The 56,491-nt window shown below is 72.8% G+C and carries 49 protein-coding genes; 23 read left to right on the forward strand and 26 right to left on the reverse strand.

All coding sequences use genetic code 11. From position 1 onward, the window contains the following. Positions 1 to 189: 189 nt before the first annotated feature. Positions 190 to 1,011: a class I SAM-dependent methyltransferase gene (locus tag ACZ4VA_RS27095; protein WP_356174928.1), complete on the reverse strand. Its 822-nt coding sequence runs from the start codon at positions 1,009 to 1,011 to the stop codon at positions 190 to 192. A gap of 122 nt (positions 1,012 to 1,133) precedes the next feature. Beyond that, positions 1,134 to 2,639, reverse strand: a complete 1,506-nt coding sequence (locus tag ACZ4VA_RS27100; protein WP_356174931.1) for a bifunctional phosphatase PAP2/diacylglycerol kinase family protein — start codon at positions 2,637 to 2,639, stop codon at positions 1,134 to 1,136. 136 nt (positions 2,640 to 2,775) lie between these two features. On the opposite strand from ACZ4VA_RS27100, the gene ACZ4VA_RS27105 reads away from it, so the two are divergent. Next, entirely contained in the window at positions 2,776 to 4,395 is a 1,620-nt protein-coding gene (locus ACZ4VA_RS27105) for an ATP-binding cassette domain-containing protein (RefSeq protein WP_356174934.1), read from the forward strand. Positions 4,396 to 4,570: 175 nt separating this feature from the next. Further along, the gene (locus ACZ4VA_RS27110; RefSeq protein WP_356174937.1) at positions 4,571 to 4,789 is read left to right on the forward strand and encodes a DUF6158 family protein; all 219 of its coding nucleotides are present in this window, start codon (positions 4,571 to 4,573) and stop codon (positions 4,787 to 4,789) included. Positions 4,790 to 4,851: 62 nt separating this feature from the next. On the opposite strand, the gene ACZ4VA_RS27115 is transcribed toward ACZ4VA_RS27110, so the two are convergent. From ACZ4VA_RS27115 to ACZ4VA_RS27125, 3 genes are all read right to left on the reverse strand, one after another. Continuing rightward, entirely contained in the window at positions 4,852 to 5,400 is a 549-nt protein-coding gene (locus ACZ4VA_RS27115) for a type 1 glutamine amidotransferase domain-containing protein (protein ID WP_356174940.1), read from the reverse strand. A gap of 107 nt (positions 5,401 to 5,507) precedes the next feature. Further along, positions 5,508 to 5,891, reverse strand: coding sequence for a DUF2795 domain-containing protein (locus ACZ4VA_RS27120; protein ID WP_356174943.1), 384 nt, complete (start codon positions 5,889 to 5,891; stop codon positions 5,508 to 5,510). Positions 5,892 to 5,962: 71 nt separating this feature from the next. Then, positions 5,963 to 7,762, reverse strand: coding sequence for a thiamine pyrophosphate-requiring protein (locus ACZ4VA_RS27125; RefSeq protein ID WP_356174946.1), 1,800 nt, complete (start codon positions 7,760 to 7,762; stop codon positions 5,963 to 5,965). A 241-nt stretch (positions 7,763 to 8,003) separates the two neighbouring features. Here ACZ4VA_RS27125 and ACZ4VA_RS27130 point away from each other — a divergent pair, with 241 nt between their 5' ends. From ACZ4VA_RS27130 to ACZ4VA_RS27145, 4 genes are all read left to right on the forward strand, one after another. Continuing rightward, the gene (locus ACZ4VA_RS27130) at positions 8,004 to 8,798 is read left to right on the forward strand and encodes an RNA polymerase sigma factor SigF (protein ID WP_355793803.1); all 795 of its coding nucleotides are present in this window, start codon (positions 8,004 to 8,006) and stop codon (positions 8,796 to 8,798) included. 269 nt (positions 8,799 to 9,067) lie between these two features. Further along, positions 9,068 to 9,892 (forward strand): hypothetical protein, encoded by an 825-nt coding sequence (locus tag ACZ4VA_RS27135; RefSeq protein WP_468082785.1) that lies wholly within the window; start codon positions 9,068 to 9,070, stop codon positions 9,890 to 9,892. Between the two features lie 149 nt (positions 9,893 to 10,041). Further along, entirely contained in the window at positions 10,042 to 11,289 is a 1,248-nt protein-coding gene (locus ACZ4VA_RS27140; protein WP_356237851.1) for an aminotransferase class I/II-fold pyridoxal phosphate-dependent enzyme, read from the forward strand. Next, entirely contained in the window at positions 11,286 to 12,404 is a 1,119-nt protein-coding gene (locus tag ACZ4VA_RS27145) for an MBL fold metallo-hydrolase (protein ID WP_356174958.1), read from the forward strand. The genes ACZ4VA_RS27140 and ACZ4VA_RS27145 overlap by 4 nt, the downstream gene beginning before the upstream one ends. A gap of 48 nt (positions 12,405 to 12,452) precedes the next feature. Here ACZ4VA_RS27145 and ACZ4VA_RS27150 read toward each other — a convergent pair whose 3' ends face one another. Both ACZ4VA_RS27150 and ACZ4VA_RS27155 read right to left on the reverse strand, forming a co-directional pair. After that, on the reverse strand, positions 12,453 to 13,094 hold the full coding sequence (locus ACZ4VA_RS27150; protein WP_388903383.1) for a DedA family protein: 642 nt from the start codon (positions 13,092 to 13,094) through the stop codon (positions 12,453 to 12,455). Continuing rightward, positions 13,094 to 13,867, reverse strand: coding sequence for an MBL fold metallo-hydrolase (locus ACZ4VA_RS27155; protein WP_356174962.1), 774 nt, complete (start codon positions 13,865 to 13,867; stop codon positions 13,094 to 13,096). Before ACZ4VA_RS27155 ends, ACZ4VA_RS27150 begins: the two co-directional genes overlap by 1 nt. Before the next feature lie 83 nt (positions 13,868 to 13,950). Here ACZ4VA_RS27155 and ACZ4VA_RS27160 point away from each other — a divergent pair, with 83 nt between their 5' ends. From ACZ4VA_RS27160 to dnaK, 6 genes are all read left to right on the forward strand, one after another. Further along, positions 13,951 to 14,424: a hypothetical protein gene (locus tag ACZ4VA_RS27160; protein WP_356174965.1), complete on the forward strand. Its 474-nt coding sequence runs from the start codon at positions 13,951 to 13,953 to the stop codon at positions 14,422 to 14,424. Between the two features lie 155 nt (positions 14,425 to 14,579). Continuing rightward, a complete protein-coding gene (locus tag ACZ4VA_RS27165; protein WP_356174968.1) occupies positions 14,580 to 16,691 on the forward strand; it encodes a phage holin family protein in 2,112 nt (703 codons plus the stop codon). A 172-nt stretch (positions 16,692 to 16,863) separates the two neighbouring features. Next, on the forward strand, positions 16,864 to 17,925 hold the full coding sequence (locus ACZ4VA_RS27170) for an ATP-binding protein (RefSeq protein ID WP_355794415.1): 1,062 nt from the start codon (positions 16,864 to 16,866) through the stop codon (positions 17,923 to 17,925). Then, positions 17,922 to 19,757, forward strand: coding sequence for a vWA domain-containing protein (locus tag ACZ4VA_RS27175; protein WP_468082789.1), 1,836 nt, complete (start codon positions 17,922 to 17,924; stop codon positions 19,755 to 19,757). Before ACZ4VA_RS27170 ends, ACZ4VA_RS27175 begins: the two co-directional genes overlap by 4 nt. A gap of 66 nt (positions 19,758 to 19,823) precedes the next feature. Continuing rightward, positions 19,824 to 20,252 (forward strand): OsmC family peroxiredoxin, encoded by a 429-nt coding sequence (locus ACZ4VA_RS27180; protein WP_355794099.1) that lies wholly within the window; start codon positions 19,824 to 19,826, stop codon positions 20,250 to 20,252. Between the two features lie 136 nt (positions 20,253 to 20,388). After that, positions 20,389 to 22,281: a molecular chaperone DnaK gene (gene dnaK, locus ACZ4VA_RS27185; RefSeq protein WP_389391690.1), complete on the forward strand. Its 1,893-nt coding sequence runs from the start codon at positions 20,389 to 20,391 to the stop codon at positions 22,279 to 22,281. 25 nt (positions 22,282 to 22,306) lie between these two features. On the opposite strand, the gene ACZ4VA_RS27190 is transcribed toward dnaK, so the two are convergent. Continuing rightward, positions 22,307 to 23,170: a helix-turn-helix domain-containing protein gene (locus ACZ4VA_RS27190; RefSeq protein WP_468082791.1), complete on the reverse strand. Its 864-nt coding sequence runs from the start codon at positions 23,168 to 23,170 to the stop codon at positions 22,307 to 22,309. 108 nt (positions 23,171 to 23,278) lie between these two features. Continuing rightward, positions 23,279 to 24,109: a helix-turn-helix domain-containing protein gene (locus tag ACZ4VA_RS27195; protein ID WP_355782518.1), complete on the reverse strand. Its 831-nt coding sequence runs from the start codon at positions 24,107 to 24,109 to the stop codon at positions 23,279 to 23,281. A 183-nt stretch (positions 24,110 to 24,292) separates the two neighbouring features. Here ACZ4VA_RS27195 and ACZ4VA_RS27200 point away from each other — a divergent pair, with 183 nt between their 5' ends. Beyond that, positions 24,293 to 24,598, forward strand: coding sequence for a 4a-hydroxytetrahydrobiopterin dehydratase (locus ACZ4VA_RS27200; protein WP_356237857.1), 306 nt, complete (start codon positions 24,293 to 24,295; stop codon positions 24,596 to 24,598). 42 nt (positions 24,599 to 24,640) lie between these two features. On the opposite strand, the gene ACZ4VA_RS27205 is transcribed toward ACZ4VA_RS27200, so the two are convergent. Both ACZ4VA_RS27205 and ACZ4VA_RS27210 read right to left on the reverse strand, forming a co-directional pair. Next, positions 24,641 to 25,108 carry a hypothetical protein gene (locus tag ACZ4VA_RS27205; protein ID WP_355782512.1) on the reverse strand — a complete coding sequence of 156 codons (468 nt, stop codon included), beginning with the start codon at positions 25,106 to 25,108 and terminating at the stop codon, positions 24,641 to 24,643. Beyond that, positions 25,105 to 25,557 (reverse strand): hypothetical protein, encoded by a 453-nt coding sequence (locus tag ACZ4VA_RS27210; RefSeq protein ID WP_356175013.1) that lies wholly within the window; start codon positions 25,555 to 25,557, stop codon positions 25,105 to 25,107. Before ACZ4VA_RS27210 ends, ACZ4VA_RS27205 begins: the two co-directional genes overlap by 4 nt. 171 nt (positions 25,558 to 25,728) lie before the next feature. On the opposite strand from ACZ4VA_RS27210, the gene ACZ4VA_RS27215 reads away from it, so the two are divergent. Next, positions 25,729 to 26,703, forward strand: a complete 975-nt coding sequence (locus ACZ4VA_RS27215) for a helix-turn-helix transcriptional regulator (RefSeq protein ID WP_389391687.1) — start codon at positions 25,729 to 25,731, stop codon at positions 26,701 to 26,703. Between the two features lie 325 nt (positions 26,704 to 27,028). Then, positions 27,029 to 27,649 carry a hypothetical protein gene (locus ACZ4VA_RS27220; protein ID WP_356174986.1) on the forward strand — a complete coding sequence of 207 codons (621 nt, stop codon included), beginning with the start codon at positions 27,029 to 27,031 and terminating at the stop codon, positions 27,647 to 27,649. A gap of 87 nt (positions 27,650 to 27,736) precedes the next feature. Here the strand turns inward: ACZ4VA_RS27220 and ACZ4VA_RS27225 are convergent, their stop codons facing one another. The 3 genes from ACZ4VA_RS27225 to ACZ4VA_RS27235 all read right to left on the reverse strand — a co-directional run bounded on the left by ACZ4VA_RS27225 (position 27,737) and on the right by ACZ4VA_RS27235 (position 34,010). Next, positions 27,737 to 27,931, reverse strand: coding sequence for a hypothetical protein (locus ACZ4VA_RS27225; RefSeq protein ID WP_355780777.1), 195 nt, complete (start codon positions 27,929 to 27,931; stop codon positions 27,737 to 27,739). Between the two features lie 372 nt (positions 27,932 to 28,303). Continuing rightward, positions 28,304 to 30,952 carry a cellulose binding domain-containing protein gene (locus ACZ4VA_RS27230; protein WP_468082794.1) on the reverse strand — a complete coding sequence of 883 codons (2,649 nt, stop codon included), beginning with the start codon at positions 30,950 to 30,952 and terminating at the stop codon, positions 28,304 to 28,306. A 142-nt stretch (positions 30,953 to 31,094) separates the two neighbouring features. Beyond that, positions 31,095 to 34,010: a glycoside hydrolase family 48 protein gene (locus ACZ4VA_RS27235; protein WP_356174995.1), complete on the reverse strand. Its 2,916-nt coding sequence runs from the start codon at positions 34,008 to 34,010 to the stop codon at positions 31,095 to 31,097. Positions 34,011 to 34,263: 253 nt separating this feature from the next. Between ACZ4VA_RS27235 and ACZ4VA_RS27240 the strand changes: the two genes are divergently transcribed. The 3 genes from ACZ4VA_RS27240 to ACZ4VA_RS27250 all read left to right on the forward strand — a co-directional run bounded on the left by ACZ4VA_RS27240 (position 34,264) and on the right by ACZ4VA_RS27250 (position 38,558). Beyond that, entirely contained in the window at positions 34,264 to 35,739 is a 1,476-nt protein-coding gene (locus ACZ4VA_RS27240) for a cellulose binding domain-containing protein (protein WP_468082797.1), read from the forward strand. A gap of 10 nt (positions 35,740 to 35,749) precedes the next feature. After that, positions 35,750 to 37,459 carry a glycoside hydrolase family 6 protein gene (locus ACZ4VA_RS27245; protein WP_355787896.1) on the forward strand — a complete coding sequence of 570 codons (1,710 nt, stop codon included), beginning with the start codon at positions 35,750 to 35,752 and terminating at the stop codon, positions 37,457 to 37,459. Positions 37,460 to 37,646: 187 nt separating this feature from the next. Further along, positions 37,647 to 38,558: a class I SAM-dependent methyltransferase gene (locus ACZ4VA_RS27250; protein ID WP_388902933.1), complete on the forward strand. Its 912-nt coding sequence runs from the start codon at positions 37,647 to 37,649 to the stop codon at positions 38,556 to 38,558. Positions 38,559 to 38,711: 153 nt separating this feature from the next. Here ACZ4VA_RS27250 and ACZ4VA_RS27255 read toward each other — a convergent pair whose 3' ends face one another. The 3 genes from ACZ4VA_RS27255 to ACZ4VA_RS27265 all read right to left on the reverse strand — a co-directional run bounded on the left by ACZ4VA_RS27255 (position 38,712) and on the right by ACZ4VA_RS27265 (position 41,703). After that, entirely contained in the window at positions 38,712 to 39,503 is a 792-nt protein-coding gene (locus ACZ4VA_RS27255; protein ID WP_388903380.1) for an aldo/keto reductase, read from the reverse strand. A 236-nt stretch (positions 39,504 to 39,739) separates the two neighbouring features. Beyond that, positions 39,740 to 40,426, reverse strand: coding sequence for a response regulator transcription factor (locus ACZ4VA_RS27260; protein ID WP_356175002.1), 687 nt, complete (start codon positions 40,424 to 40,426; stop codon positions 39,740 to 39,742). A 38-nt stretch (positions 40,427 to 40,464) separates the two neighbouring features. Beyond that, positions 40,465 to 41,703 carry a sensor histidine kinase gene (locus tag ACZ4VA_RS27265; RefSeq protein WP_356175005.1) on the reverse strand — a complete coding sequence of 413 codons (1,239 nt, stop codon included), beginning with the start codon at positions 41,701 to 41,703 and terminating at the stop codon, positions 40,465 to 40,467. A gap of 273 nt (positions 41,704 to 41,976) precedes the next feature. Between ACZ4VA_RS27265 and ACZ4VA_RS27270 the strand changes: the two genes are divergently transcribed. After that, entirely contained in the window at positions 41,977 to 42,759 is a 783-nt protein-coding gene (locus ACZ4VA_RS27270) for an ABC transporter ATP-binding protein (protein WP_356175008.1), read from the forward strand. Continuing rightward, positions 42,759 to 45,332 carry an FtsX-like permease family protein gene (locus ACZ4VA_RS27275; RefSeq protein ID WP_468082801.1) on the forward strand — a complete coding sequence of 858 codons (2,574 nt, stop codon included), beginning with the start codon at positions 42,759 to 42,761 and terminating at the stop codon, positions 45,330 to 45,332. Before ACZ4VA_RS27270 ends, ACZ4VA_RS27275 begins: the two co-directional genes overlap by 1 nt. Before the next feature lie 249 nt (positions 45,333 to 45,581). Here the strand turns inward: ACZ4VA_RS27275 and ACZ4VA_RS27280 are convergent, their stop codons facing one another. The 4 genes from ACZ4VA_RS27280 to ACZ4VA_RS27295 all read right to left on the reverse strand — a co-directional run bounded on the left by ACZ4VA_RS27280 (position 45,582) and on the right by ACZ4VA_RS27295 (position 51,062). After that, positions 45,582 to 47,408, reverse strand: coding sequence for an AMP-dependent synthetase/ligase (locus tag ACZ4VA_RS27280; RefSeq protein WP_356176366.1), 1,827 nt, complete (start codon positions 47,406 to 47,408; stop codon positions 45,582 to 45,584). A 645-nt stretch (positions 47,409 to 48,053) separates the two neighbouring features. Beyond that, complete coding sequence (locus ACZ4VA_RS27285; RefSeq protein WP_356176363.1) at positions 48,054 to 48,815, reverse strand: thioesterase II family protein; 762 nt, start codon at positions 48,813 to 48,815, stop codon at positions 48,054 to 48,056. A 73-nt stretch (positions 48,816 to 48,888) separates the two neighbouring features. Continuing rightward, positions 48,889 to 50,385: an FAD-dependent monooxygenase gene (locus ACZ4VA_RS27290; protein WP_356176360.1), complete on the reverse strand. Its 1,497-nt coding sequence runs from the start codon at positions 50,383 to 50,385 to the stop codon at positions 48,889 to 48,891. A 266-nt stretch (positions 50,386 to 50,651) separates the two neighbouring features. After that, entirely contained in the window at positions 50,652 to 51,062 is a 411-nt protein-coding gene (locus tag ACZ4VA_RS27295) for a hypothetical protein (protein WP_356237865.1), read from the reverse strand. Positions 51,063 to 51,761: 699 nt separating this feature from the next. Between ACZ4VA_RS27295 and ACZ4VA_RS27300 the strand changes: the two genes are divergently transcribed. Beyond that, positions 51,762 to 52,202 (forward strand): hypothetical protein, encoded by a 441-nt coding sequence (locus ACZ4VA_RS27300; protein ID WP_355793898.1) that lies wholly within the window; start codon positions 51,762 to 51,764, stop codon positions 52,200 to 52,202. Between the two features lie 193 nt (positions 52,203 to 52,395). Here ACZ4VA_RS27300 and ACZ4VA_RS27305 read toward each other — a convergent pair whose 3' ends face one another. Further along, positions 52,396 to 53,124: an SDR family oxidoreductase gene (locus ACZ4VA_RS27305; RefSeq protein ID WP_468082804.1), complete on the reverse strand. Its 729-nt coding sequence runs from the start codon at positions 53,122 to 53,124 to the stop codon at positions 52,396 to 52,398. Between the two features lie 75 nt (positions 53,125 to 53,199). On the opposite strand from ACZ4VA_RS27305, the gene ACZ4VA_RS27310 reads away from it, so the two are divergent. Together ACZ4VA_RS27310 and ACZ4VA_RS27315 are read left to right on the forward strand one after the other, a co-directional pair. Then, on the forward strand, positions 53,200 to 53,577 hold the full coding sequence (locus ACZ4VA_RS27310) for a MerR family transcriptional regulator (protein WP_355793896.1): 378 nt from the start codon (positions 53,200 to 53,202) through the stop codon (positions 53,575 to 53,577). A 269-nt stretch (positions 53,578 to 53,846) separates the two neighbouring features. Continuing rightward, positions 53,847 to 54,134 carry a chaplin gene (locus ACZ4VA_RS27315; RefSeq protein ID WP_355793895.1) on the forward strand — a complete coding sequence of 96 codons (288 nt, stop codon included), beginning with the start codon at positions 53,847 to 53,849 and terminating at the stop codon, positions 54,132 to 54,134. Between the two features lie 105 nt (positions 54,135 to 54,239). Here ACZ4VA_RS27315 and ACZ4VA_RS27320 read toward each other — a convergent pair whose 3' ends face one another. The 4 genes from ACZ4VA_RS27320 to ACZ4VA_RS27335 all read right to left on the reverse strand — a co-directional run bounded on the left by ACZ4VA_RS27320 (position 54,240) and on the right by ACZ4VA_RS27335 (position 56,437). Next, on the reverse strand, positions 54,240 to 54,794 hold the full coding sequence (locus ACZ4VA_RS27320) for a TIGR03086 family metal-binding protein (RefSeq protein WP_388902917.1): 555 nt from the start codon (positions 54,792 to 54,794) through the stop codon (positions 54,240 to 54,242). Next, positions 54,791 to 55,330, reverse strand: a complete 540-nt coding sequence (locus ACZ4VA_RS27325; protein WP_355786789.1) for an SRPBCC family protein — start codon at positions 55,328 to 55,330, stop codon at positions 54,791 to 54,793. Before ACZ4VA_RS27325 ends, ACZ4VA_RS27320 begins: the two co-directional genes overlap by 4 nt. Then, entirely contained in the window at positions 55,327 to 55,689 is a 363-nt protein-coding gene (locus ACZ4VA_RS27330) for an ArsR/SmtB family transcription factor (protein ID WP_355786786.1), read from the reverse strand. Before ACZ4VA_RS27330 ends, ACZ4VA_RS27325 begins: the two co-directional genes overlap by 4 nt. 148 nt (positions 55,690 to 55,837) lie before the next feature. Further along, complete coding sequence (locus tag ACZ4VA_RS27335; protein WP_468082807.1) at positions 55,838 to 56,437, reverse strand: helix-turn-helix domain-containing protein; 600 nt, start codon at positions 56,435 to 56,437, stop codon at positions 55,838 to 55,840. Positions 56,438 to 56,491 lie beyond the last annotated feature (54 nt).

Below are 56,491 nucleotides of genomic sequence, written 5' to 3' on the forward strand. Positions count from 1 at the left end.
CGCCCACAACAACAAAAAAAACCCCGCCCCAAGCAAAAACTCACGGACAACCCCCCCCACCCCCCCCCCCCCCCCCCCCCCCCCCCCCCGCCCCCCCCCCCCCCCCCCCCCCCCCCCCCCCCCCCGGCCTGATCCGAACGCATGCCCCAGTGGTCCCGTGCCTGTCACGGCCGGACCCCGCCCCGCGCGTCAGGCGTTCTTGCGGCACAGGATCTCGCCGTGCAGCACGGCGAACCAGCCGTCCTCTGCCTCGCCCCACGCGCGCCACGCCTCCGACACCACCCGCAGTTCCTCCCCGGTCGCGTGACCGCCCTCGACGGCGCGGTCCGCGTAGGCCGAGGCGAGGGTGCGGTCGGCCCACAGCCCGCTCCACCACTGCCGTTCGGCGTCCGTGGCGAAGGTCCAGGTGCTCGACGTAGCCGTGATGTCGTCCAGCCCGGCTCGCAGCGCCCAGGACTTGAGACGGCGGCCCGCGTCCGGCTCACCGCCGTTGGCGCGCGCCACCCGCAGATACAGCTCCAGCCAGTCGCTCATGCCGGGGGAGCGCGGATACCAGGTCATCGCCGAGTAGTCGGAGTCCCGGACCGCGACGAGCCCGCCCGGCCTGGTGACCCGGACCATCTCCCGCAGCGCGGCCACCGGGTCCCCGACGTGCTGGAGGACCTGGTGCGCGTGCACCACGCAGAACGTGTCGTCGGGGTAGTCCAGCGCGTGCACGTCGGCGACCGCGAAGTCGACGTTCGGCAGCCCCCGCTCCGCCGCCGTGGCCCGCGCCTGCTCCAGGACGTCCGGCGCGCGGTCCACGCCCGTGACCCGGCCCTCGGGCACCAGCGCCGCCAGGTCGGCGGTGATCGTGCCGGGGCCGCAGCCGATGTCCAGGATGCGCATGTGCGGCTTCAGGGAGCCGAGGAGGTAGCCGGCCGAGTTGGCGGCGGTGCGCCAGGTGTGCGAGCGCAGTACGGACTCGTGGTGGCCGTGCGTGTAGACGGCGCTCTCCTGCGACTTCGGCATGACCGTTCCCCTTCGCGGCGTACGGGCCCGCGGAGCCGCTGCTCCGCGGGGCGATGTGCGCCACGGTACGCGCCTTGGCCGCATGGTGAGATCCGTATCTCACCATGCGGTCTGACATAGTGTCAGTCCCGGTCGGCCGGGCGGTAGACCGTCAGGGCCTCTCGGGCCTTGCCGAGGGTCAGCTCGCCCGCGGCCTCCGTGACCTCCCCGTCGTATGCCAGCGGGGTGCCGGGCGGGAGGCCGTCCACCCGCAGCCGGTCCACCCGCACCGCGGCGTGCGCGGGGGAGCGGGTCAGCGGTCCCGCGAGGGCCGCCGCGAGCAGGCGCACCGCGGGCCGCCGGCCGCCGTGCACCACCCGTACGTCCAGCCGGCCGTCCGCGAGATCGAAGCGCCGGGCGGGCGCCAGACCCACCCGGTGGTACGTGCCGTTGCCCGCGAACAGCAGCCACAGCGGGTGCTCACGGCCCTCGAACCCGGTCCGCAGCGGACGGCGGTCGGCACGCAGCACGCGCAGCGCCCCGATCACCCCGGCGGGCCAGCCGCCGACCGCCCGGGACCAGCGCTCCCGCTCGCGCACCAGCTCGGGATAGACACCCAGGCTGCACGTGTTCAGGAAGCACCCCTCGGCGGCGTCCGAGGAGAACAGCCCGACGTCCACCCGGACGGCCTCGCCCCGCCGCAGGGCACGGGCAAGCCCCCGCGCGTCCTCGACACCGAGGTCGTACGCGAAGTGGTTCAGCGTGCCGCCGGGCAGCACCGCGAGCGGCAGGCCGTGCCGCAGCGCCACCTCCGCCGCCGCGTTCACCGTGCCGTCGCCGCCGCACACGCCGAGGACCCGGGCGTGCGTCGCCGCCTTCTCCAACTCGGCGCGCACGTCGGCGGGTTCGCACTCCACGAGCTCCGCCCCCGGCAGGGTCTCCAGCAGCGCGCGGGCCCGGCCCGCGGTACCGGCACCCTTGTTGGCCACCATGACCAGGCCCTCGCCCTCGGGCAGGGCGGGGGCCTCCGCGGCCGTCCGGCCGGGCGGCGGCAGCCCGTCCCGGTCCCCGGTCGGGACGAGTCCGCGCACCGCGTACGCGGCGCCCGCCCCGAGCGCCGCGCCCACGAGCACGTCACTCGGGAAGTGGACGCCCGTGTAGACGCGGGAGAAGGCCACCGCCGCGGCCACTGGAGCCACCGCGGCACCCAGGCCGCCGGACTCCATGGCCACCCCCGTCGCGAAGGCCGCGGCGGACGCCGAGTGCCCGGACGGGAACGAGGTCGTGATCGGCTGCCGCTTCAGCTGCCGGACCAGCGGCACGGGGTCCAGTGCCGGCCGGGCGCGGCGCACCGAGCGCTTGCCGAGGGTGTTGATCGTGGCGGACGCCAGGGTGAGCGAGGCGAGACCGCGGGCGGCGGCACGACGGGCCCGGGGGCTGCGGCTCGCGGCGAGCGCCGCCGCCGTGGCGAACCAGAGCACGCCGTGGTTCGCGCTCCGGGTCAGCCTCGGCAGCACGCGGTCGCCGCCCGGCCAGTGCCGCGCCGCGACCGCTTCGAAGAGCCGGCAGTCGGCGGCCAGGAGCCGGTCCCGGAGCACGTGATGGCCCGGCGGGCGGACGGTGAGGTCGACGTCTGGGGTCGCAGTCATGGGGGTTCGGGTACCCAAGGGCGCGGGATTCCTGCCGCACCGGGGGCTAGCGCGGGCCGGGGTGACGCAGGCCACGTCGGGGGCCTGCGGATATGCGTTTGCCCGGCGAGGGCGCCGCCCCGGACAATGCCTGACCATGGGACACCTCGAAGCCGCGCATCTTGAGTACTACCTCCCCGACGGGAGGGCGTTGCTCGGCGACGTGTCGTTCCGGGTGGGAGAAGGGTCCGTCGTGGCCCTCGTCGGCCCGAACGGCGCCGGGAAGACCACCCTGCTCCGCCTGATCTCCGGAGAGCTCAAACCGCACGGCGGCACGGTCACCGTGGGCGGCGGCCTCGGTGTGATGCGCCAGTTCGTCGGCTCCGTACGGGACGAGACGACCGTGCGCGAGCTGCTGGTGTCGGTGGCGCCCCCACGGATCCGCGAGGCCGCGCGGGCGGTCGACGTCGCCGAGCACGGGATCATGACCGTCGACGACGAGGCAGCCCAGCTCAAGTACGCGCAGGCGCTCTCCGACTGGGCCGAGGTGCGGGGGTACGAGTCCGAGACGCTCTGGGACATGTGCACCATGGCGGCGCTCGGCGTGCCGTACGAGAAGGCGCAGTGGCGCCAGGTGCGGACGCTGTCCGGAGGCGAGCAGAAGCGGCTGGTGCTGGAGGCGCTGCTGCGCGGCGGCGACGAGGTGCTGCTGCTCGACGAGCCGGACAACTACCTCGACGTCCCCGGCAAGCGCTGGCTGGAGGAGCGGCTCAAGGAGACCCGCAAGACCGTCCTGTTCGTCTCCCACGACCGCGAGCTGCTCGCCCGTGCCGCCGAGAAGATCGTGAGCGTCGAGCCCAGCCCGACCGGCGCGGACGCCTGGGTGCACGGCGGTGGTTTCGCCACGTACCACGAGGCGCGGCGCGAGCGTTTCGCCCGCTTCGAGGAACTGCGGCGCCGCTGGGACGAGAAGCACGCCCAGCTGAAGAAGCTGGTGCTGAACCTGCGTCAGGCGGCCTCCATCAGCCATGAGCTGGCGTCCCGGTACGCGGCGGCGCAGACCCGGCTGCGGAAGTTCGAGGAGGCCGGTCCGCCGCCCGAGCCGCCCCGCGAGCAGGACATCAGGATGCGGCTGCACGGCGGCCGTACCGGCGTCCGGGCCGTCACCTGCAAGGGCCTCGAACTCACCGGCCTGATGAAACCCTTCGACCTGGAGGTCTTCTACGGGGAACGGGTCGCCGTGCTGGGTTCCAACGGCTCGGGCAAGTCGCACTTCCTGCGGCTGCTCGCCGGCGGCGACGTGGCGCACACGGGGGAGTTCAAGCTCGGCGCCCGCGTCGTGCCGGGCCACTTCGCGCAGACGCACGCCCACCCCGAGCTGGAGGGGCGCACGCTGCTCGACATCCTGTGGACCGAGCACGCGCAGGACCGCGGCGCGGCCATGTCCAGGCTGCGCCGCTACGAGCTGACCGCGCAGGCCGAGCAGCGCTTCGAGAAGCTGTCCGGCGGCCAGCAGGCCCGGTTCCAGATCCTGCTGCTGGAGCTGGAGGGCTCCACGGCGCTGCTCCTGGACGAGCCCACCGACAACCTCGACCTGGAGTCGGCGGAGGCCCTCCAGGAGGGGCTGGAGGCGTACGAGGGGACGGTCCTGTCGGTCACCCACGACCGCTGGTTCGCCCGCTCCTTCGACCGCTACCTGGTCTTCGGGTCGGACGGCCGGGTGCGCGAGACGACCGAGCCCGTGTGGGACGAGCGCCGGGTGGAGCGGGCCCGGTAGGCAGGCCGCCCCTCCCCGCGCGGGGAGGGGGCCGCCCGCGGGTGCGCAGGCCCGGCGCGCCGGATGTTCGTAGAGTGGAGACAGCGATGCCACGGCCTTCTCCGGGAGGCCCCGGGCTATCGCGTGCCGGGTGGGTACCCGGACCGCAGAGGACCACGACGATCGGGGTACCGCGATGACCGGAGTCGACCCGGACCGGCTGGACGACCAGCAGCTGATGCGGGAGCTGGAGACGATCCACCGCACCCGCCACGACACGCTGCTGCACGGGTCCAACGACGCGCTGCGGATCCACAACGAGCGCATGGCGCAGCTGGAGGGCGAGTACCTGCGCCGCCACCCGCGCCGCCCGATCGTGGCGGGCCGCACCCGCGAGGGCGCTCGCGAGCGCTGACACGGCCGTGCCCGGGCCCCACGGGGACCCGGGCACGGACTCGCTCGTCGCCGCCGCGGGCGTCAGCCGCTCCGGCGACCCTTCGCGAACTCGGCGAGGAGGGCCTCGTCGAACGCCTTGAGGTCGTCCGGCTTGCGGCTGGTGACGAGGGTGTTCGGCCCGTGGTCGCAGACCTTCACCTGCTCGTCCACCCAGGTGCCGCCGGCGTTGGTGATGTCCGTGCGCAGGCTGGGCCACGAGGTGAGGACCCGGCCGGAGACGACGTCCGCCTCCACGAGCGTCCACGGCGCGTGGCAGATCGCGGCGACCGGACGCCCCGACTCGAAGAAGTCGCGGACGAAAGACACCGCCTTCTCCTCGGTCCGCAGGAAGTCCGGGTTCGCGACGCCACCCGGAAGGACCAGTCCGTCGAAGGAGTCGGCCGACACGTCCGTGACCACCTGGTCCACGGGAAAGGTGTCCGCCTTGTCGAGGTGGTTGAAGGCCTGGATCTCCCCGGGCTGCGTCGACACGAGGACGGGCTCGTGGCCCGCGTCGGTCACCGCCTGCCAGGGATCGGTCAGCTCGATCTGCTCGACGCCCTCCGGCGCCACCAGGAACGCGATGCGCATGGTGTCCCTTCTCCTTTCCCGGCGTCCGGCGGGCCGCGTCCGCGGCCCGCCCGCCGGTCGTCCGCCGCCCTCGGGCGGCACGGTGTCTCCTCGCCGTACTCCGGGCCTCAGGACGGCCCGGTGCGCACGACCGCCTCGGCCAGTTCCCCGGCCGTGCCGTAGTGCGCCTCGCGCGGCAGCCGCTCCACGGCCTCCACGAGAGCGTCCGGCGCGTGCTTCTCCCGCAGTACGCCGCCCAGCTCGCGCGGGCCCGCCGGGAACGAGGTCCGGCCCAGGATCCGGGCCATCTCCAGACGCACCGTCTCCAGGGAGGCGGCCCCCCGACCCGGTACCACGGGACCGCCCGCGATCACCGGATCGTCGTCGGCCGTGGGCTCCGGGTCGTGCCACTCCTCGGCCCGGGTCGGATGCCCGGACCGGAGCAGTCCCTGAAGCTCGTGCTTCATCTCCTCGTCCCGGTGGACGCTCAGCCGGTCACTGCCTCGCTGCATGTTTCCCTCCAGAGGTTCGGGAGTGGTCGACGCGTACCCGAGCACCCGGGGTCGACACGTCCGCCCGGACCTCACTTCCCGCGCTTGTCGCGGCCCGGCAGGAACTCCTGGACCTTGGCCTTCAGCCCCTGGCGGACCACCGAGCCGCGGTCGGCGTCGCCCTTGAGGATCGACGCCGCGGTGGCCTCCATCTGCTCCCAGGTGGCGTGCGGCGGCACCGGTGGGACCGCCGGATCGGTCAGGAACTCGATCACCGCGGGGCCGTCGGCCGCCAGCCCGGCGCGCCAGGCGTCCTCCACCTCCTCCGGCTTCTCGACCCGGATGCCGGTCAGCCCCAGGGAGCGCGCGAAGGCGGCGTACTGCACGTCGGGCAGCTCCTGCGAGGGCAGGAACGAGGGGGCGCCGCCCATCGCCCGCAGCTCCCAGGTCACCTGGTTCAGGTCCCGGTTGTTCCAGACGCCCACGACCAGCCGCGGGTCCTCCCAGCGGTCCCGGTACTTCGCCGCGGTGATCATCTCCGCGAGCCCGTTCATCTGCATCGCCCCGTCCCCGGCGAGCGCGATCACGGGCCGGTCGGGGTGGGCGAACTTCGCGCCGATCGCGTACGGCACCGCGCAGCCCATCGTCGCCAGCGTGCCGGAGAGGGACGACCGCATGCCGTCCCGCAGGGTGAGGTGCCGGGCGTACCAGTTCGACGTCGAACCGGAGTCGGACGTGACGATCGCGTCGTCGGGCAGCAGCGGGTCCAGCGCCCGGGCGACGTACTCCGGGTTGATCGGGTCCGCCGAGACCTCCGCCCGCCGCCTCATCACCTCGTGCCAGCGCGTGACGTTCGCGCAGACCGTGTCGTACCACTCCCGCCCGCGGTCCCCGTCGAGCAGCGGGATGAGCCGCTGAAGCGTCGCCTTCGCGTCCCCGACCAGGTTCACCTCGTACGGATAACGCATCCCGATCATGTGCGGGTCCAGGTCGATCTGCACCGCCCGCGCCTTGCCGAACTCCGGCAGGAACTGCGAGTACGGGAAGGACGAGCCGATGGTGAGCAGGGTGTCGCAGTCGCGCATCAGCTCGTACGAGGGACGCGTGCCGAGCAGGCCGATCGACCCGGTGACGTAGGGGAGTTCGTCGCTCAGGGCGTCCTTGCCGAGCAGCGCCTTGGCGACGCCCGCGCCGAGCAGCTCCGCGGTCCGCCGCACCTCCGCCCGCGCGCCCGCAGCGCCCTGCCCGATCAGGATCGCCGTCCGCTCACCGGAGTTGAGGACCTCGGCGGCGCGTTCCAGGGACTCCTGCGAGGGAGTCGTCGTCCAGGAGCCCAGGTCGAGACTGGAGGGGACCATCTTGAACTCGTGCGTGGGCGGCTCGTAGTCCAGCTCCTGCACGTCACCGGGGATGATCACGGCGGTCGGGGCCCGGCGCGCGTACGCGGTGCGGATCGCGCGGTCCAGGACGTTCGGCAGCTGCTCGGGGACGTTCACCGTCTCCACGAAGTCGGACGCGACGTCCTTGAACAGCGTGTGGAGGTCGACCTCCTGCTGGTACGAGCCGCCCATCGCGGTGCGGTGCGTCTGGCCGACGATCGCCAGCACCGGGACGTGGTCGAGCTTGGCGTCGTACAGCCCGTTCAGCAGATGGATGGCGCCCGGCCCCGAGGTGGCCGCGCAGACACCCAGACGGCCGCTGAACTTGGCGTATCCCACCGCCTGGAACGCGGACATCTCCTCGTGCCGCGACTGCACGAAGCGTGGCCGGTCCTCGGCCCTGCCCCAGGCGGCCAGCAGACCGTTGATGCCGTCCCCCGGATAGCCGAAGACCTGCTCCACGCCCCATTCACGCAGGCGCTGCAGGACGTGATCGGCGACCTTGGTGCTCATGACGGAACCTCCTGGAGGCAGGGGGGACGGACACAACACCTTCCGAGTCACCACCCCAGACGCCGGAAAACCTCGGGTGTTTGCCACGCATGACTCGGGGCAGGCGCGTGAGAGTGCTTCGGACAGGAGGCACGTCCGTGGGAGCGGTGGAACCGCGCCCCGGGTGTACCCGTCCGGCGCGCGGGCGCGCTCCCACGGTGACTGTCCATCTAAGGCACCCCCCAAGGGAGTTGCAGGCACCATGCGAACCCAAGCGAGCGTGAAGCACCACCCGCACGACGACGCCCCCGACACGGCTGAGGCGTTCCGCAGGCTCGCCGAGCTGCCCGCGGGCCCCGAGCGAGACGCACTCCGGGACCGGATCGTGGAGGCCTGGCTGCCCATGGCCGAACGTCTCGCGGGACGCTTCCGCAGCCGCGGCGAGAGCTACGAGGATCTGCGGCAGGTCGCGGCGCTCGGGCTCGTCAAGGCCGTCGACCGGTACGACCCCGAGCTCGGCAACGCCTTCGAGAGCTACGCGGTGCCGACCATCACCGGCGAGATCAAGCGCCACTTCCGCGACCACATGTGGACCCTGCACGTACCGCGGCGCGTCCAGGACCTGCGCAACCGCGTGCGCTTCGCCAGCCAGGACCTGTCGCAGACGATCACCGGCCGCAGGCCCACCGTCGCGGAGATCGCCGAGCACGCCCGGATGAGCGAGGAGGACGTGCTGACCGGCCTGGAGGCCCTGGAGAGCTTCACCGCGCTCTCCCTCGACGCCGAGCTGCCGGGCAGCGAGGACGGCTACTCGCTCAGCGACGCCCTCGGCTCGGCCGACCCGGCGCTGGACACGGTCATCGACCGCGAGGCCGTCAAGCCCCGGCTCCAGGCGCTCCCGGAGCGGGAGCGCGCCATCCTCTACATGCGGTTCTTCAACGACATGACGCAGAGCCGCATCGCCGACGAACTGGGCATCTCCCAGATGCACGTCTCGCGCCTGATCAGCCGCTGCTGCAGCAGGCTCCGCGACCAGGTGATGCGCGACGCCGCGTAGGCGTTCCGCCGGGTGAACCGGCACAGCATCGCGAGGGGGCCGGACGCGCGGGAGCGCCCGGCCCCCTCGCATGTCGCCCCCCTCGCCCGGGGGCCGTTTCCGTGGCCACCGTTTCGCGCCCCCGCGGGCTCCCGGGTCCCCCGTCCGGCGGCCCGGGTAGCGCGAATGGTGCCCGGCGGCGCGCGCCCGGCCGCCGCCGGGGCTGTGATGGGCTCTGGGGGCACGACGGCCGTGCCCTCACCGCAGAGCCGGCCGAAGGAGCCCATCCCATGCGCCGTACCGCTCGTGTCCTGTCCGCCACCGCCCTGGCCAGTGCCGCCCTGGGCGCGACCGCCTCGGCCGCGTTCGCGGACCGGGCCGCGGAGGCCGGCTCCCGCGCCGTCGGCCCCGGCGGCACGGTCAGCGCCTCCGCGTTCCGCGACGGGACCGGCGCGCACGTGCCCGCGCACACCGCCCGGGCCCTCGGCCCCCTCGGCCCGCGCAGCGTGGACCCGGAAACCTACGAGGACGGCGGTGCGGGCCAGGCCGGGGCCGACGGCACCGCGGGCGGTGACGGGCGTGTCCTGGCACCGGACGGCACGGAGCCGGGCGACGCGGGCTCCCGGGCGCTGGGCCCGGAAGCCGCCGGGCCCGCCGACACCGTCCCGGACGCCGTGGAGCCCGGTGACGGCGGCGCGGACGGGACGAGCCCCGGCGACGTGGGCCCCGACGCCGTCGGCCCGGACAGCGTCCCGGAGGACCTGGGACCGGCCGGCGTCCCCGAAGGCGTGGGCGCGGACGGCGTCCCGGAAGGCGTGCCGCCGGAACCGGTCGGCCCGGACCGTGCGCCCCAGGAGGCGGCGCCGGACGCCCTGGAACCCGTACCCGGCGAGAGGCACACCCCCCGCGACGGCACGGCCCACGACGGCACCGCGCCCCACGAGCCGCGCGAGCACCCCGGCGTCGACAGCCGGCACGGCGTGCGCGCCGGGCAGGGCGGCGCCTTCACCGACTCCCTCCCGGCCCTGATCACCGGCGGCGTCCTCATCGCGGGCGCGGTCGGCGCCGCCGTCTACCGGCTGCGCCGCGGAGGCTCGACGCACCGCCGCTACTGAGGCCGTGACCGCGCGACCCGGTGACCGGCCATGGTCGCCTGGTCCGGGGGTAGGGAGACGCCTGTGGGGCGGGGGACGGCACAGGACCGGCCACCGGCCACGGACGGCACGGCGGCGACACGGCACCACGGACTGCGCGGAGGTCACGGATGGGGCGGACGTACCCGGAGGGGCACGGGCCCGTTCGCTACGGCCCGACCCTCCCCGACCAGGGGCTGCCCCTGCTGCCCGGACTCCGCGAGGTCCTCGCCCGGTCCGCGGGCCGGTCCGGCGCCGAACCCGCGGGCGGCGGCCCGGCACTGCTCGACGCCGCCTGCGGCTACTGGTCCCGCCGCGGACTGCCCGCCACCGCCGGCCGGGTGGCCGCGGCGCCCGGCGCCGCCTCCCTGCTGCTCGCGCTGACCGCCGCGGTCGGCGGCGACGTCCTGCTCCCGCGGCCCTGCGCCGCCTGGTGGGCGCCGCAGACCAGGCTGCTGGGCAGGAACGCGTTCCACGTGGCCACCCCCGCCGAATGCGGCGGCGTCCCCGACCCGTACGCGCTCCTGGAGACCGTGCGCAGGGTCCGCGCCGAGGGCGGCGACCCGCGACTGCTCCTGCTGTCCGTCGCCGACGACCCCACGGCCACGGTCGCACCCCCCGAGACCGTCCACGAGACCGTGGAGGCCGCCGTCGCCGAGGGCCTGCACGTGGTCAGCGACGAGACCTGGCGGGACACCCTGCACCGGCCCCTGGACACCGTGTTCCTCAGCCCCGCCGAGATGCTGCCCGACGAGGTCACCGTGCTCACCGACCTCTCCGGCCCCTTCCTGCCGCTCGGCTGGCCCGCCGCCGTCGCCCGGTTCCCGGCGAACCCGTACGGCTCCACGCTGCGCGCCCGCGTCCTCGACGTGCTCACCGCGCTCGGCGCCCGCCCGGCCGACCCGGTCGCCGCGGCCGCCGCGTACGCGCTGGAGGAACCCGGTGACGTCGACGGGCGGCTCACCGCCTCGGCCCGCCTGCACGCGGCCGTCGCGGACGCCGTGCACCGCACCGTGGTCGCCGCGGGCGCCCTCGCCAGACCCCCGCGGGCCGGCCGGCACCTCTACGTGGACCTCGGCCCGCTGCACGGCGAGCTCACCGCCCGGGGTGTCGGCGACGCCCAGGAGCTGGAGGACCTCCTCACCGCCCGCCTCGGATACCCGGCGCCGGGCGGCCACCGCTTCGGCGACGACCTGGCGGCGCCGCGGGTACGGCTGTCCACCGCCCCCCTGCTCGGCACGACGGACGCGGAGCGCGAGGAATGCCTCTCGTCCCCCACACCGTTGGAACTGCCGTACGTGCAACGCGCGTTGACCCACCTGGGGTCGGCCTTCGACGAACTACGCGACGACGCTCAGCGATGGGAGCATCCTCGATGACGCAGCGGTCCGAGTCGACCACGACGACACAACAGGACGCGGTGGCACCGGAGTCCGCGACGGCACCCGCGGCCGGGACACCGGCCGTACTGGGTCCCCACGACTCCCTCGTCCTGCACGAACCACGGGAGGCGCCCGCCCCGCTCCCGCCGCCCGCCGAGCCGCGCCCGCTCGGCGAACAGCGCGTCTGGCCACGGTCGTTCACCGACCGGCTCACCGCGCCGCTGCCCGGCCTGCGGGCCTTCGCGCGGTTCGCCCGCGAGGGCGCCCTGCGGCCCGACGCCGCCGGCCTCGCCGACGTCCCGCGCCTGCCCTTCGAACCGGGCCCGCTGCCCGAGGTGGACGCCCGCACCGTCGCCGTCTCCTGGGCGGGGCACGCCAGTTGGGTGATCCGCATAGGCGGCCTCACCGTGCTCACCGACCCGGTCTGGTCCCGCCGGATCCTCGGCACCCCGGCCCGCGTCACGCCCGTCGGCGTGCCGTGGAGCGCACTGCCCCGCATCGACGCCGTGGTCATCAGCCACAACCACTACGACCACCTGGACGCCCCGACCCTGCGCCGCCTGCCGCGCGACACCCCGGTCCTCGTGCCGGCCGGGCTCGGCCGCTGGTTCCGGCGCCGCAGGTTCACCGCGGTCACCGAGCTGGACTGGTGGGAGGCGGCCGAACTGGGCGGTGTCCGCTTCGACTTCGTGCCGTCCCACCACTGGTCCAAGCGCAGCCTGATCGACACCTGCCGCACGCTGTGGGGCGGCTGGGTCCTGACGTCCGGCGAAGGACAGCGCGTGTACTTCGCGGGCGACACCGGCTACGGCCACTGGTTCTCCCGCATCGGCCGGCGCCACCCCGGCATCGACCTCGCCCTGCTCCCCATCGGCGCCTATGAGCCCCGCTGGTGGCTCAGGGACGTCCACTGCGACCCGGAGGAAGCGGTGCGGGCCGCCGTCGACCTCGGCGCGCGCCGCATGGCCCCCATGCACTGGGGCACGTTCGTCCTGTCCGCGGAGCCCGTGCTCGAACCGCTCACCCGGGTGCGGGCGGCCTGGGAGAAGGCCGGCCTCGACCGGGACGACCTGTGGGACCTGCCGGTGGGCGGCTCACGCGTCCTGGACTGAACCGAGGCGATCCCGCCGGGCGCCGGTCCCGGCACGCCCGAGGACGCCCTACGAGGTCCCGCGCACCCGGCGCCACAGCCCGGGCGCCGCGCCGACCAGCAGCGTCAGGACGACCGCGGCGGCCACGCCCTCCCAGGGCTCCTCGAACAGGGAGCCGCCCAGGATGCCGATGAGCTGGTAGGTGAAGGTCCACGCGAGGCAGGCCGGGACGTCGCCGCGCGCGAAGGTGCGCAGCGGCATCTTCGCCAGCAGGCAGGCGAGCATCACCGGGATGCGCCCGGCGGGGACCAGCCGGGACAGGACCAGTACGGCGACACCGTGGTCGTCCAGCTTCCGCTGGGCCTGGGCGAGGCGGTCCTCGGGGGCGCGGTCGCGGATCGCCGCCAGCCAGCGCGAGCCGTTCTTCGAGTGCATGCCCCGCCGGCCGAGCCAGTACAGCGAGATGTCGCCGAGGAACGCCGCGAGCGACGCCACCCCGAAGACCAGCGCCAGCGAGAACGGCGCCGTCTGATGGAAGGCCACCACCGCCGCCGAGCTGACCAGCGCCCCCGTCGGCACCACCGGCACCAGCGCGCCGATCAGCACCAGCAGGAACAGCGACGGATACCCGAGCGCCTGCTGAGTGGACTCGGGCGGGATCGTCGCCCCTGCCGTACCCGCCGCGGACAGCACCACCGCGGACCGGAGGATCACCGGGCGACCTCCGGACGTATGCTCTCGCCCTGTCCCAGCCGGTGCACCGCGACACCCGGCGCCCAACGCGCGGCCCGGCGCACGAATTCGTCGCCCGGCGTGTGGAATTCATGGGGGCGCACGGCGTCCATCCCGATCGGCCAGTACGTGCCGTAGTGCACCGGCACGGCGGTGCGCGGCGCCAGACCGGCCAGCGCCCGGGCGGCGCGCTCCGGGTCCAGGTGCCCCTCGCCCAGGTGCGGCCCCCAGCCGCCGACCGGCAGCAGCGCCACGTCGACCTCCCCGACCTCCTCGGCCATCGAGTCGAACAGCCCGGTGTCCCCGGCGAAATACGTACGGGCCTCGCCCTCGACCACGTAACCGAGCGCGGGCGCGCGGTGCGGTCCGAACGGCAGCCTGCGCCCGTCGTGCGCCGCGCGCACCACCCGCACGTTCAGCTCGCCGAGCTTCACGCTCTCGCCCGGTGCCACCTCCGTCAGCCGCAGATGACGGAGCCTGCGCAACCCCCCGACCGCCCGCGGCGCCCCCCGCGGCACCAGCAGCCGCGTACCCGGCTCCAGGCGTGCCAGCGAGGGAACGTGCAGGTGGTCGGCGTGCAGATGCGAGACGAGCACCACGTCCGCGACCGCCGCCCGCGGGGGCGGCGGGGGTCCGCCCCGGCGCCGCAGATGCGCGAGCCTCCGCGCGAACAGCGGGTCCGTCAGCACACGTGTCCCCGAGTCCTCCACCGTGCAGGTGGCGTGACCCCACCAGGTGATCTCCACCGGCACTCCCTTTGCCTCCTTCGCGCGACTCCCCCCGAGCCTACGGGCAGGAGTAGGGTCGGCGGCGAAACCGGGAGGTGAGGGGACGCATGGGAGAAGCAGGCGCCGCCTCCGGCGTGCCCCGGCCCACGTTCTCCGCTTCGTACGAGCAGGGGGGAGACGCCTTGGTGCGTGTCACGGCGATCGCGAGTCTGACGCCGCTGGAGGAACTGGACGCCGATCCCTTCCTCGTCGACTCCCGCAGCCAGCACGCGATGTGCGCCCGCTGGGCCGCGGAGCGGGGCTACGTCGTCACCCGGGAACTCCTCGTCGGCGGACTGCGCTCCGACCACTGCGCCCTGTGGGACGACGTCGAGGCCGGACTCGTCGACCTGTTCGTCGCGCCGAGCCGCCGCGTCCTGGAGCGCGCGCTCGCCTCCGTCGACGAGTTCACCGCCGAGTGCGCGCGGCGCGGGGTGCGGGTCGAGACGGTCGGCCGCGCCGAACCCTCCTACGACGCCCAGATGAAGGCCCGCGTGCACCGGCGCCTGTCGATGCCGACCGCCGGGTACGACGGCCGCTGAGCCGCGCCCGCGGCACCGGCGGGCCGCTCGCGCTCTCGTCCCACGGGTGACATCCGGGCCCTTCCGGGCGTTGTGACAGGGTGGGAGACGGTCCGCGCACCGGGCGGGCCGTGAGGGCTCGCGTTCCGGCGGGTCGGGACGTGAGGTGGCTGGGCGTGGGCGGCGGGCGTTGGCGGAGCGTGCTGAGCGGGGTGTGGCGGAGCATCACCGTGTGGGCCGCGTCCACGGTCACGATGCTCGTCCTCGCCGGAGTGCTGCCCGACTTCCAGCTCCAGTCGGACACCGGGGACAGCGCGACCCGGATCGCCCTCACCGCGGCCGCCGGCGCCGGGGTCTTCGGACTGCTGTCGTCGCTGGTCTGGCCGCTGCTCGTGCGGGCGCTGCTCCTCGTGCCCGCCCTCGTGCTCGGGCTGCTCGTCTTCTTCCTCAACGGCTCCCTGCTGCTGATCGCCCTGCGCATCAACCCCTCCGGGCGCGGCGAGGCCGCGCCCGAGACCGCTGTGGTGGTGGCCGCAGTCATGTCGGCCGTCGCCTCGGCCACCGGCGCCGCCCTCGCGGTCCGGGACGACGACGCGTACCGGCGCAGGCTCTACCGCCTCGCGGACCGGCGGCGGCGCGCGACGGGCGGAGCGGGGCCCTCCAGCCCCGGCACCGTCTTCCTCCAGCTCGACGGCGTCGGCCACGACGTGCTGTGCGAGGCCGTCGCCAAGGGACTGATGCCGACCGTGGCCGAATGGCTCGGCGCGGGCCCCGGCACCGGGCGCGGAACCCTGCCCCGGGCCGGCCGCGGGCCCACCCACCGGCTCACCTCCTGGCGCACCGACTGGTCCAGCCAGACCGGCGCCAGCCAGCTCGGCATCCTGCACGGCACCAACCACGACGTGCCCGCCTTCCGGTGGTACGAGAAGGACAGCGGCGAGGTGATGGTGTGCAACCGCCCCTCCAGCGCCGCCGAACTCCAGCGCCGCGCGGTCGAGCGCACCGGCGAGGGCGGACTCCTGGCCTTCGACGGCGCCAGCCGGGGCAACCTCTTCAGCGGCGGCGCCGAGCAGCTCGCGCTGGTGCTGTCCATGGCCGCCCGGCGCGGCCCGGACAACCGCTCCCGGGCGGGCTACTTCGCGTACTTCAGCGACCCCGCCAACGCCGTGCGGACCGCCATGTCCTTCGTCGCCGAGGTCTTCCGGGAGATCGGCCAGTCCACCCGGGCCCGCCTCGGCAAGTGCCGGCCGCGGGTCAAGCGCGGCGGCCTGTACCCGTTCATCCGGGCCTTCGCGACCGTCGTCGAACGGGACGTGGTGGTCGCCGCGGTCATCGGCGACATGCTCGCCGGCCGCGCCGCGGTCTACGCCGACCTGGTGGCGTACGACGAGGTGGCGCACCACTCCGGGCCGCGTAGCCGGGACGCCCAACGGGTCCTGGAGCGGCTCGACCGCTCGCTGGCGCTGATCGCGAAGGTCGCCGAGCACGCCCCGCGGCCGTACCGGATCGTGCTGCTGTCCGACCACGGGCAGAGCCCGGGGGAGACCTTCCTGACCCGGTACGGGCTGACGCTGGGCGATCTCGTGCGGGCCGGCTGCGGACTGCCCGTGCCGCGCCGGGTGCGGCGCACCCACAGCGGCGCCGAGGCCCGGTCGGCCGTACGGGCCGCGCTGCGCCGCCCCGTCGAGGAGGGCGGGCAGTACCGGCCCTCGCACCGCCCCGCGGAACCGCTCGTGCTGGCCTCCGGCAACCTCGGTCTGGTCTCGTTCCCCGACGTGCCGCACCGGATGAGCCGGGAGGAGATAGACCGCCGCCACCCGGCGCTGCTGTCCACCCTCGCCAACCACCCCGGCGTCGGCTTCGTGCTGGTCCGCAGCGAGGAGCACGGCGGGCTCGTGCTCGGCGCGCACGGCGCGGAGGTGCCCGTGGACGAGCTGAGCGACGAACACCCGGGCCCGCTGGCCGACTTCGGGCCCGGCGCCGCCGACGCCGTACGGCGCACGCACGGGTTCCCGCACACCGCCGACCTCATGGTCAACTCCTGGTACGACCCGGAGGAGGGCGAGGTCCTCGCCTTCGAGGAGCAGATCGGCTCGCACGGCGGGCTCGGCGGAGCCCAGGGGCGCCCCTTCCTGATGTCGCCGGTGGCGCTGTCCGCACCCGTCGAGGACGGCGGCGAACTCGTCGGCGCCGAGCGGGTCCACCACGTGCTGCGGCGCTGGCTGCGCGAGTCCGACGGCCCCCAGGTGCCGCTGACGGCCCGCCGGAAGGACCGGCGGGCCGCCTGACGGGCGCCCCCGGGCGGGCGGGGCGGCCACCCGCCGGCGCGCCGCCCTCCTGAGCGGGACCGGCGCCGCCGGAAAAAAAATGGGCTGCGGTGCGGGGACGTTCCCGCCCACACTGGCCGTCTCGGACACCGCGCACCTGCGCGCCCCGTCGACCCCCTCCCAGGAGCCCCGCGTGCAGGCAGCCGCCACCGTCACCCCCGCCCGGATACCCGAACTGCTGCTGGGCCTCGCGACCGTGCGGCCGGTCTTCATCTGGGGCGCCCCCGGCATCGGAAAGTCCTCCCTGGTCAGGGAGTTCGCCGAGTCGCTGGGGCTGGAGTGCGTGAGCCTGCTGGGCACCCAGCTGGCGCCGGAGGACCTCATCGGCGTCCCGCAGATCCGCGACGGGCGTTCGGTGTTCTGCCCGCCGGAGGCGATCGCCCGCGACGAGCCGTACTGCCTGTTCCTCGACGAGCTGAACGCGGCCACGCCCGATGTGCAGAAGGCCTTCTACTCGCTGATCCTGGACCGCCGCATCGGCGCCTACGAACTGCCCGCCGGGTCGATCGTGATCGGCGCGGGCAACCGCGCCACCGACAACGCGCTGGCCCGCCCGATCGCCTCGGCGCTGGTCAACCGCCTGGCCCACGTGCACCTGGAGGCCTCGCCGAAGGACTGGCTCGCCTGGGCCGCCGCCAACGGCATCCACCCGTGGATCCTGGACCACCTCACCGACCGGCCCGACCACCTCTGGTCCAAGCCGCCGAAGACCGAGGAGCCGTTCTCCACGCCCCGCTCGTGGCACATGCTCTCCGACGCGCTGCACTCCTTCGGGCCGGACCTCGACGAGGACACCCTCAAGGTCGTCGCCCACGGCACACTCACCCCCGCCCACGCCGTCGCCTTCTGCGGCTACGTCAAGGTCGTGCGCAGCCGGTTCGGTATCGAGGCCGTCATCCGCGGCGACGCCCGCTGGCCGGGCCGCCTCGAGGACCGCGACCTGCTCTACTACCTCGCCGAGTCCTTCCGCGGCCGCCTCGTCAAGGAGCTGCCGGCGAGCAAGGAGCACCTCTCGGCGAACGGACGGCAGACGGCGTACCGCGCGAAGTCGCTGCTCGTGCAGCTCGCCGAGATCTCCGTCGAGGTCGCCCAGAACGTCATCGCCTCCGACGCCGACGGCAACCCCGTCCTGCCGGCCTGGTTCCTGGTGGAGGCGGCCCGCGACCTGCCGCGCCTGGTGGAGGCGCGCCGGTGAGCCGGGCCGCCAAGCGGGCGCCGAAGAAGCCGGACCGGGCCGCGGAGGCGTTCGCCGCCGGACTGCGGCTCGTGCGGGCCAATCCGGCGCTGGCCGCCCTGGACGTCAGCATCTGCCGCGAGGAGAGCTGCACCGTCGCGCCGCACGACGGCCTCGTCCGCGTCGACTCCGGCAGCACGCTCCACGCCCACCCCGTCCGGCCCCGGGATCCCCGCCGCCCGAACGGGGGCGCGCCCGTCACCGAACCCGCCGAGTGGGCCTGGGCCATCGCGCACGGACTCATCCACGTCGGCTTCGGCCACGTACCCGCGGCCACCGGCGAGCGCGAGCAGCCCGACCGCTTCGACCTCGCCGCGCGCTGCGTCGTCGTCAACCGCTTCCTGCTCACCTTCTCCGTCGGGCTCACCCCCGAGCACCTGCCGGCCGCCTACCCGGACGGCGACGAGGAGCAACTCGCCACCCGCTGGCGCCGCGACGGCATCCCGCCCGCCTACGAGCGCTGCGGTACCGCGGGCGGCGCACCCGACCAGATCCTGCTGCCGTGGAACAGCTGGAACGGTCAGGTGCCGGACTGGCAGCTCGCCTTCGCGCACGCCCTGACCCGGACCATGGCCACCGCGATGGACCTGGCGGGCGGCCGGCGCGACTCGATGGGCGGCGGCCCCACCCGGCTCCAGCCCTGGGAGCGGGCGCTCGGCTGGTTCGTCTCCTCGTACCCGCTGCTCGGCGGGATCGCGGCCGGCATCACCCTCGTCGCCGACGCCGAACTCGCCCGCGCGCACGACATCTCCGTCGCCGCGGTCGACGCCGAGGCGGGCGAGATCTACGTCAACCCGCTGCTCCGGCTGGACGACGAGGAATGGCGGTTCGTCCTCGCCCACGAGATGCTGCACGCCGCGCTGCGCCACGGCGACCGCTGCGGCCCGCGCGACCCGCTCCTGTTCAACGTCGCCTGCGACTACGTGGTCAACGCCTGGCTGCTGGAGATGCAGATCGGCACGATGCCCGAAGGGCTGCTGTACGACCCGGACCTGCGGGGCCTCTCGGCCGAGGAGGTGTACGACCGCATCGTGGGCGATCTGCGCCGGATGCGGCGCAGGTCCACGCTCTGCGGGAAGGGCCGGCCGGACATCCTCGGCGGACCCCTCGGCCCGCCCCGCGACGTCGTCGACCTCGACGAGTTCTACCGCCGCGGGCTGGCCCGGGGCCTGGACCTGCACCAGCAGCAGGAGCGCGGCTTCCTGCCCGGCGGACTGGTCCAGGAGATCCGTACCCTCAGCCATCCGCCCCTGCCCTGGGACGCCCGGCTGGCGCGCTGGTTCGACGAGTTCGTGCCGCGGCCCGAGCCCGTCCGCACCTACGCCCGCCCCGCCCGCCGCCAGGCCGCCACCCCCGACATCCCGCGCGCGGGGCGCTACTTCCCGCCCGAGGAGGTCGCCCGCTGCACCTTCGGCGTCGTCCTCGACACCTCCGGCTCCATGAACAGCACCCTGCTCGGCAAGGCCCTGGGGGCGATCGCCTCGTACGCCGAGGCCCGCGACGTACCGGCCGCACGCGTCGTGTTCTGCGACGCGGCGCCCCACGACGCCGGTTACCTCCCGGTCACCGAGATCGCCGGCCGGGTCCGGGTCCACGGCCGCGGCGGTACGGTGCTCCAGCCCGGCGTCGACCTGCTGCACCGCGCCGACGACTTCCCGCCGGGCGCGCCGGTCCTGGTGATCACGGACGGGTACTGCGACGTGCTGCGGATCCGGCGCGAGCACGCGTACCTGATTCCCCAGGGCGCACGCCTGCCGTTCACCTCACGTGGGCCGGTCTTTCGCGTGACCTGAGCCGGAGTGTGATCGGATAGGGGTCACGAACACCCGGGTACGGGACCCCATCCGAAAGGACTCATCGTGGCAACCACGCGCTCCGCCCACACTGTGTGGGAAGGCAACCTGTTCAAGGGCAACGGCGTCGTCACCTTCGACTCCTCCGGCAGCATCGGTGAGCAGCCGGTGTCGTGGGCGTCGCGCGCCGAGGAGGCGAACGGCAAGACCAGCCCGGAGGAGCTGATCGCGGCCGCCCACTCCAGCTGCTTCTCGATGGCCTTCTCGAACATCCTCGACAAGGCCGGCACGCCGCCGACCAAGCTGGTCACCTCCGCCGACGTGACCTTCCAGCCCGGCGAGGGCATCACCGGCATCCACCTCAGCGTCGAGGGCACGGTGCCGGGGATCGACGAGCAGGCCTTCGCCGCCGCCGCCGAGGACGCCAAGGTCAACTGCCCGGTCAGCCAGGCCCTCACCGGCACGACGATCACCCTGTCGGCCAAGCTCACCTGATCCCGCGCACGCACGACGGCGATGCCGCGCCCCTCGCGAGGGGCGCGGCATCGCCGTCGTGCGTGCGCGGCATTGACAGACGCGCACTCAAGTTTTGTGCTGGAGGCGGGTAGCGGCCGGTCGGAAGGGGACGGACATGGCACGTGCGGTCGGGATCGATCTCGGTACGACGAACTCGGTGGTGGCCGTCCTGGAGGGCGGTGATGCCACCGTCGTCGCCAACGCCGAGGGTGCGCGCACCACCCCCAGCGTGGTGGCCTTCGCGAAGAACGGCGAGGTCCTCGTCGGTGAGGTGGCCAAACGGCAGGCCGTCACGAACGTGGAGCGGACCGCGCGTTCGGTCAAGCGCCACATGGGCGACACCGCCTGGCGCTTCCCCGACCGGGGCGACGTCGACGGCACCCGCTACCGCGCGCAGGAACTCTCCGCGCGGGTCCTGCAGAAGCTGAAGCGGGACGCGGAGTCCTACCTCGGCGAGGACGTCGCGGAAGCCGTGATCACCGTGCCCGCCTACTTCGACGACGCCCAGCGCCAGGCGACCAAGGAGGCCGGCGAGATCGCGGGCCTCACCGTGCTGCGGATCATCAACGAACCGACGGCCGCCGCCCTCGCGTACGGGCTCGACCGGGGCGAGGAGCAGACCGTCCTCGTCTTCGACCTGGGCGGCGGCACCTTCGACGTCTCGCTCCTGGAGATCGGGGACGGCGTCATCGAGGTCAAGGCCACCAACGGCGACACCCGGCTGGGCGGTGACGACTGGGACCAGCGGATCGTCGAACACCTCGTCAAGGGCTTCAAGGGCGCGTACGGCGTCGATCTCGGGCAGGACAAGATGGCGCTGCAACGCCTGCGCGAGGGCGCGGAGAAGGCCAAGATCGAGCTGTCCAGCTCCTTGGAGACGACGATCTCCCTGCCGTACATCACGGCCTCCGCGGAGGGACCGCTGCACCTGGACGAGAAGCTGACGCGGGCCCGCTTCCAGGAACTGACCGCCGACCTGCTCGACCGCTGCCGGACCCCCTTCCACCAGGCCGTGAAGGACGCCGGTGTGAAGCTGTCCGCCGTCGACCACGTCATCCTGGTCGGCGGCTCCACGCGGATGCCCGCCGTGACCGACCTGGTGAGGGAACTCACCGGCAGGGACCCGCACAAGGGCGTCAACCCCGACGAGGTCGTGGCCGTCGGCGCGGCCCTGCAGGCGGGCGTCATCCGCGGTGACGTCAAGGACGTCCTGCTGCTCGACGTCACCCCGCTGTCCCTCGGGATCGAGACCAAGGGCGGCATCATGACCAAGCTGATCGAGCGCAACACCACCATTCCCACGCGGCGTTCGGAGATCTTCACGACGGCCGTCGACAACCAGCCCTCGGTCGGCATCCAGGTCTTCCAGGGCGAGCGGGAGATCGCCGCCTACAACAAGAAGCTGGGCGTGTTCGACCTGACGGGGCTGCCGCCCGCGCCCCGCGGCGTCCCGCAGATCGAGGTCGCCTTCGACATCGACGCCAACGGCATCATGCATGTCTCCGCCAAGGACCTCGCCACGGGCCGCGAGCAGAAGATGACGGTGACGGGCGGCTCGGCGCTGCCCAAGGACGACATCGACCGCATGATGCGCGAGGCCGAGCAGTACGCCGACGAGGACCGCAGGCGCCGCGAGGCAGCCGAGACCCGCAACCAGGCCGAGCAACTCGTCTACCAGACCGAGAAGTTCCTCCGCGAGAACGAGGAGCGCGTACCCGCCGACACCAGGACGGAGGTCGGTTCGGCGATCACCGGACTCAAGGCCCTCCTCGACGACCCCGCCGACACCGCCGCCCTGCGGGCCGGCATCGAGAAGCTGGCCGCCGTCAGCCAGCGGATGGGCCAGGCCATGTACGAGCAGGCCAGGCAGTCGCCCCCGCAGGAGCCGCGAGCCGACGGGTCCGCACCGGCGGACGAGGAGGGCGTGGTGGACGCCGAGATCGTCGACGACGACCGCGGCGACCGCAGCGGCCGGGACGGCAAGGACGGCGGTCCGGGCACGGGCTGAGCGCCTGCCGAGCGGCCGGGCGGGCTCAGAAGTTCTCGCGGTACTCCCGCAGGAGCGACTTGGTCCGCTCGGCGGAGGCCGCCCGCGCCGACATGTGGTCCAGCACCTCCAGGTGCAGGGCGACCTCCTGGCGCGAGTCGAGATACAGGGCGCCGGTCAGGTACTCGCTGTAGACCATGTCGGGCAACTCCGGTTCCGCGAAACGGAACAGCGTGAACGACGTGTACGTCCCCGGGTGCGGGCCGTCCGCGTACTCGGCGATCTGGAGCGTGACGACGTCGTTCTCGGTCGCCTCCAGCAGCCGGTCGATCTGGTCGCGCATGACCTGCGCGCGCGTGCTCACCGGGCGCCGCAGCACCGTCTCGTCCATGATCACCCAGAAGCGGGGCGGCTGTTCGCGGGTGAGCAGCTTCTGCCGGGTCATGCGCAGAGTGACATGCCGCTCGACCGCCGCGGGGTCCCTCTGTCCGACGGTCCCCGCCTCCATCACGGCGCGCGCGTACTCCTCGGTCTGGAGCAGCCCCGGCACGAAGTGCGGCTCGTAGGACCGGATCATCCGGGCGGCGCCCTCCAGGCTGATGTGCATGCTGAACCAGTCCGGCAGCACGTCGTGGAACCGCTGCCACCAGCCCGCCTGGTTCGCCTCCTCGGTCAGCGCGACGAACGCCGCGACCTCGTCGTCGGGCACCCCGTAGGTCGACAACAGCACCTGGACGTACGGGATCTTGAGCGCGACCTCCGCCATCTCCATGCGCCGCACCGTCGCCGGGGCCACGCGCAGCACGCGCGCCGCTTCCTCGCGCCGCAGGCCCGCGGCCTCCCGCAACTCCTGGAGCCGCCGCCCCAGGATCACCTGCCCCACGGTGGGCGCCGCCCGCCGCTCACTCACGCCACGCCTCCCCACGCGCCGAAGTACCCGGGCAGTGTGTCATGTTCCCCCGGAACACTCACGGGTGCGTACGCATCGCACCTGTCACACACGTGGACCGACGGAGCGTCAGAAATGCATCTCGTGAAGGTACTTGGCGGTGGCCGGGTCGGCCGGGAGGAACGTCTCGATGGCCAGCTCGGCGACGGTCACGTCCATCGGGGTGTTGAACGTCGAGATGGACGAGATGAACGACAGCACCCGCCCCTCGTGCTCGATCCGCATCGGCAGCGCGAAGTGGGCGACCGGCTCGGCGCTCTCGTCATCGGCCGCCCGCTCCGGCACCGGGTGGGCCGCCACCTCCTCGTACAGCGCGCGCAGCGCGTCCGAGCGGTGCAGGGCGATCTGGCGCTCCATCTGCGCGAGCAGATGGCCCCGCCACTCGCGAAGGTTCCGGATGCGGGGAGCCAGCCCTTGCGGGTGCAGGGTGAGCCGCATCGCGTTCAGCGGGGGTTCGAGGAGGAAGCCGGGAACGCCGTCGAGCAGCATGGTGATGCCGCGGTTGGCGGCGAGGACGGTGTACGTGGCGTCGACCACGAGCGCCGGATACGGCTCGTAACCCTGGATCAGGCGCTCCATGCCCTGGCGCAGCGCGTCCATCGCCGGGTCGCCGAGCGGGGTCTCCGGGTAGTGCGGCGCGTAACCGGCCGCCAGCAGAAGGGCGTTGCGCTCGCGGACGGGGACGTCGAGGTGCTCCGCGAGACGCAGGACCATCTCCTCGCTGGGGCGCGAGCGGCCGGTCTCGACGAAGCTGATGTGGCGGGCCGAGGAGCCCGCCCGGAGCGCCAGCTCCAGCTGGCTCACCCGCCGCTGCTCCCGCCAGCCGCGCAGCAGGGGGCCGACGCCCTTGCCGGGAGGAGCGGTCGGGAGCGGGACGGCACCGGAGGCGACTCGGGTCATGGGAGGACCGTAACCGAGGGCGGGGCGGGGTGGCGGAGGCGGCTGGGCGGTTCCGGGGCCGGCGGGGCCGGATGCCTGGGGTGCCTGGCGTGTCCGGGCGGCCGGGACCGGGTCCGGACCGGCTCCCTGTGGCACGCTGGCCGCAGCCCGTGCGCACCCCCGCCGTGAGGAAGGACCCAGGTCATGGCCGTCGAGCCGCTGTCGCAGCAGGAGATCGAGGACCGTCTGGCGGAGCTGCCGGGCTGGTCGCTGGAGGGGGACCGGATCGCCCGCTCCTACCGGCTCGGTTCGCACTTCGCGGCGACCGCGATGGTCGTGCACATCGCGCAGGTGCAGGAGGAGCTCGACCATCACTCGGACCTCACCCTCGGCTACGACACCGTCTCCCTCACCGTGAACACGCACAGCGTCGGCGGCGCGGTCACGGCGCTCGACTTCGATCTCGCCCTCAGGGTGGAGGCGCTGGCCGCCGCCCACGGCGCACGCTGAGCGGCGGCACGGCTCCCGCCCCGGTGTCCCGTCGCCGCTCGCCTAGGGAACTGCTCGCGGGGCGAAGTCCATGACCCAGTTGGTCAGCCAGGTCTCTTCGTGGTCGACGGAGAAGGCCTGCTCCCAGCGGGCCGTGGTGGGCGAGATGCCCGACCACAGGTACCGCACACGTACGTCCCTGCCGTCGTGCGTGTCGTCCCCGTGGAACGTGCCCAGGCCCTCGGTGAACCCGCCGACCACCGGCGGGAACAGCCGGCCGCTTCGGCTGGACGACCAGTGCAGCGACCATTGCCCGCTCTCCGGCTCGAAGAGCCGCAGTGTGAGCCCGGTCCAGCCCTGGTCCGGCACCTTCATCTCGTCGATGTTCGCGGCCCCGCCGAACAGGCTCCAGCAGCGGCCCATTGCCCGGAACTCCTCCCAGTCGCTGCCGGGGTCGAGGAAGTCGGTGCGCCGGCGGTGGGCGACGTCCCACGTGCCGTGCAGGAAGTCGAAGTCGTGCGGGCTGCTCATCGGCGGTCTCCCGTGGTGCCCTCGGGGAGCGAGTCCGCCAGGTAGGCGCCGAGGTCGGGGGAGCCGGGCGCCAGTACGTGCCGCACCCACGCGTCGCGCTCGTGCAGGACCGGCGGCAGCTCCCACACGCAGCCGATCCAGGGGCGTTCCAGGGTGACGAAGTGCGCCGGGTCGCGGTCGGGGCAGCCGAGCACCGGCTGGCCGGCCGCCGCCCCGCGGAAGTGCAGGACGTTGTCCCACACCCAGCTGTACGCGTTGAGGTACGCGCCGTCGTCACCGCCCCGGTGCAGCACGACGAACGTCGCGGGCGGGGTGCCGTCCGCCTCCGGGAGCAGCCGCGGCAGCATCGCGTACGCCGCGCGCCGCACGTCGGGCGCGATGCCCGCCGGGTCGGCGGTGACGTGGTAGCGCTTGATCCACCGCCCGGCCACCTCGACCGGGGGCAGCACGGTCAGCAGTTTCTCGGAGAAATTCGCGGTGGCCGTCGGGGCGGGCGTGTGCGCGGGAACGGGCACGGCGGGGGCGGTCGGGCTGTCGCTGGATGTCATGGGGCGAAGCTAGGACGCCTTCCCTGACACCTCCTGTCAGTGGAGCCCGTACGGATCTGGGATTCTTCACGGGTGAAGTCAGCGCGCCTCGTGTCGATCCTGCTCCTGCTCCAGACCCGGGGGCGGATGACGGCGGCCGAACTCGCCGAGCGGCTGGAGGTCTCGGTGCGCACCGTCTACCGGGACGTGGAGGCGCTGCACGCCGCCGGTGTCCCGCTCTACGGGGACGCGGGTCACGCGGGCGGCTACCGGCTCCTCGACGGCTACCGCACCCGCCTCACGGGCCTCAACGCCGACGAGGCCGAGGCCCTCTTCCTGGCGGGCGTTCCGGGCCCCGCCGCCGAACTGGGCCTCGGCTCGGTCCTGGCCGCCGCCCAGCTGAAGGTGCGGGCCGCTCTGCCGCCGGAGCTGCGCGAGCACGCCGACCGGGTCGGGGGCCGCTTCCACCTGGACGCGCCCGGCTGGTACGCCGACGGCGACGCGACCCCTTACCTGCCGGCCGTCGCCGACGCGGTGTGGAACAGCCGGGTCCTGCACGTCCGCTACCGGCGCTGGCGCGCGCCCACCGACGTGGAGCGGCGCCTGGAACCGTACGGCCTGGTCCTGAAGGCCGGCCGCTGGTACGTGGTCGCCGGACCCGGACCGCGGACGTTCCGCGTCGACCAGATCCTCGAACTGACCTCGTCGGAGGAGGAGTTCACCCGTCCCGAGGACTTCGACCTGGCGGCCTACTGGACGGCGTACCAGCGGGACTTCCACCAAAGGCTGCGCCAGGGAGAGGCGGTGGTCCGGCTGGCACCGGGCGCCGCAGCCCGGCTGTCCGGCCCGGCGGCCCGCGCGGTCGAGGTCAACGGCCGCCCTGAGCAGGGCGGTTGGGTGCGCGCTGTCGTCCCCGTCGAGTCCGTCGAGCGGGCCCACGACGAGTTCCTAGGCCTCGGCACGGACATCGAGGTGCTGGAGCCGGCGGAGCTGCGTGACCGTATCGCGCACACCGTCCGCGTACTGGCCGCCCGGTACGGCAACTCCGCTCTCGCCGGGGGCGACTGAGGGGAACAGAACCCCTCTGTTCCCCTCTGGAGGAACCAACGTGAGGCACCCGCAACCGCACTGCACGCACAGACGCGCGGTCTCCCGCACCCGCGTCTTCCTGACCGCAGTCGCCTGCGGCGCGCTCGGCGCCGCTGGACTCACCACCCTCACCGCGCCGCCGCTGACCGCCCGCCAGGTGGAGAGGCTCGCCCCGCGGCCTGGTCAGCGTCCACACCCTCGCGTCGTGGTCGACCGCAGTTCCCGAAACACCTGGCGCTTTCAGCACAACCATGTCCGGTCTTCACGAGTCCTCCATTCGTCGTTCAACTTCTCAGGGGGGAATGTGCACATCCGATTCCGAGCCGCAGTCGTCCTGGCTGCGATGCTCCTCCCGCTCGTCTCCGCTTGCGGCGACAGTGACCAGGGCACAGCCGAACGTGCCGGCAGCCAGACGAAGGCCGACAGCAGTGGTGGAGGCACGAAGACCGACGACGAGAAGGATGCGGCGGACGAGCCGACCGAAGACGACAAGCCCGACACCGAACTCGCCGTCGGCGACACGTTCCGCTACACCGACGGGGTCAAGGTCACCGTCGACCGCATCGCCAAGGTCACCGCTTTCGGCGAATTCGATGACCGGCCGGACGCCGACGAGACCGCGTTCCGCGTCACGTGGACCGTCGAGAACGGCACGAGCAAGCCCGTCGACCTCGACTCGTGGGGCTTCAACCCCCAAGGTGCCACCACCGGCGGGGAGACCAAGTTCATCTACGTCGAGAAGGGGTCCAAGCAGATGGCCGGCCGCCTCGCCCCGAGTCGCTCCGGCACCTACACCGGCGAGTACTCGCTGCCCAAGGCCGACGGCAAGGAAGTCGTCGTCGAGGTGGCCCGCATGGACGACGCGTGGATGAAGAGCGACGACGCCTTCGGCGACGAGCCGAACTGGACCGGCACCATCAAATAGTGTGCACACTCGCCCAGTTACCCCTCCGGCGCCGGTGGTCCCCGTACCGTCGGTGCCGGAGAGGCCGCGGGGGCGTCGTGCGGCCGGTCACGCGAACACGTAGTACTCGGCGAGGCAGATGCGGGAAGCGTCGTACGTGGTCAGCGACCCCTGGTAGCGCGTCGACCGCCGCCGCATCGCCGCACCCCACAACAGGCCCGCCGCCGCGACGACCAGCCCGGGCAGAACGTCGCCCGACACCGCCAGCGCGATCCCCACGACGACCGCGACGAGGGCCACCATGGGCTGCCCTTTCGGCGCGTTCGGAGGCGCGTACCGCCGCCGGTTCGGCGACTCCGCCGGAAGATCCTCCCAATACCCGCGCAGCCGCCGCACGTTCGGCGACTGGCACTTCGGACACACCACCGCGACCTCCAGAGTCTCGCACCGGGTTGGCGGCAGCCTGACCAGCGGTCCGGCGGGCAGCAAGGTCTACCGACGGGTCTGTGAGGAGGGCCACAAACCAGGTGTGGCAAGAGCCCCGCCCGTCACGGGCGAGGCTCCCGAGTAGCCGTGTGACTACGTGCCGGAAGGCTTTGGGAATGGGTCCGATCCGGCCCTCCGTGAGCGTCACGCCCACCTGGAGCCCGCCCACGGGGTGGTGGTCCCCCCGGATCAGCCCGCCCCGCACACCCCCTCTCCCACCCGGAACGACGTCGGTTTCGTGTTCGTGGTGGACCAGGTCCCCGTGAAGCCGAGGCTCACCGCGGCGCCCGGGGCCACGCGGGCGTTCCAGGGGAGGTTCCTCGCCGTGACCGCCGGGCCGGACCGGGCCGGGTCGGCGTTCCACATCTGGGTGATCCGCTGGCCGTCCGGGAAGGTCCAGCCGAGCGACCAGCCGTTCCAGGCGGTGGTACCCGTGTTGGCGAGCGTCACGTCGGCCTGGAAACCGCCCGCCCACTGGTTGGTGACGCGATACGTCACCGAGCAGTCGGCCGCCGGTTCCGGACCGGGGCCGCCACCGTCCCCCGTACCGGCGACGTCCCCGTAGACGATCCCCCGCCCGTTCGTCGACACGTACACCCGCCCGTACACCCGCGGGTCGCCGGTGATGGCGGCTCCGGTCCAGCCCCACTGGTGGGCGTCGTCGTTGACGCGGGTCCAGCTCGCGCCCTTGTCCGTGGAGCGGAAGACACCGCGCACGCCGCCGATCTTCGCGCTCGTGTACAGCGTCTGGTACGAGGCGTCCGGCGCCGCCTTCCCGAAGCCGATCGCGTCGGCCTCATCCACCCCGGCCAGCCTGGTGAACGTGCCGCCGCCGTCGGTCGAGTGCCACAGGCCGTACGGGCCGTCACTCGCGCCGCCCGCCAGCCAGATGTCCCCCTTCGTGCCGGGGAGCGCCTTGAAGCGCACGCTGTCACCGGCGGGCAGACCGGTCGCGGACGAGGCGGTGAACGTGGCGCCGCCGTCCGAACTCACGTAGAAACGGCCCGACTTGAAGCCGTAGAACGTCTTCGGGTCCACCCGGTCCGACTCGACGACCGCGCCCGCCGGGATGCCGCTCGACGCGGACCAGGAGGTGCCGAACCCGGTCGTGTACCGCACCCCGGTGCCCTGCGGGCTCCACACGAAGCGGCTGCCGTCGGCGGCCGCCGCGACCGTCCCGCCGCCGCTCACCCCCGAAGGGTCCGTGCCCGCGGACCAGTGGGCGCCGTTGTCCGTGGAGAACGCCACGTGCGGTCCGGAGTCCAGGTCACCGACGCGCACCACCGTCCCCGGGTCGGTCTCCGCGTAGTCCAGGCTCGTGGTCGTCGTGAAGTTCGGCGAGGTGTACATCATCGGCGGCACCTTGCCGAGGTCCGTGTGCCGGAAGCCCCCGATGTCGCCGAGCGCGCTGAACAGCCGGGCCTCGCCGGACGGGGGAGCGGCGAGGTCGTTGACCGCGGTCTCCTCCAGTCCCCGGACCATCGGAGTGATCGTGAACTTCTCCCCGTGGTCCCAGTCGGTCAGGTCCTCGGTGCCGTAGACCGTGGCACCGGTGCCGTACATCATCCGGTCGGAGTCGAAGGGGTCGATCTCCAGCGACTCGGTCATCCAGCCGAGTTTCGGGGCCTGTTCGGGCGGGGCGGGACTGGCGCCCCAGGAGAGCCAGGGCGCGGACGAGACGTCCATCGTGTAGCGGTTCGAGCGCTCCGGGTAGGCGGTGTATTCCCAGGCCTTCGTCCAGGTGCCGCCGCGGTCCGTGGAGCGGAAGATCTGCGTGTCCGGCCACCAGGAGCTGTACGCCGTGGCCATCACCGTGCCGGGGTGCTGCCGGTCGACGGTCAGCCCGCTGAAGCCGTAGTACGTGTCGGCCTCCGCCACCGGACTGATGTCCGTCCACGTCCCCGTCCCGGTGGCGTACCGCCACAGCCGCCCCTTGCCGCCGTCGTACGGGCCGCCCGTGTCGCTGTAGGCGAGGTAGAGGTAGCCGTTCCCGGCGTCGAGGACGCCCTTGTGGGCGAGGTACCCGGTGGGCTGCCCCGGCAGGCGCGACCAGGTGGCGCCGCCGTCCGTCGAGCGGTACACCGCGTTGTCCTTGTCGGCGACCCCGACGTACACGGACTGCGTGGTGTGCCCGGCCGACCCCGTGGACTCGTCGAAGGTGACCCACACGACGCCCTGGTTGTCGCCGGCGTAGCCGCTCGTGTCGGCCGGGTCCTGGACGTAGGTGCCGGCGTTCGGGAAGTCCGCGACCTGGGACCAGCTCACCCCCGAGTCCGTCGACCGCCACAGGCCCTTGCCGCTGGGCGCCCCCAGGTACAGCACGCTGTTGCGGTTGGGGTCCACGGCGAGGCGCTCACCCATCCCGCGGCCGGGCATGTTGCCGCCGAGCTTGAAGGGGAGGTCCGCCTTCCGCCAGCTCGCCCCGCGGTCGGCGGAGCGCAGGACGGCGCCGTTCCCCGGGTCCCAGCCGTTGGTGTACGTGCCGACCGCCGCGTACACCCGGTCCGGGTCGACGGGGTCGGAGGCGAGGCTGACGACTCCGGTGTGCCCCCAGTCGTCCCAGCCGACCGAGTCGAGCAGCGGTGTCCAGGTCTTCGACGACTGCACCCACCGGTAGGCGCCGCCGATGTCGGTGCGGGCGTAGGCGAGGTTCTTCTCGGAGCGGTTGAAGACGATGCCGGGGACGAAGCCGCCGCCGTCGACGCGGACGTTCTTCCAGGTGTAGGTGTCGGCGGCGGCCCTCCGCGCCGGGGCCTCGGCCGCCATGGCCGGCGGACTGCCGGCCGGCAGACCGGCGGCCAGGGCCAGTACGGCCGTGAGGATGCGGGTTCTTCGCACGGTGGGGTCCTCCCCGGGGGACGAGGTACGTGGAAAGACGCGAAGGCCGGGCGGTCCCTCGGTGCGGCGAGGGACCCGCCCGGCCCTGGCCCCGCCGGCCGTGGGACGGGCGGCGGGGCCTCGGTACGCGGAGCGAGCGGGGCTATTCGAGGAGCTCCGCGTACGAGCCCATGGCGAGTGCGATGTCCGCCTGGGCCCAGAACCGGTGGTACGTGAAGACGGGGGCGGCGCCGCCCGCGAGATAGCTCTCGATCTTCGACCAGGCCGGGTCGTTCTTGTAGAACGACCTGATCGAGGCGAAGGTCGACGAGGAGTTGACCGTGTCGCCGTTCGGCATCTTGCCGGTCCAGCCGCTCGGGACGTACACGCCGTCGTCGAAGCGGTTGTAGTCGGCGCGGGTCTCCGGGACGGCCACACCGAGGGCGTCCTGGTCGTGCTCCCACATGCCGTCGAGCAGGGCCTTCGCCGTCGTCTTCGCCTCGGTGTCACCGGACCGGTCGGCGTAGTACGTCAGGGTCTTGGCGTAGGCGGCCGCCACTCCGACGTCGTTCGTGTAGTCGGCGACGGTGACGTGCAGCCCGCTGTTGGCGCCCGGGCTGGACGCGCTCCAGGTGTCGGGCTTGCCGGACCACTTCAGCGTGGACGGGACCTGGAAGGTGCCGTCCGGGTTGACGGTCGTCTCGGACAGGGCCCAGTCGACCCACTTGTCGAGCACGGCCTTGGCGTCCGCGTCACCCGTCTGCTGGTAGTACTCGGCGACGCGTTCCATGGACCACGCCTGGAAGCCGAACCACTGGTTGGACGGCGGGTCGTGGTACACGGGCTTCTCGTCGTAGTACATGCCGTAGAAGGTGGGCGTCCCGGTCGGCGGGGTGGCGTACCGGCCGCCCCAGCTGTTGGTCGCGCCGCCCGCGATGGCGCCCTCGTCCGACTGCAGCCAGCGGTAGAACTCCAGCTGCCGGTCGAGCGACTTGGCCCAGTCCGCCTGCCCGGTCGCCGACTTGGGCTTCAGGTCGGCGTTCGAGCTGAGGGCGTAGGCGGCCAGGGGGTTCTGGTAGCCGCCGTGGGTGTGGCTGGAACCGATGCGCCAGGCCCAGCCCGCCGAGGTGTCGGTGGCGCCGCCCCAGGCGTAGTACCAGGACATCAGGTAGTGCGAGGCGTCCTTGCCGGTGCCGGCCGGGCACGCCGACGGCCCCACGCAGTTGCCGATCTTCTTGAAGTACTTGTCGTACATGGAGTAGCGCAGGTAGTCGCCCATCTTGGCGGCCTTGCCGACGGTCGCCGACACCTCGCCGCTCTTGCCCTGCTCCTTGGCCCAGACGTCGGCCCAGTAGGCCGCCTGCACGGCGCGTGCGTCGGCGTCGGGTGCGTTGGTGAACTTCCACTGCTTGGCGTAGGAGGCGTCCCCGGTGAACAGGTCCAGATAGCCGTTGGGGCCGCCGTACTTGAACGCGTCGCAGGTCGGCTGCGGGATCGTCTCGAAGACGGACTCCTGCGGTCCGCGCTGGAAGGTGTTGATGTACGAGGGTCCGGTGGCCGTGGGGCCCGCCTCGCACTTGCCGGGTTCGTTGCCGTAGCCGTAGACGTTGTCGACGTCCTGGAGCCAGTGCATGCCGTAGATGTCGTCCGTGCCGTACGCGCTCTTCAGCTCGCCGGCGATCGGGTCCGAACCGACCGGGACTCCGCTGTCGAGCTTGGCCGGGTACTCGTTCGGAGTGTCGTGCTCGGGGGCGTACGTCGCCGGCTTGGACGCGTTGTAGAAGGAGTTCGTCGGCTGGTCGGCGTGCGTGGGGATCATGTACTTCTCCATGATCGTCCACGCGGCGTTGAACTTGGACCAGTCGCCCGTGACCTTGCCGTACATGGCCTGCAGCCAGATCAGGTAGCTGTACGCCTCCGACGTCGTCTCGTGCCCGTGGTCCGGAGCCTCGACGATCAGCGTCTCGACCGAGTGGTAGGGGATGCCCTCGGGGGAGAAGTAGCCGTTCGCCGGATCGGTGATCTTGCCGTACAGCTCGAGGAACCGGGCGTCGTACTCCTTGGCCGCGGCCAGCTGTGTCACGGTGACCGTCGCCTTGGTGTGGCCGGTCGCGGACGCCGTGAAGGTCGCCGAACCGGTGCCCGAGGAGTCGGCGGTGACGGTCACCTTCTGCGCCGTGTTCCAGTTGGACGGCGTGAAGGTGAGCGAGGAGCCGCCCGTCACGGACAGACCCGTGTTCCCGTCGGTACGGGCCACGGAGACCGTGACGTTCGCATTCGGCTGCGTCGACAGCTTCACGTCGAACGTCCCGGACTTGCCCTGCTGGACACCGAGTTGGGCCGGCGAGGCGACGACGGCGGGCCCGGAGGCCACAGTGATGCCGACCGGCGTGGAGTCCGCCGAGGCGCCGAGACTGTCGTACGCCTTCGCGACCAGGGAGTGGCTGCCGGCCGTCAGCGAGCTGGTGGAGAGCGTGTACGGGGAGCTGGTGTCCGTGCCCAGCAGGGTCGTGTCGTCGTAGAACTCGACCTTGCTGACGGTGGCGTTGTCCGCCGCCGCGGCGGTGGCGGCCAGCGGGACCGGGTCGCCCTGTGTGTAGACGGCGCCCGCGGTGGGGGACGTCAGCACGGTGACCGGCGGCCGGTGCGCGCCGGCGCAGGTCGTGCCGTTCACGGCGAAGGAGGCGGGCGCGGTGTTGGTGCCGCTGTACGTGAACTGCGCGCCGGTGGTGACGGCGGCCCCGGCGGCGATCGTCCCGTTCCAGGAGGCGTTCTTCGCGGTGACCGTCTTGCCGGACTGCGACCAGGTGCCGTTCCAGCCGTTGGTGAGGGACTGGTTTCCGGTGTAGGCGTACGTCAGGGTCCAGCCGCTGATGGCGTCGGAGCCGCGGTTGGTGATCGTCAGATCCGCCGTGAAGCCGGAGCCCCAGTCGTTGGTCTTGTAGTCGACGCTGCACTGAACCGCCGCCGCCTGTGCGGTGGTCGTGCCGGTGCCGAGCATCGTGAGCGGCAGTGCCAGGGCCGCCGCGACGGCGGTCCACATCCGCCGCGCGGTGCGGCGTGCGGGTCTGGAGTGCATGTGCTGGTTCCTCCTTGCGGCTCGGAGAAGTGGGGGAGGAGCAACAAGCCTTGAACCAGTGGGAGCGCTCCCATGATGGGGAGGGGGGTGTGGGGGGTCAAGGTGCTTGAAGAGTCGAAATGATTCGATTGATCGACAGTGCGACCCCTCTGTTCTTCGCCGTGACTTGCCGCTACCTTCTTCGGCACCAGTGGGAGCGGTTCCATCAGTCGACGCGTCGAACACGACGCGCCCGAACTGCAAGGAGTCGCTCATGCGACACCCCCCGCGTTTGGCACTCTCAGTGGCCGGCATCGCGGTCGCCCTTGCCGGGACCGCGATCGCGCCGGTCGTCACGGCTTCAGGAGCCGCACCCGCGTGCACGGTGGAGTACTCCGTCACCAGCCAGTGGGACACCGGCTTCCAGGGTGCCGTGCGCATCACCAACAACAGCGCAGCGGTGAGCGGTTGGAGCCTCACCTTCGAACTCCCCGACGGTCGGAAGGTCAGCCAGGGCTGGAACGCCAAGTGGTCCCAGACCGGCTCGACCGTCACCGCGGCCAACGAGAGCTGGAACGGCTCGCTGGCCACGGGCGCCGAGGTCGGCGCCGGCTTCATCGCCTCCTCCACGGGAGGCGCCCCGACACCGACCGCGTTCCGGCTCAACGGCACGGTGTGCAACACGGACGCGGAGCCGTCACCGACTCCGTCGCCCACGCAGCCGCCGCCCTCCGGCGCGCCGCCCGCGCTGCACGTCGACGGCGACAAGCTCGTCGACACCGACGGCCGCACCCGCAGGCTGCTCGGCGTCAACCGCTCCGGCGGCGAGTTCATGTGCGTGCAGGGCCGTGGCATCTTCGACGGCCCGGTCGACGACGCGTCGGTGAAGGCGATCGCCGACTGGAAGGCGAACACGGTCCGCATTCCCCTCAACGAGGAGTGCTGGCTGGGACTTTCGAACATCGACCCCCGCTACGGAGGAGGTGACTACGTCGCCGCGGTCCGGGACCTCGTGTCCAGGATCGAGGCGCACGGCATGACACCGGTGCTCGAACTGCACTGGACGTACGGGCAGTACACCGGCAACTCGGCGGGCTGCTCGGACGTGCACGCCAGCTGCCAGAAACCGATGCCGGACGCCCGGTACGGACCCGCTTTCTGGGCGTCCGTCGCGAGCGCGTTCAAGGACGACCCGGCGGTGGCGTTCGACCTGTTCAACGAGCCCTACCCGGACCGCGCGACGTCCACCGCCGCCCAGGCGTGGACCTGCTGGCGGGACGGCGGGACCTGCCCCGGCATCGGCTACGAGGTCGCCGGCATGCAGGACCTGGTCGACGCCGTCCGCGGCACCGGCGCCAGGAACCTGATCCTGGCGGGCGGGCTCGCGTACTCGAACGACCTGAGCCAGTGGCTGACGTACCGGCCCAGCGACCCGGCGGGCAATCTCGCCGCGGCCTGGCACGTCTACAACTTCAACTCCTGCGCCACCGAGAGCTGCTGGAACTCCACACTCGCCCCCGTCGCCGAGCGGGTCCCGCTCGTGGCGGGCGAGATCGGCGAGAACACCTGCGCCCACTCCTTCGTCGACCGTGTCATGGCCTGGTTCGACGCTCGGAACCTCTCCTACCTGGGCTGGACCTGGAACACCTGGGACTGCTCCTCCGGCCCCTCCCTCATCTCCGACTACGACGGGACACCCACGTCCTACGGCACCGGGCTGCGCGACCACCTGCGCTCCCTCAACGGATAGGAACCCGCACATGAGCCGTACAAGAACAGCCCTCCTGGCGGCACTCGCCCTGGTCGCCGGCGGTTCGGGCACCGCCCTCGCGGCCGTCCCCGGCGACATCGGCCCCGCCGCCGTCCCCTGCACCGTCGACTACAAGGTGCAGAACCAGTGGGACTCCGGCTTCACCGCCGCCGTGACGGTGACCAACCACAGCGCCGCCAAGTCGTCCTGGGCGGTGAAGTGGTCGTACGCCGGCAACCAGAAGGTCACCTCGGGCTGGAACGCGAAGCTCAGCCAGAGCGGCACGGCCGTCACCGCCGCCAACGAGAGCTACAACGGCACGCTGGCCAACGGCGGTTCGGTCAGCTTCGGCTTCAACGCCTCGTACAGCGGCAGCAACGCGCTGCCCGCCACGTTCACCCTCGACGGCGTCACCTGCAACGTGGACGGCGGGGGCGGCACGGATCCGGACCCCGATCCCGAGCCGTCCGGACGCGCCGACAACCCGTACGCCGGTGCCAAGGTGTACGTGAACCCGGAGTGGGCGGCGAAGGCCGCCGCCGAGCCCGGGGGCAGCCGCATCGCCAACCAGCCGACCGGCGTCTGGCTCGACCGGATCGCCGCCATCGAGGGGGCCGGCGGCGGCATGGGGCTGCGGGACCACCTCGACGAGGCACTGAAGCAGAAGGGCTCCGGCGAGCTGGTCGTCCAGCTGGTCATCTACAACCTGCCCGGCCGGGACTGCGCCGCCCTCGCCTCCAACGGCGAACTCGGCCCGACGGAGATCGACAAGTACAGGACGCAGTACATCGACCCGATCGCGGCGATCCTCAAGGACAGCAAGTACGCGGGACTGCGGATCGTCACCACCGTCGAGATCGACTCGCTGCCCAACCTGGTCACGAACGTCACGCCGCGGGCCACCGCCACCCCCAACTGCGACACCATGAAGGCGAACGGCAACTACATCAAGGGCGTCGGCTACGCGCTGAACAAGCTCGGTGACGTGCCCAACGTCTACAACTACGTGGACGCCGGACACCACGGCTGGCTCGGCTGGGACGACAACTTCGGTCCCTCCGCCGACCTCTTCAAGCAGGCCGCCACCGCCGAGGGCGCCACGGTCGCCGACGTGCACGGCTTCATCGTCAACACCGCCAACTACAGCGCCCTGAAGGAGGACCACTTCACGGTCAACGACACCGTCAACGGCGCCTCGGTCCGCACCTCGAAGTGGATCGACTGGAACCGCTACGTGGACGAGCTGTCGTACGCCCAGGCCATGCGCAACCAGCTGGTCTCGATCGGCTTCGACTCCAAGCTCGGCATGCTGATCGACACCTCCCGCAACGGCTGGGGCGGCACGGCACGGCCCACCGGACCCGGCGCCCTGACCAACGTCGACACCTACGTCAACGGCGGCCGCTACGACCGGCGCATCCACCTCGGCAACTGGTGCAACCAGGCGGGTGCGGGCCTCGGTGAACGGCCGCAGGCGGCACCGGCGGCCGGGATCGACGCCTACGTGTGGATGAAGCCCCCGGGGGAGTCGGACGGTTCCAGCACCGCCATCGACAACGACGAGGGCAAGGGCTTCGACCGGATGTGCGACCCGACGTACACCGGCAACCCGCGGAACAACAACAACATGTCCGGCGCGCTGCCGAACGCCCCGCTGTCGGGCCACTGGTTCTCGGCACAGTTCCAGGAGCTCATGAAGAACGCCTACCCGGCGCTGTAGTCACCGGGTGAACGGGTCCGCCAGGAGCCGGCCGCGTGTGTCACGCGGGCCCCGGCCCCTGGCGGACCGCAGTCGTCCCGTCGCCGCTCGGTCCGACGCGACAGGTGCCGCCTCGTTCGCACCCTCTTGTTTGCCGTTCGCGCAACACGACTGGCCGTTTCCGGGAGGGGTGGAGCACGCTGTCCGCATGCCGAACGAGAGGCTCGCAGACATGGCGCACGCTCACCACCACGCCGGACCGTCCGGCCACGACCACACCGTCACGGACTTCGCCCAGATGCTGCCCCTGCTGGAGCAGGAGGCGGAACTCTTCACGCCCCTCTACACGAGCGCCGCGGCCTGGCTGCGGGAGCTGGAGCCGGAACCCGGGCTCGTCGTGGACGCGGGCAGCGGCCCCGGAGTCGTCTCGTGCCTGCTCGCCGAGACCTTCCCGCGGGCGCGTGTCGTCGCCGTCGACGCGGCGCAGGCGCTCCTCGACCGGGCCGCCGACCGCGCCGCCGACCGGGGCCTGACCGACCGCTTCAGCACCCTGAAGGCCGACCTCGCCGACGGGCTGGGCGACCTGGAGTACCCGGCGGACCTCCTGTGGGCGAGCAGGTCCCTGCACCACGTGGGCGACCAGCGGGCCGCCCTCGCCGGGTTCGCGCGGAGCCTCGCGCCCGGCGGCACGCTCGCCCTGCTGGAGGGCGGCCTCGCCCCGCGCTTCCTGCCGCGCGCCATCGGCATCGGCCGCCCGGGGCTCCAGTCCCGGCTGGACGCCGTGCAGGAGCACTGGTTCGAGGAGATGCGCGCGGATCTGCCCGGCGCCGTGTCCGAGACGGAGGACTGGCCCGCCCTGCTGACCGCTGTGGGCCTGCGGCACGTGGCGACGCGCACGTTCCTGCTCGACCTTCCCGCACCGCTGTCCGAGCAGGGCCGCGCCTTCGTCGTCACCTCGCTGACCCGCCGTCGCGAGGGCCTCGCCGACGGTCTCGGCGCCGAGGACCTGGCGACCCTCGACCGGCTCCTCGACCCGGACGACAAGGCGAGCGTGCACCACCGCCCGGACGTGTTCCTGCTGACGGCGCAGACCGTCCACGTCGGGGTGAAGGCGGAGTAGCCAGCACCGGACGCCTTGGCACCGGGCGCGTCCCGTGCCCCGACAGCGCGGCGGGCGGGCGCCCCGGTGGTGAAGCCGGGGCGCCCGCCCGAATGTGTTCCGCCGACGGGGCGCCGGGTGCGTGTCCCGGCGGCCGTCAGGACGTGCCGTGTCTCAGACGACGTCGAAGGAGGCCGGGTCGGGGCCGATGCGGCGGCTCTCGTCGAGCGCGCTGATCGCCGCCATGTCCTCGGCGTCCAGCTCGAAGTCGAAGACCTCGATGTTCTCCCGGATCCGCGACGGCGTCACGGACTTGGGGATCACCACGTTGCCGAGCTGGAGGTGCCAGCGCAGCACGACCTGGGCCGGCGTGCGCTCGTGCTTGCGGGCGATGGCGACGATCGCCGGGACCTCCAGCAGGCCCTTGCCCTGGCCGAGCGGGGACCAGGCCTCCGTGGCGATGCCGTGCTGGGAGTGGTACGCGCGGGACTCGCCCTGCTGGAGGTGCGGGTGCAGCTCGATCTGGTTGACCGCCGGGACGACGGACGTCTCGGCGATCAGCTTGTCCAGGTGCTCCGGAAGGAAGTTGGAGACACCGATGGCCTTGGCGCGGCCGTCCGCGTGGATCTTCTCGAACGCCTTGTACGTGTCGACGTAGGTGCCCCGGGAGGGCAGCGGCCAGTGGATCAGGTACAGGTCCACGTAGTCGAGGCCGAGCTTCTCCAGGGACGTGTCGAAGGCACGCAGGGTGGAGTCGTACCCCTGGTCGCTGTTCCAGAGCTTGGTGGTGACGAAGAGGTCCGCACGCGGGACGCCGGCCGAGGCGATCGCCTTGCCCGTGCCCTCCTCGTTGCCGTAGATCGCCGCGGTGTCGATGCTGCGGTACCCGGCCTCCAGCGCCGTGGTGACGGCCCGCTCCGCCTCGTCGTCCGGGACCTGCCAGACGCCGAAGCCCAGCTGCGGCATCTCGACACCGTTGTTCAGGATGATCGGGGGGACCTTGCTCACGAGCTCTCGATCCTTCAGTTCGTCGGGTGGTACTCCCATCGTCAACGATCACAGCGCGTGATGCATTCCTGAGCGCCCAAAACGCTCGGGGATGAGCGATGAGAACCGGATATTGGCCGGAAATGGCCCCGAAGTGCGGGGACGCGGCCCGTGACCGGCCCGGCACGCCCGTCGGCGGACGCGTCCGGGGCCGCTCAGCCGGGGTCGGCCGGGCGGGCCGCACGGGGTGCGACCAGCCCGCAGTCGTACGCGAGGACCACGGCCTGCACCCGGTCCCGCAGCCCGAACTTCTCCAGGATGTGCGCGACATGGCTCTTCACGGTCGTCTCCCCGATCCCGAGGTCCCCGCCGATCTCCGCGTTCGACAGCCCCCGGGCCAGGGCGCGCAGCACGTCCAGCTCGCGCGCCGTCAGCACGTCGAGCCGCGGCGGCACCGCAGGCGCCGTGTCGGAGGGCATGGCGGCGAAGCGGTCCAGGAGCCGGCGGGTGACGCGGGGAGCGAGCACGGCGTCGCCGGTGGCCACCGTACGGATCGACTCCACCAGGGAGTCCGCCGGCCCGTCCTTCACCAGGAAGCCGCTCGCCCCGGCCCGCAGCGCGTCCACGACGTGGGCGTCCAGGTCGAAGGTGGTGAGGATGATGACGTGGGTGGACGGGTTGCTCCGGACGATGAGGTCGGTGGCCTCCACCCCGTCCATGTGCGGCATCCGGATGTCCATGAGGACGACGTCGGGCGAGTGCCGCGCGGTCTCGGCGACGGCCTCCCGGCCGTCGGCCGCCTCAGCGACGACCTCGATGTCCCCTTCGGCCTCCAGGATGAGCCGGAAACCCGTCCGGATCATGGGCTGGTCATCGGCCAGCAGAACGGTGATGGGACGCATACGGTTCGGTTCCTCCGTCGGGGTGCCGCGGTGCGGGATCACCGCAGGTCGAGTACGGCGTGCACGCAGAAGCCGCCACCGGGCCGCAGCCCGGTGTGCAGGGTGCCGCCCACGGCGGCGATCCGCTCCCGCATGCCGACCAGTCCGTGCCCGGTGCCGTGCGCGCTCGCCGCGGGGACCCGGACGGGCGGCGAGGCGTCGGTCCGGCCGTCGTCGCAGATCCGCAGACTGAGCCGCCGCGGCCCGTCCTCCCAGGCGAGACGCACCCGGGCGCGGGTGGAACCGGCGTGCTTCAGGGTGTTCGTCAGCGCTTCCTGCACGACCCGGTAGGCCGTCAGATGGGTACCGGCCGGCAGGGGGACCGCCGAACCCGTCACCCCGAAGTCGACGTCCAGACCGGCGGCGCGCACCGACTCGATCAGGGCGGGGAGCGCGTCGACGGTCGGCTGCGGCGGCTCCTTCGAGGGATCGGCCCCGGCCTCCTCGTCGGTGCGCAGCACGTCCAGCAGGCGGCGCAGCTCCGTGACGGTGGCGCGGCCGGTCTGCTCGACCGCCGCGTGCAGCTCGTGCGCCTTCGCCGGGGTCCGGTCCTGCACCCGGTCCGCGGCGATCGTCTGCACGACCATGAGGCTCACGTTGTGGGCGACGATGTCGTGCAGCTCGCGGGCGATGCGGGCCCGCTCGTGCATCACCGCCGCCCGGGCGTTGGCGGCCTGCTCCCGCTCCAGCGCGGCCGCGCGCTCCACGGCCTCGTCCCGGATCGCGGCCCGCGCCCGCGCCAGGCGGCCCAGTGCCCAGGCGGCCAGCAGGAGCACGGCCACGGTCAGGAACGCGGTGATCCGGTGCCCCGCCGGCGCGAGCAGCGCCTCCAGCAGGGCGTCGAGCGGGATGAACACCGCCGCCACCAGGGTGGTGACCCGGGGCCCGCGGCGCGCGGCGGTGAGGAACACGGCCGTCGCGACGGCCAGGTACGTGGGCCCGATCGACGTGCCGTCCGGCCCCGCGAGATGAGGCACGTACTCCAGCGCCTGGAGCGTGGTCGCCGCCGACGCCGTGACCAGCAGACTCGCCAGGGGCAGTCTGCGGTGCACGGTGAACGGCAGCGCCGTCAGCAGCACGAGGACGAACCACCAGGCGTCCGGCGACCGCAGCTGGGGACCGTCCGCGGGGATCACCGCGGGCAGCGCGAGACAGCCGCCCGCCGCCAGGACGGCCAGCCCCGTGTCGGCCAGCGCGGCCTGTAGGCCCCCTCCGGCCGGGGAGCTCATCGCTTTCATGCCTCAACCCTAGAGCGGCGCCCGTCCCGGACCGCCGTACCCAGGGTGGAGCCGCCCCCGCCCCCGTCCTCCCTGCCGTCCCCTCCTCAAGGAGGAGACGGCCCCCGCCGGCCGGGGCGCACACCCGCATCCCCTCCTCCCGGCGGCCGAGCCCGGCCGCCCCCCTCCACCGGCCGGCGGAGGCCCCGATTCGACGCGGGGACGGAGGCCGCGGGGCGTTTCCGGCGATGGACTCGGAGTACCACCCGCCGCCCCCCACCCAGCGAGGACCCCATGCTCGGAGCACGCACCCGCAGGACACCGGCGTCCGCCCCCCTCCGCACCACCGACAGCGCCGTACGACTGACCCGCGTGACCAAGCGCTACGGCCACGGTGACGCGGCGGCGGTCGCCCTCGACGACGTCAGCCTGGGGATACCCCCCGGCACCTTCACGGCCGTCATGGGGCCCTCCGGCTCGGGCAAGAGCACCTTCCTGCACTGCGCCGCCGGACTCGACCGGCCCACGTCCGGCACCGTCCACCTCAACGGCCAGGACCTCGGGGAACTCGACGAGACCCGGCTGACCGAGTACCGCAGGACCCGCGTCGGCTTCGTCTTCCAGGCGTTCAACCTGCTGCCCTCCCTCACGGTCGAGCAGAACATCACCCTGCCCCTGAGGCTGGCCGGGACCGCCGCCGACAACGTGTCCGTGCACAGCGTCGCGGACGGCGTCGGCCTCACCGGCCTGCTGCGCCGCCGGCCCGCCGAGCTCTCCGGGGGACAGCAGCAGCGGGTGGCGATCGCCCGGGCGCTGATCACCCGGCCCGAGGTGGTCTTCGCCGACGAGCCCACCGGCGCCCTGGACCCCGACACCGCGCAGGACATCCTGCTCCTGTTGCGGCAGGCGGTCACCGACCTGCATCAGACCGTCGTCATGGTCACCCACGATCCGGTGGCGGCCGAGCACACCGACCGGGCCCTCCTCCTGTCCGCCGGACGCGTCGTGCGGCACGTCGACCGCCCCTCCGCCGACCAGGTCAGGGACGCCATGTCCGAGCTGCGGAGGACCCGCTGATGCTGCGCCTCGCCCTCGCGACCCTGCGCGCCCGCAAGGGTGCCTTCGCCGCGAGCTTCCTAGCCCTCCTGCTCGCCGCGGCCGTCGTCAGCGCCTGCGGGGTGCTGCTGGAGTCAGGTCTGCGCTCCGGCCTGCCGCCCGAGCGCTACGAGAAGGCGTCGCTGATCGTCGCCGGCCGGCAGCGGGCGGAAGTCGACGTGAGGTCCGCCGACGGCTCCACCTACCGCAGCTCCCGGCCGCTGTCCGAGCGGCTCCGGCTGCCCGCCTCCCTCGGGGACGACCTCGCCGCCGTCGACGGCGTCGCCTCCGTGACGGCGGACCGCGGCGCCACGGTCCGGCTGCTCGACGGCGACCGGACCGTCGGCGGACGCAACGGCGCGTCGCCCCGGCTGCACAACTGGGACGGTCTCTCGCTCGGCGGCTTCCGCCTCGCCTCGGGCGGCCCGCCGCACGGCGCCCGCGAGGTGGTCCTGGACTCCGACCTCGCCGCCCGCGGCGACCTGCGGGTCGGCTCCGACGTACGGCTCATGACGTCCTCGACCCCGGTCACCTTCCACGTGTCCGGGCTCGTCGCCCTGGACGGCGGCCGGACCCCGCGCCAGTCGGTGCTGTTCGCCGCCGACCCCGCGCTCCACCGGCTCGCCCCCGGCACCGCGCGCCAGGCGGACGCCTTCGGGGTGGTCACCGCCCCCGGTGTCCCGCTGTCCCGGGTCACCGCGCGGATCGAACGCGCGCTGACCGGCGAGTCCGTCTCCGTGTACGCCGGTGACGACCGCGGCCGGGCCGAGTTCACCGACCTCGCCGTCGGCGCGGCGAACGTGGTCGAGCTGGCCACCGGCATCGGCGGGAACGTCCTGCTGGTGGCCGTCTTCGTACTGTGCGCCACCACATCCCTGGCGATCCGCCACCGCCGCCGGGAACTCGCGCTGCTGCGGGCCGTCGGCACCACACCGCGCCAGCTGCACCGCATGATCGCCGCGGAGTCCGCGACGGCGGGCCTGGTCGCGGGCGTCTTCGGCTGCCCGCTCGGGGTGGGCGTCGTGCACTGGCTCAGTTCGCAGTTCGCCGGCCGGGGCATCGTGCCGCCCGACTTCCGCCCGGTGATCGGCCCGCTGCCGTTCCTGGCCGCCGTCGCCGCGACCGTGGCCACCGCCGTGACGGCCGGCTTCGTCGCCTCCCGGCGGGCGGCCCGTATCCGCCCCACCGAGGCGCTCGGGGAGGCTGCGGTCGAACCCGCCCGGCTCGGCCGCGGGCGCACCGTCACCGGCGGTGCCCTGCTGGTCCTGGCCGTCGCCGTGTTCGGCCTGGGCCTCGGGTACCGGGCCGACTTCCTGACCCTGGTGGGACTGGCCAACTCCCTGGTGCTGCTCCTCGCCGTCACCGTCGCCGTGCTCGGCCCGCTGCTCACCCGTACGGCGGTCCGGCTGCTCGCGCCGGCGCTGAACCGGACGGGTGTCGCCGGCTGGCTCGCCGCGGCCAACTCCCGCAGCGCGGCGGCCCGTACGGCCGCCGCCGTCACCCCGCTCGTCCTGGCCGTCTCCTTCGCGGCGACGGTGGTGTTCACCCAGACCACGCAGCTGGACGAGGCGGCCGAGCAGGTCCGTTCCGGCACCGTCGCCGACCGCGTCCTGACCGCACCGGCCGGAGTGTCCCCCCAACTGGCGCGCGAGGCAGCGGAGTTGCCCGGCGTGAAGGCCGCGACGGGCGTCGTGCGCTCCAAGGTCGTCGGGGTGGGCTCGATGCTGGGCGAACAGGAGACCGTGTCGCTGAGCGCGCAGGGCGTGCGGCCCCGGGCGCTGGCCGACACACTCGACCTCGACGCGCGCGAGGGCGACCTGTCCTCCCTCGCGCCGGACACGGTGGCCCTCAGTACGACGGCGGCCTCGTGGCTGGGGCTGGACGTCGGCGACCGGGCACACCTGCGGCTGGGGGACGGCACGGCCTTCGAGGGGAAGGTGATCGCCCTCTACGGCAGGGGGTCCGGTTTCGCCGACCTCACCTTCGACCACGACCTGCTGCTGTCCCACACCACCGACCGCGTCGACCAGTCCGTCCTGGTCCGCTCGGAGCCGGGCGCCGCCGGCACCGGACGCCGGCTCGCCGCGCTCGCGCACGACTACCCGGGCACCGTCCTCGGCGACGCCCTCGCGGCGGATCAGCAGATCGAGGAGCAGCGGGCCACGGCGTGGGTGAACTACGTGGTGGTCGGCCTGATCATCGGCTACACCGCCATCACCGTGGTGAACACCCAGGCCATGAACACCGTCGCCCGCAGGCGGGAGTTCGCCCTCCTCAGGCTGACCGGCACGAGCCGTTCGCAGGTGCTCGGCATGATGCGCCGGGAGAGCCTGACGGTGGTGGCCGTCGGCGCCGTGGTGGGCGTCCTCGCGTCCGTGCCGCCGCTGGTGCTCGTCGCGACGGCGCTGACCGGCGGACCGCTGCCGACCGCCCCGGTCCTCGGCTGGGTGGCCGTCCTCGGCTCCACCGCCGTATTGACCTTGGCCGGGACGATGCTCCCCACGCGCCTCGTGCTGCGGGCACGTCCGGCGGACGCGATCGGGGCGAGGGAGTAGGAGCACGGCACCGGGGCGCAGGGACGGTACGAGGCCGCCGCGCGCCGAGGCGGGGGCGGAGTACGGGAGGCATCCCGGGCCGGGAAAGCGGGCGATCCGGCGACGGGCACGGGTCGGCGGAACCCGCTTTCCCCGAGGCCAGCCACCCATCAGCCGTGTGAACAGCCCTGCGGGTCAATACACCTAGGGCCTGTCGTTTGGATCAGGTCGGCCGTGACAGACGGGTCGGCCTGATCCAAACGACAGGCCCTAGGCCCGGTACAGCGCCTCGACCTCGGAGAGGTACGCCTTCTCGATGGCCTTCCGCTTCAGCTTGAGGGAAGGCGTCAGCAGCCCCTGCTCCTCGGTGAACTGGTGGGCCAGTATCCGGAAGGTACGGATGGACTCCGCCTGCGAGACCAGCGTGTTGGCGGCGACCACGGCACGCCGCACCTCGGTCTCCAGGTCGGCGTCGCGCACCAGCTCGGACGGGGTCATCTGCTGCTTGCCGCGCATCTGGAGCCAGTGCTCGACGGCCTCCGAGTCGAGGGTGACGAGGGCCGCGATGTACGGCCGGTCGTTGCCGACGACGATGCACTGGGCGACCAGCGGGTGGTCGCGCACCCGCTCCTCCAGCACTCCGGGCGAGACGCTCTTGCCGCCGGAGGTCACCAGGATCTCCTTCTTGCGGCCGGTGATCGTGAGATAGCCGTCCTCGTCGAGGGAACCGAGGTCGCCGGTGGCCAGCCACCCGTCGTGCAGGGTGGCGTCGGTGGCCTTGGTGTCGTTCAGGTAGCCCTGGAACACGTTGCCGCCGCGCAGCCAGATCTCGCCGTCGTCCGCGATGTGCACGGTGGTGCCCGGGATGGCCTGCCCCACGGTGCCGAACCGGGTGCGCTCGGGCGGGTTGGCGGTCGCCGCCGCCGTGGACTCGGTGAGCCCGTAGCCCTCGAAGATGGTGACCCCGGCGCCCGCGAAGAACAGGCCGAGCCTGCGGTCCATCGCCGAGCCGCCCGACATGGCGTGCTTGACCCGGCCGCCCATCGCCGCGCGCACCTTGGCGTAGACGAGCTTGTCGAAGACCTGGTGCTGCATCCGCAGGGCGGCGGAGGGGCCCGGGCCGATGCCCCAGGCCTTCGCCTCGATCGCGTCGGCGTAACGGACGGCGACGTCGACGGCCTTCTCGAAGGCAGCCGCCCTGCCCTCCTTCTCCGCCTTGCGGCGGGCCGCGTTGAAGACCTTCTCGAAGATGTACGGCACCGCGAGGAAGAAGGTCGGCCGGAAGGCGGCGAGGTCGGGCAGCAGGGCCGACGCGTTGAGCTGCGGCTGGTGCCCGAACCGGACCCGGCCCCGGACCGCGGCGACCTGCACCATCCGCCCGAAGACGTGCGCGAGCGGCAGGAACAGCAGCGTGGCCGCCTCGTCCCCGCGCTTGGAGTGGAAGACGGGCTCCCACCTGTCGATGACGGTGTCCGCCTCGAACATGAAGTTGGCGTGGGTGAGCACGCAGCCCTTGGGGCGGCCGGTGGTGCCCGAGGTGTAGATGACGGTCGCGACCGACTCGGGGGTGACCGCGCGCCGGTGCCGGTGCACGACCTCGTCGTCCATGTGCGCGCCGGCCTCGTACAGCTCCTGCACGGCGCCCGCGTCGAGCTGCCACAGCTTGTGCAGCTGCGGCAGCCGGTCCACGACCGTGGCGATCGTCATCGCGTGGTCCTCGTGCTCGACCATGACGGCCGCGACCTGCGCGTCGTGCAGCATCCAGAAGACCTGCTCGGCGGACGAGGTCGGGTAGACGGGCACGACCTGCGCGCCGATCGTCCACAGCGCGTAGTCGAAGAGCGTCCACTCGTACCGGGTGCGGCACATGATCGCGACGCGGTCGCCGAAGCGGACGCCCTGGGCGAGGAGCCCCTTGGACAGGGCCAGCACCTCGTCGCGGAACTCGGCGGCGGTCACGTCACGCCACTGCCCCCGCTCGTCCTTGCGGCCGAGGGCGACGCGCAGCGGGTCCTCCTGCGCATGGTCGAACACGACGTCGGCCAGACCGCCCACGGGCGGCGGCGACGCCGGCGGAGGGTTGGTGAACTCGCGCAAACCCGCTCCTTGTGGCGCTCGGCACAGCGCCGTGAAAGCTACCCCACCCCGGGAGCGGACGGGAGGGGGGCCGAGTAGCGGGACACCACGCCGTACGCACAGGTCAGCCGAGAAAATGCGCGCACATGGGGAAGGGGCGGACAGATTACTTACGGCTCGGTAAGTTTCGGTGGCGTAATCTCCACGGAATCTGTACGACCCGCTCACCGGGCTGGCCGCCCCGGGTCCCGGGCGCGGAATCCGGGGTTCCAGGAGCCGCGTTTCCCGTCGGCCGACCGCGACGGAACCATTGAAGCCCAGGTCAGCGCCTTGCCGCTACGGTGCCGTGGTCTCGCGTCGCGAGGGCTCGGTCACGCCCGGCTCGGGACGCGGCGCCCGCGCGGACACCAGTACCAGCGCCACCGTGGCCACCCCCGTTACACCGAGGCGTCCACCGCCCTCACACCGTCCGGCCCCGCCGCCGTCACATCGGCCGAGACCGACGCCCGTCCAGCCTCGACAGGAACGCGGTGGGGGCGGCCGTACGCTCCGCGCCCGCCGGTACCCGACGCCGCCCTGCCGCCACCGTCCCGGGTATGCCGGTGGCGGGGGACGGGCGGTTCGTCGAGTGGGACCTGTGGCCCGGCGACCGCGTGGTGCGCGAGGTCAGGAAGCGGCGGCCTCGGTGAGCAGCCCCTCGGCTAGGGCCGCGGCGACCTCGCCGAGGTGGTCGAAGAGGTAGAAGTGACCGCCGGGGAAGACCTTCAGGTCGAACGCGCCGGTGGTGTGCGCGGCCCACGTCCGGGCCTGCCGCTCGTTCACCATCGGGTCGCTGTCCCCGATCAGGGCCGTCACCGGGGCGGCGATCGGCTCACCGGCCTGCCAGCGGTAGGTGCCGAGGGCGCCGTAGTCGGCCCGCAGCGCCGGCATCACCAGCTCCAGGATGTCGGGGTCCTCCAGCATGGCCTGGTCGGTGCCGCCGAGCCTGCGCACGTCGGCCAGCACGTCGGCGTCGTCGTAGAGGTGGTAGGGGACGTCGTTGGGGGTGTCCGGCGCGCCCCGGCCGGACACGAACAGCCGCTGGGGGCCCGGCAGTCCGTCCCGGGCGAGCAGCCGCGCGGTCTCGAACGCGACGAGCGAGCCCATGCTGTGCCCGAACAGGGCGTACGGCCGCGCGCCGCCCGCGGCCAGTTCGCGGGCCAGCTCCTCGGCGACCGCCTCCGCGAGCGCGGTGAGAGCGGTGAACGGCTCCTCGCGGTAACGGTCCTGACGCCCCGGATACTGCACGCACACCACGTCGACGTGCCCCGGCAAGGCGTGCGTCAGGTCCTTGAAGGCCGTCGCGGAGCCCCCCGCGTGCGGGAAGCACACGAGCCGCGGCCCGTCTCCCGTGACCGTGGTGAAGCGTCGGAACCACGTGCTGTTCACTGTCGGTGTGTCCCTTCGTCCGGGCCGGGCGAGCGGCGCCCGCGCCCTGGGCCTGTCGGTCTCGGTGGTGGTCTCATCCCCGCAGCGGCGGCCCGAACCAGGTGGCCAGCGCCGTACGCAGTGCGGAGGTGTCGGGTACGCCGCCGGAGGCCGCCCAGGCGACGTGGCCGTCGGGCCGGATCAGGAGCGCGTCGGGAGCGGGGATGTCACCGACCGCCGGGACGGGCCAGTGCTCGTCCGCGCTGCGTGCCTCGATCAGGTCGATACGGTCGGCCCAGCCCTTGGCGGCCGCCGCGACCTCGGTGCTGCCGCGCAGGTCCAGCAGCACGGGGCGGGCGGCGTGCAGCAGTTCGTGCACCCCCTCCGCGCCCTCGTACCCTTCGAGGTCGGCGTCCGGCACCCGCCGTCCCGCCAGCGGGTGTTCGCCGTCGACGGGGTAGCGCAGGTCCAGCGCCGTCAGCAGGTGACGCAGGTACTGGTTGACGTCGTCGAACACCATCAGGGCGCTGAACACCTCGCGCAGCGCGTCCGTCTGCGGGCCGGGCCGCACCAGCGCCGACTGCGCCCGCGTGTTGTGCAGCACGCGCTCCCCGACGGGGTGCCGCTCCGCGTGGTAGGTGTCCAGCAGACTCTCCGGGGCCTGGCCGCGCACCACCGAGGCGAGCTTCCAGCCGAGGTTGACCGCGTCCTGCACTCCCATGTTCAGCCCCTGCCCGCCGGCCGGGAAGTGGATGTGCGCCGCGTCGCCCGCGAGCAGTACCCGGCCCGCCCGGTACCGGTCGGCCTGCCGTGCGGCGTCGCTGAACCGGGAGACCCACCGGGGGTTGCGCATCCCGAAGTCGCTGCCCGCGACCCGGACGAGGGACTCCCGCAACTGGTCGAAGGTGGCGGGCTCGTCGCGGTCCGCGACCCGGTCGAACTCGGACGTGATCACCCGGTACCACCCCGGCTCGAAGGCGATCGCGGAGTAGTCGCCGCCGGGAGTGCGCCGCACCCACACGTAGTCCTCGGGCAGATCGGGCAGTTCCACGTCGCCGATCAGCGCGGTCATCGTCGCCTCGGTGCCCGGGAAGCCGATGCCCGCCAGCTTGCGCACCGTGCTGCGCCCGCCGTCGCAGCCCACCAGATAGCGGGCGCGCAGCGCTGCGCGCCCCCGTGCGGTGTCCAGCTCGACGCTCACGCCGCTCTCGTCCTGCCGGAGCGCACTCACCTCGCAGGACCGGCGCACCCGTACGCCGAGTTCCTCCGCCCGCTCCTCCAGGAGCCGCTCGATGGCGGACTGCAGGATCATCAGCGGGTAGGGGTGCCTCGACTCGGACTCGTCGAAGTCGAGGTAGAGGCCGGAGAAGTGGCCCACCGGCTGGAGTGAGCCCTCGGCGAGGAAGCGGTCGAGGATGCCGCGCTGGTCCAGCACCTCCAGGGTGCGGGAGTGGATCCCGCCGGCCCGTGACTCGCCCGACCGCTCGGCGAGCCGCTCGACCACCACCACGTCGGCACCCGCCAGCCGCAGTTCGCAGGCGAGCATCAGGCCCGTGGGCCCGGCGCCCGCGATCACCACATCCGTGTCCATGCCGGCGTCTCCCACGTCGTCCCCCTCTGTCACGCTGCGCCCGTCACGTCGTCGCCTCCACCGTCACGCACGCGGGGCACGCGGTTCAAGGCATTCCGGTCCCGTGAGGGGGCGCACGGCCCGAGGACTTGTCCTGTCCCGCCGGCGGGACAGGACAAGTGGTACGGCCGACGCCCGGGCCCCGCCGGAGAGCTGTCCGGCGGGGCCCGGGCGTCAAGTGAGGGTCAACTCCCGTCAGCGTCACGGGATCTCCTCCTGTCAGTGACTCAGGCGGCGTCGAGGGCGTCGGTGATCTTGCGGGTCATGGCGGCCAGGGTGGGGTTGGCGGTTCCGCCCTTGGCGGTGCGGGCGCCGGCCTCGACGGCGACCAGGACGGTGTCGCGGAAGTTGCCGGCCTCCTCGGGCGCCTGCTTCTTCAGCAGGTCCATGGCCTGGGTGAGGGCGGGCAGGACACGGTCGGCGATCTCGGCCGCGGACTTGCCGCCCAGGTCACCCACCGACGACTTCTCCGCCAGCACGTGCCCGACCGGGCCGGTCGCCGAGGTCAGCGCGATGCTGCCCTGGGTGGCCACCTTGTGCGGGGAGTCGGCCCCGGCGGCGGCGGCCATCAGCGTGACGGCCCCGTAGGCGGCGTTGCGCAGGGTGACCTTGTCCTGGTCGCTGAAGGTGACAGACATGGGGGGCTCCTTAGTACGTCGAACACCGTTCCCGGCGTCGCTCCGTTTCCGTGACCCCATGGTGGCACATATTTGGCGCCATGTGGAGCCGTTATTGGCGCCACATGCTGGGGTCACGTGACCACGGCCGGGGTAAATCTTAGGTTTATGCAGGTGAGAGCGCGCGCCACACTGGCGTCATGGTGGCAACATTTCTTATTGGAACGTCCGATGGGGAGGCCTTCGGTGGGGTACCACGGGCGCCGGGGTCGGCCGAGTGGCGCACTGGGGACCGGTTCGGGGCGGCCCGGGTGCACGGGGAGGCCCCGGGGCGGCCGGACCGTGCGCGCACGCAGCAGAGCCCGCCGGTGCCCTCGGGGGATGGTGGGGGCACCAGCGGACGGTTCGGCGCTCCGCGGAGGTTCATGACCAGCTGCATCGGAGCTCACGAACCGAGAGCGTTCCATGCGGTACTCGATCGGCACTCGCGGCGCGGTGGAGCCGGCGCGAGTGAGGCGCGCGGGCCCACCCCGAAGTCCACGGCACCCCAACCGCCTTGCTCTGCACCGTTGTTGTCGTTCGCTGTCGTGACACTGGTAACAGAACGGTGACGGGATGCCCCACAACTATCAGGGGGCACGCCGGGTCTCATCTTCCGTGGGCGGCAACGACCGGCCGTTCGCAGCGCATCCGCGCACACCACAACAGGGGGAACACGTCATGAAGTCGACCCGCCGCAAGGCAGTCACCGCAACCGTCCTGGCCGCACTCGCCCTCGGTGGCACGCTCGCCGCGACCGCGCCGGCCTCGGCCGCCACGCCCACTCAGTACAACGGTGCCTGTGGCACCGGCTACGACGTCATCAGGGCGACGCCGATCCGCTCGTCGCAGTCCACCGTCCCCGCCACCACGTTCGTGACCTACAACAGCAGTGCCGGCAAGGTCTGCGCGGTCACCGTGCGCACGAACCCCGGTACCCGGGTCTTCATGGAGGTCACGCTGGACACCTGGCCCTACAGCAGCGGCGAGGCCAAGGACTCCGGCTCCTACGGCAGCTACGCGGGCCCGGTCTACAAGGACGTCCCGGACGACGGCCAGTGCCTGACGTGGAGCGGTTCGTTCGACATCTACTACAACTCGGAGAACGGCAACTGCACCTGAGCGACGGGTGGTCGGCGCCTCGCCGTCAGACCGCCTTCGTCGCGTAGGCGATCGTCCCTCAGGCCGTACGTTCGTGAGCAGCCCCTCCCCGCAGTCCGTGCGGGTGGGGGCTGCTCGATGTCGTCGCGAGCTACTTGAGGCGAGCTCGGTGATCGCCGAGGACCTGCGGGTGAGCGTCCGGTCGGTGGGGCTCTCAGGCCGCCATCAGCGCCGCCAGGGCGCGGTCCATCGCGGCGTCGAACTCTTCCGGTGTCAGCGGCAGACGGGACTTGACGTCCCGACTCCACTGGTCGGCGAGGACCTCGGCGGAGCCCGCCTGGACTCCGTCGAGCGCCGCGTCGGCAAGGTCCGACGGCGCGATCTTGTCCACGGGCCAGCCCGCCGCCATGTCGGTGTCGGCCAGGCCGAGGTGTACCGCTGTGACGAGCGTGCCCTGCTCGGCGAGCTCCAGGCGGACGCCGTTGGTCATGGCCCAGGCGGCGGCCTTGGTCAGGTGGTAGGCATTGGCGCCCTTGCCCCCGAACCAGGACATGGCGGAGAGGACGTTGACGATCGCGCCCCCGCCGTTCCTGGCGAGCGCCGGCGCGAACTCCCGGATCATTCCCAGGTGGCCGAACATGTTGGTCTCCAGCTCGTGCCGTACCGCGTCCAGGGAACCGGTCACCAGGTCGGTCCCCGTGTTGATTCCCGCGTTGTTGATGAGCAGCGAGACGTCCGGGGCGGCCTCGGCGGCGGCCCTCACGGATGCGGGATCGGCGATGTCGAGGGTCAGCACCTCGACCCCGGGCAGGTCCACGGTCTCCGGCCGGCGTGCCGTCGCGTAGACCTTGCGGGCGCCCCTTTCGAGCAGGCGCTGGGCGAAGGCGCGGCCCAGGCCGCGGTTGGCTCCGGTGACAAGGGCGACGGAGTTGTTGATGTCCATGCCCGGTACGCTAAAACCTGACGCCAACGTCAGGGGCAAGTGCCGACCGTCAGGGCCGGGGTGAGAGGAATCACCATGACCGTCACAGGGGCCGCGGCCGAGCGGCTGATCCGCATCGGCGAGGTGGCGCGGGGCGCGGGCGTCTCGGTACGCGCGGTGCGCTACTACGAGCAGCAGGGGCTGCTCATCGCGGAGCGCAGCCCGTCCGGCCAGCGCCTCTACCGGCAGGACGCCATCCCCCGGGTCCGCTTCTTCCAGCAGATGTTCGCCGCCGGCCTGACCAGCCAGAGGATCGCGGAACTCCTTCCGTGCTGGGACGCCGGGCACACCGATGCGGAACAACGAGCCATGCTGCGAGCCGAGCGCGAGCGCATCCAGGCCAAGGCCGACGACCTGCGGGCTGCCCTGGACCGCCTCGACGAGGTCATCGCGATCACGGACACGCACCCGTAGGCCCGGCCAGCCAGACCTCCCGTCAGCGAGCTCACCTCGCTGACCTGGTCGGGGCGCTGAGGAGTCGCTGAGGGGGAACTGCTGTCGGGCGGTCGACGGTGACGACGGCCGACGTATATACGAAAACGTGGCCCATACGAGTGAAGAAGTCCCGTCGGGGCAATCCGGGCGGGGTCGGCGGACGGACCAGCGTACGAGGGTCGCGAAGAGTGCGGCCCGGGCGGCCGCGACCAGCGGCAGCGCAACGCACCTGTCTGTGAGGTAGTTCCATGCTTCGTGTGATCAAGAGCCTGTCCCTGCTGGCCGCTGTCGGCGGCGCCGTACTGGGCGGCTCCGCCGTGGCGGCGGCCGACAGCGACGCGCAGGCGGTCGCGGCGAACTCGCCCGGTGTCCTGTCCGGCAACGTCGTGCAGGTCCCCGTCCACGTGCCGGTCAACGTCTGTGGCAACACGGTCAACGTCATCGGGCTGCTCAACCCGGCCTTCGGCAACGCGTGCGTCAACGGGTCCCACCACGGCAACCAGCACGGCTCCCAGCACGGAGGCATGTGGAAGTAGCCGTACAGCCGCCGTCCGCACATCGGCGGGCGGCGGTCTCTCGCCCAGGGCACGGGACCGAGGTCCAGGCCTCCGGGCTCGCCGTCGAGGCGGCGGGCCCGGAGGTCAGGGGTTGCGGCCGATGAAGGCCAGCAGGCGGGTCTGCACGTCGGCGCTCTCGGCCACCTCCACTCGCGGCCCGTACTGGCCGCTGGCGCGGAGCACCTCGTCGAGCGGGAGCATCCCGTCGAGCAGCTGGGCGCACTTGCCGGGGTCGAGGCGCTCCTCCTGGCCGGTGGCCCGCGCCAGGTCCCAGGTGTGCATGAAGACGTCGGCGGTGTAGAACCGGTCCACCGCCTGGTCCAGCGGGACCTCTCCGATGTGCGGGTTCGACAGCACCTTGTGCTCCGTGGCCGGATCGTCTAGCAGGGCCTGCACGCCGTCGCTGTGCACCGTCCAGGCGGCCACCGGGTCGTCGTCGACCGACGGCCCCGTGGGCAGCTCGACCCCGGCGCCCGCCTTCAGGAAGGCCGGGAACCACTCGACGAGATGGCGCACCACGTCCCGGGCGACCCACCCCTCGCACGGCGCCGGGTCGTCCCAGGAGGCGGGACTCGCCGCGCGCACGCGCTCGGTGAACACCCCTGCTACGACGCGGTGTTCGTCGGCTGCACTCGTCATGATCTTGCGCCTTTCGTTTCGGTACGCCGGTCGGCGCTGCCGCTCTGGCGGCCGAGCAGTTCGTCCAGGCGCTCGTGGCCTTCCCGGACGCCGCGCTGCATACCGCTCTTGATCATCGAATCGCGGGCCTCGACGGAGTCCATCAGGGACTTGGTGGTGACGCGGGTGCGGCCGTCGAGGTCCTCGAAAGTGGTGGTCTCCAGGCTGACGCCGTCCGGGAAGCCGTCGTAGGCGAAGGTCTGCACGATGCGCTCGGCGGGGCGCACCTCGTGGAAGACGCCGCGGAAGCCGTACTCGGTGCCGTCGTCCTCGCTGTGCACGTAGCGGTACGACCCGCCGCTGCGGGCGTCGTACTCCTCGATCCGCATCGTGAGCCGGCGCGGCCCGAGCCACTGGACGACCAGCTCGGGGTCCGTGTACGCGCGGAACACGCGGTCCGGCGAGGCGTCGAACTCCCGGGTGATGAGGATGGTGGGCAGATCCGGGTCGGCCACGATCCGCGTCTCGTGCCGGCCGTTCGTCGTCGCGGCGCTCATGATGCCGCCTCCTTCGTCGCGCTGTCCGTCACCGGCTGCCGCGCCGTCTGCTCCAGGACGGCGTCGAGCCGACGGAAGCGGTCCTCCGCCTCACGCCGGTACCGTTCGATCCACTTCGTCATCAGGTCGAAGACGTCCGCCTCCAGGCGACAGGGGCGCCGCTGGGCGTCCCGGCCACGACTGACCAGACCGGCGTCCTCCAGCACCCTGATGTGCTTGGACACCGCCTGCACGGTCACGTCGTACGGCTCGGCCAGTTCGTTGACCGTGGCGTCCCCGGAGGCCAGCCTCGCCACGATGTCGCGCCGGGTCGGGTCGGCCAGAGCGGAGAACACCCGGGAAAGCCGGTCGTCGCCCACCTCGCACCTCACATCCTCAACCAGTCGGTTGAATAACCGTACGACCCGGCTCGCTGCGTTGTCAACCGACTGGTTGAATAGCTTGGTCGGCCGGGCTTCGGCCGCCCTCAGGTTGCGATTTCTCGGCACGGTGGGCCTCCCGTGGCACTCACCCGGCCGTCGGCCGGCCCCGGGGTCTCGGGCGTTCGCCCTGGGGGCCGAACAGGATCAGGTATTCGGTCGGGCCGCCGGTCCCGGCGTTGCCCACTCCGTGCGGGGTGCGCGTGTCGAACTCGGCGACCTCGCCCGCCGTGAGGACGAGGTCGTGGTCGCCGAGCGCCAGCCACAGGCGCCCGGACAGCACGCACAGCCACTCGTACCCCTCGTGCGTCATCTGCCGTGGCCGTTGCGGCTGTTCGTCCGCCGGGGGCAGGACGTGCTTGTGGGCGTGCAGGCCGCCCACGTAGTGCGTCAGCGGCAACACCACCTTGCCGGACACCGGACGCCGGGACGGCGGGCCCGCCGGCTTCCGCGCGGGGCCCGGGGCGAGGCCGGTCAGCTCGTCCAGTGAGGAGCCGTACTCCCCGGCCAGGCGCAGCACCAGCTCCAGGCTCGGTGTGCGCCTGCCGTTCTCGACCCGGGACAGCGTGCTCAGGGAGATGCCGGTCGCGCGGCTCACCTCGGTGAGTGTCGCTCCGCGCCCCTCGCGCACGGCCCGCAGCCGTGGCCCGATGGCGGCCAGGGATCGAGCGATGCCCTCGTCCGTCATCGACATCGCCCCTTTTCGGTCAGTGCCCGTACTCCGGGTCTCTGACGTGGCCAT

This window comes from Streptomyces sp. NPDC028308, from assembly GCF_055565855.1.

Bases quoted from the DNA above. Each gene is read 5' to 3' on its own strand.
- ACZ4VA_RS27335 (WP_468082807.1), bottom strand. From the start codon at position 56,437: ATGACGGACGAGGGCATCGCTCGATCCCTGGCCGCCATCGGGCCACGG.
- ACZ4VA_RS27315 (WP_355793895.1), top strand. From the start codon at position 53,847: ATGCTTCGTGTGATCAAGAGCCTGTCCCTGCTGGCCGCTGTCGGCGGC.
- ACZ4VA_RS27270 (WP_356175008.1), top strand. From the start codon at position 41,977: ATGCTCGGAGCACGCACCCGCAGGACACCGGCGTCCGCCCCCCTCCGC.
- ACZ4VA_RS27125 (WP_356174946.1), bottom strand. From the start codon at position 7,762: ATGAGCACCAAGGTCGCCGATCACGTCCTGCAGCGCCTGCGTGAATGG.
- ACZ4VA_RS27240 (WP_468082797.1), top strand. From the start codon at position 34,264: ATGCGACACCCCCCGCGTTTGGCACTCTCAGTGGCCGGCATCGCGGTC.
- ACZ4VA_RS27120 (WP_356174943.1), bottom strand. From the start codon at position 5,891: ATGCAGCGAGGCAGTGACCGGCTGAGCGTCCACCGGGACGAGGAGATG.
- ACZ4VA_RS27310 (WP_355793896.1), top strand. From the start codon at position 53,200: ATGACCGTCACAGGGGCCGCGGCCGAGCGGCTGATCCGCATCGGCGAG.
- ACZ4VA_RS27105 (WP_356174934.1), top strand. From the start codon at position 2,776: ATGGGACACCTCGAAGCCGCGCATCTTGAGTACTACCTCCCCGACGGG.
- ACZ4VA_RS27135 (WP_468082785.1), top strand. From the start codon at position 9,068: ATGCGCCGTACCGCTCGTGTCCTGTCCGCCACCGCCCTGGCCAGTGCC.
- ACZ4VA_RS27305 (WP_468082804.1), bottom strand. From the start codon at position 53,124: ATGGACATCAACAACTCCGTCGCCCTTGTCACCGGAGCCAACCGCGGC.
- ACZ4VA_RS27255 (WP_388903380.1), bottom strand. From the start codon at position 39,503: ATGCCGCAGCTGGGCTTCGGCGTCTGGCAGGTCCCGGACGACGAGGCG.
- ACZ4VA_RS27145 (WP_356174958.1), top strand. From the start codon at position 11,286: ATGACGCAGCGGTCCGAGTCGACCACGACGACACAACAGGACGCGGTG.
- ACZ4VA_RS27140 (WP_356237851.1), top strand. From the start codon at position 10,042: ATGGGGCGGACGTACCCGGAGGGGCACGGGCCCGTTCGCTACGGCCCG.
- ACZ4VA_RS27235 (WP_356174995.1), bottom strand. From the start codon at position 34,010: ATGCACTCCAGACCCGCACGCCGCACCGCGCGGCGGATGTGGACCGCC.
- ACZ4VA_RS27100 (WP_356174931.1), bottom strand. From the start codon at position 2,639: ATGACTGCGACCCCAGACGTCGACCTCACCGTCCGCCCGCCGGGCCAT.
- ACZ4VA_RS27275 (WP_468082801.1), top strand. From the start codon at position 42,759: ATGCTGCGCCTCGCCCTCGCGACCCTGCGCGCCCGCAAGGGTGCCTTC.
- ACZ4VA_RS27250 (WP_388902933.1), top strand. From the start codon at position 37,647: ATGCCGAACGAGAGGCTCGCAGACATGGCGCACGCTCACCACCACGCC.
- ACZ4VA_RS27110 (WP_356174937.1), top strand. From the start codon at position 4,571: ATGACCGGAGTCGACCCGGACCGGCTGGACGACCAGCAGCTGATGCGG.
- ACZ4VA_RS27195 (WP_355782518.1), bottom strand. From the start codon at position 24,109: ATGACCCGAGTCGCCTCCGGTGCCGTCCCGCTCCCGACCGCTCCTCCC.
- ACZ4VA_RS27265 (WP_356175005.1), bottom strand. From the start codon at position 41,703: ATGAAAGCGATGAGCTCCCCGGCCGGAGGGGGCCTACAGGCCGCGCTG.
- ACZ4VA_RS27245 (WP_355787896.1), top strand. From the start codon at position 35,750: ATGAGCCGTACAAGAACAGCCCTCCTGGCGGCACTCGCCCTGGTCGCC.
- ACZ4VA_RS27160 (WP_356174965.1), top strand. From the start codon at position 13,951: ATGGGAGAAGCAGGCGCCGCCTCCGGCGTGCCCCGGCCCACGTTCTCC.
- ACZ4VA_RS27325 (WP_355786789.1), bottom strand. From the start codon at position 55,330: ATGAGCGCCGCGACGACGAACGGCCGGCACGAGACGCGGATCGTGGCC.
- ACZ4VA_RS27290 (WP_356176360.1), bottom strand. From the start codon at position 50,385: ATGGACACGGATGTGGTGATCGCGGGCGCCGGGCCCACGGGCCTGATG.
- ACZ4VA_RS27130 (WP_355793803.1), top strand. From the start codon at position 8,004: ATGCGAACCCAAGCGAGCGTGAAGCACCACCCGCACGACGACGCCCCC.
- ACZ4VA_RS27260 (WP_356175002.1), bottom strand. From the start codon at position 40,426: ATGCGTCCCATCACCGTTCTGCTGGCCGATGACCAGCCCATGATCCGG.
- ACZ4VA_RS27200 (WP_356237857.1), top strand. From the start codon at position 24,293: ATGGCCGTCGAGCCGCTGTCGCAGCAGGAGATCGAGGACCGTCTGGCG.
- ACZ4VA_RS27320 (WP_388902917.1), bottom strand. From the start codon at position 54,794: ATGACGAGTGCAGCCGACGAACACCGCGTCGTAGCAGGGGTGTTCACC.
- ACZ4VA_RS27295 (WP_356237865.1), bottom strand. From the start codon at position 51,062: ATGTCTGTCACCTTCAGCGACCAGGACAAGGTCACCCTGCGCAACGCC.
- ACZ4VA_RS27205 (WP_355782512.1), bottom strand. From the start codon at position 25,108: ATGAGCAGCCCGCACGACTTCGACTTCCTGCACGGCACGTGGGACGTC.
- ACZ4VA_RS27225 (WP_355780777.1), bottom strand. From the start codon at position 27,931: ATGGTGGCCCTCGTCGCGGTCGTCGTGGGGATCGCGCTGGCGGTGTCG.
- ACZ4VA_RS27300 (WP_355793898.1), top strand. From the start codon at position 51,762: ATGAAGTCGACCCGCCGCAAGGCAGTCACCGCAACCGTCCTGGCCGCA.
- ACZ4VA_RS27095 (WP_356174928.1), bottom strand. From the start codon at position 1,011: ATGCCGAAGTCGCAGGAGAGCGCCGTCTACACGCACGGCCACCACGAG.
- ACZ4VA_RS27115 (WP_356174940.1), bottom strand. From the start codon at position 5,400: ATGCGCATCGCGTTCCTGGTGGCGCCGGAGGGCGTCGAGCAGATCGAG.
- dnaK (WP_389391690.1), top strand. From the start codon at position 20,389: ATGGCACGTGCGGTCGGGATCGATCTCGGTACGACGAACTCGGTGGTG.